This is a genomic window from Cryobacterium sp. TMS1-13-1, from assembly GCF_004403125.1.
Lineage (GTDB): Bacteria > Actinomycetota > Actinomycetes > Actinomycetales > Microbacteriaceae > Cryobacterium > Cryobacterium levicorallinum.
The window spans coordinates 111,581-168,751 of the sequence record NZ_SOGX01000010.1; the positions used below are offsets into that span (position 1 = coordinate 111,581).

Genomic DNA, 57,171 nt, shown 5'->3' on the forward strand with positions numbered 1-57,171 from the left:
CGCCTTCGCCGGGCTCGAAGACATCATCTCGTCCCGGGCCGGCAAGAAGGGCATCGGTTTCGGCGCTCCGCTGCACATTAAGGGCGACGACATCAACCTGTTCAGCGAGGTTCTGCCCGAAGACCTGCACAAGTTCGGGCTGATTCCCGAGTTCATCGGCCGGCTTCCCGTCGTCACGACGGTCACCCAGCTCGACCAGGTGGCGCTCATGCAGATTCTCACCGTGCCCAAGAACGCGCTCGTGCGGCAATATCAGCGCATGTTCGAGCTCGACGGCGTTGAGCTCGAATTTGAGCAGCCCGCTCTGGAAGCCATTGCCGACCTGGCTGTGCTTCGCAAGACCGGTGCCCGCGGTCTGCGCGCCATCCTTGAAGAAGTGCTTGGCCCGGTCATGTTCGAGGTGCCCTCCAGCACCGACGTCGAGCGGGTCATCATCACCCGCGACACCGTGTTGAACAATGCCCCCGCTGAAATGGTGCTGCACAAGACCCGCCAGGTGAAGTCGGCCTAGAAGCGTACGCGTACAGGTACGGCAACGTCCGGGTTGACCGAGGCCGTCACACTCCTGCCACCGTGGTGGGGCGGGCGGAGTGCAATCGTTGTGTGCCGTAGCCTGCGGGGGTGCGGTTTGTCGGGTGCAGCAGCGCTCAGTCGACCTATGGGGTGTTGCGGCGTATCTGGCTGACGTCGAATCGGGTCCGAACGACGATGCCGGCCGTGGTGCGTTCGATACTGAGCGCGGCAAGAGTTGCAGCAAGGGCCAACAGCGCTCCGGCTGCCTCAAGACTCTCCTCCACGCCCAGCAGTACGTGATATTCGAGGCTCGCACGAGCGACGTCATCTTGGCGCCCGCCAACGATATACCCGCTAATGGCTTCGATTCCGACCGCGCCGAGCAGGTAGATCGTGCCCGCGACGATGAGCCGCCGACGAAGAGGTCGGTCAATTCGTCGTGCGATCCACAACACCACCAGACCAGCGGCGATGGCGAGCGGCACCCCGAGGGTGAGCCAGGAGAACGTGAACGACGAACCGAGATTGAACCGGGCCAGCTTCTCATGCAGCTGGGCGATCTCATCGGCAGACATCTCAAATGCGATAGCGCCGAGCAGGAAGTACGGCAGCGCGGCCCTGCCCTCGTCTCGGGCGGTGAAGCCGACGACGCCGAGGGCGACGCCGACGCCGGCCAGGAGAACCCCGGAAATCCAGGCCCACAGGTTGGCTTCACCGTCGGCGTAGAGCAGACTTGCCGTTCCGCTGAGAAGAGCCCAGCCCGGTACGGAGCTGTCGATGTTCTCTCGGATGAAATGCAGCACCAGTCCGGCCAGCAGTATCCCGGCCAAAACGATGGCGGCGAGCGACAAGAACCCCCGCCGGCCCGCGCCCTGGCGTGACGGTTCCGGAGTGTCCATGGTCATGGAGCTTACGGCCAGACCGAGCCGGGCACATCCTCAATCCTGAGGGTGCAGGTTCCACCTGCCGCTCAGTAGACAACTTCGTGGGGTGTCGGTGGCACCACACCCCACGAAGTTGTCCAGTGAGCGCAGGCCCTAGTTCAGACCGCGGCGATCGAGGAGCGGCTTCAACGCTGCGTCTCGGCCGCGCCAGTGGCGGTAGGCCTCAAGCGGATCCATGGTGCCGCCGACGCCGAGCAGGCGGTCCCGAAATCGGTTGCCGTTGGTGCGGGTGAGTCCGCCATTCTCCTTGAACCATTCGACCGTGTCCGCGTCGAGCACCTCACTCCAGATATAGGAGTAGTACCCGGCGTCGTAACCGCCGGAGAACGTGTGCGCGAAGTACGTGCTCGCGTAACGGGTAGGAACGGCAGGATTGTCGAGTCCAACGGCGGCGAGGGCATCCGCTTCGAACTGGGCAACGTCGGTAACGACCGTGTCGGCGTCGATGCGGTGCCAGGCCTGGTCGAGAAGCGCGGCGGCGAGGTATTCGCTGGTCAGAAATCCCTCGTTGAAGGCCGAGGACGCCTGGATGCGGTCTACCAGGTGTTGCGGCATCGCCTCGCCCGTCTCGTAGTGGTGGGCATAGTTCGCTAGCACTTCGGGCCAGAGCATCCACATTTCGTTGACCTGGCTTGGAAATTCCACGAAGTCGCGGTACACGTTGGTGCCGGAGAACTTGGGATAGGTCGCGCGGGCGAGCAGCCCGTGCAGGGCATGGCCAAACTCGTGAAACAGAGTGGTGACCTGGTCATAGGTGAGCAGCGTGGGTTGGCCAGCTGCCGGCTTGGACACGTTGAGGTTGTTGCAGACCACGGTCGTGTCCGCGCCGAGCAGCGCGGACTGCGAGACGAGGGAATTCATCCACGCCCCGCCGCGTTTGGAATCGCGGGTGTAGAAATCGCCGATGTACAACCCGATACCGGTGCCGTCGTCGGTGCTGACCTCGAACACGCGTGCTTCGGGATGCCAGCCGACCAGGTCGGGCCGCGCCGTGAAGCTGAGGCCGTAGAGCTGCTGGGCCGCGAAGAACACTCCGTTGGCGAGCACGCTTTCGAGTTCGAAATAGGGGCGCATCGCCGCGGTATCGACGTCGTACTTCGCCCGGCGCACCTTCTCCGTGTAGAACGCCCAGTCCCAGGCCGCCAGCTCGAAGCCGCCGCCCTCGGCGTCGATCACGGCCTGCAGGTCGGCCTGTTCCACGAGGGCGTTGCGGCCGGCGGCCGGGGCGAGGCCGCCGAGCAGATCCCAGACGGCACCGGGAGTCTTGGCGGTCTCGTCGGCGGTAACGTAGGCGGCATGGCTGTCGAACCCGAGCAGGCGCGCACGCTGGGCACGCAGGTGCGTGATCTCGATCACGAGCGGCCGGTTGTCGTTGACCGCGCCCGCCGCATCAGAGCGGATGCCGCGCGCACGACTTGCCCTCAGCAACCGCTCGCGCACCCCGCGGTTGGTCAGGCTCGCAAGGTAGGGGTGTGAGGTGGGCAGGACCAGGCTGATCAGATACTTTCCGGCGAGGCCGCGGTCACGGGCAGCCTCGCCGGCCGCGGATATCTCGCCATCGGTCAGTCCGTTGAGCTCGGACGCATCGTCGATGACGATCCCGAGGTCGTTAGTGTCGGCCAACAGATTCTTCTCGAATCGAGTGGTCAGCGTCGACAGGCGCGAGTTGAACTCGCGCAGCGCCTGCTTGTCGCCGTCGCTGAGACCGGCCCCGGCGAGGCTGAATTCGGTGAAGTAGCGCTCGATCAGGTAGATCGACTCGGCATCGAGGCTCAGCCTCTCGCGTTGCGCATGCACGGCGGTAATGCGGGCATACAGGGCGGGATCGAGCCGGATCGCATCATTGTGGGCTGCCAGCAGCGGCGCGAGTTCTTCTTCGAGGTCGTTGGTGAAGTCGCTGGAGTCGGACGAGCACTTGTTGAAGAAGACTTCGGCGACTCGGGTGAGCGTCTGCCCGCTGCGCTCGAGGGCCACCAGGGTGTTCGCGAAAGTGGTGGCATCCGCTTGATCGGTGATCGCGCGGACCTCGGCCAGCTGCTCGCTCATGCCCTGCAGAAACGCCGGCCGATAGTGCTCGTCCTCAATGTCGGCGAAGGTCGGCAGCTGGTACGGCAGGGTGCTGGAGACGAAAAAGGGATTGTTCGCGGTGGAAGCCATATCTTCAGACTAGCCATGGTCTCCGACCGGCCCGATCACGCTCGCCGCAGCGGAAACGCCCGCAGGCTGCGGGGGAGTCGTAGTATTCGATCATGACCGACTTGACCGACAGCGCCGAGTCCGCTCCACGGGACCAGTACATTCACGGCCACCATGAAAGCGTGCTGCGTTCCCATACCTGGCGCACCGTGGCCAACTCCGCCGCCTATCTGATTCCAGAGCTGACTGCCGGCGTCAGGCTGCTTGATGTGGGGTGCGGACCCGGCACGATCACGGTCGATCTGGCGCGGCGCGTCACGCCGGGCCAGGTTGTCGGTCTGGACGCGTCGTCGGAGATCGTCGGGCATGCGGCGGGGCTGGCCGTCGATGAGGGCGTGCACAATGCGAGTTTTCAGGTCGGCGACGTTTATGCGCTCGACTTTGCTGACGCATCCTTTGACATCGTTCACGCCCACCAGGTGATGCAACACCTGGCCCGTCCCGTCGTCGCCATGGCCGAGATTCGGCGAGTGCTGCGGCCCGGCGGCGTCTTCGCCGCTCGTGACGTCGACTACGGGGGAGTGATGATCGCTCCCGTGATCGATGGTCTCACCGAGTGGATGCGGGTCTACCGCGAGGTGCACTACTGGAACGGCGGTGAACCCGACGCCGGGCGATCGCTCAAAGCCTGGGCCCGCGCGGCCGGATTCGCGAGCGTTGCCAGCAGCGCATCCGTCTGGTGCTTCGCTTCCGACGCCGAACGGGAGTGGTGGGGAGAATCCTGGGCCGTGCGGGTGACCGAGTCGGCCTTTGCCGCCCACGCCATCGAAGCCGGCGTGGCAGACCTGGCCGATCTGAAGCGGATGGCCGCGGCTTGGCGTCAGTGGGTGCACGATCCGAACGGCTGGTTCGGCATGCCCCACGGCGAGATTCTCGCCCGGGCCTGACCCAGGAGTTACGGGTTAGATCCAGTCCTCGTCATCGTCATCCGTGTTGGTGGACGGCTGCGTGATGGTGGCGCTGTCATCGACCGGGTTGAACCGAATGATCGTGCCATCGTCCAGCTCGATCACCGGCTTGGACTCCAGCCAGGTCAGTGTCCAGCGCCAGGTGCTGGTGTCCACGGCGAGGGCAGCGAGGTCCTCCTCCACGGCGTGCACGGCGATTTCCACGACGTGGGGGAGGCCGGCGGGCAGGGTGCCGCCGAGCGACCAGCGAGTGCCGAGTTGCATGACTTAGACGTCGATCTCGTAGGTGACCCAGTCGGTGCGGGTGCCGACCTGGTCATAGAGCACCTGGGCGGTGGCGTTGTCGGCGGCGGTCAGCAGCTGCACCTGGGCCAGCTTTCGAGCACGCGCGTAGGACTTGGTGAAATCCATCAGCTGCGTTGCGACGCCCTGGCCGCGGGAATCCTCGGTCACGAACAGGTCATCGAGAAAGAGTACAAGATCGCCGCTGAGCGTGCGCGGCACGGTGCGGTAGTGCGCGAAACCGACGAAGTCGCCGGCGTCATTGACCGCGACGGCACCGTCGAGAGAGTTGTTCGCGTCGATGATCCAGCTCCAGACCTGCAGCGCGATCTGGTCGGTCAACTCGCTCTCGTAGAACGCGCTGTAACCCTCAAAGAGGCCCAGCCAGGGGAAGAAATCTTTGTCGCCCAGCGGGCGTACGGTAACTGACATCTGGTTTCCTAACTTTCCAACACGGTGGCGAACACGATGTCGGTCACGGCGAGTTCGCTGCCGTCGACAAAGGTTAATTCTTGAATTCGGCCGACCGCTTTGAGATCGGCGGCGGCCAAGGTAAGCAGCGCGATTTCGGCCGGTGCACCGCAGATCACTGCGGAATCCAGCTCGGACTTCTGGGAGGCCTTGGCATCCGTTTTAGCCCGACGGATGCCGGTGAGCGCGCGACTGGCCAAATCCAGCAGGGCGATGTTGCCGGTGGCAACCTCATTGCTGCCGAGCAGGTCGGCCGCGACGGGCCACGGCGCGGTGTGCACCGAACCCTCATTCGACCAGGACCAGGCTTCTTCGGTCGCGAACGGCACGAACGGTGCGAACAAGCGCAGCAGGGTGGCCAGCGCGGTGCGCAGCGCAGCAACAGCGGAAGCCTGGCCGGTTCCAGGCTCGCCGTAGGCGCGCTCCTTGACCAGTTCGAGGTAGTCGTCGCAGAAAGTCCAGAAGAAGCTCTCGGTGGTTTCCAGCGCCCGAGCGTGGTCATAGTTCTCGAACGCGGTCGTGGCCTGGGCGACGACGGCGGTCAGGCCGGCGAGCATACTCTGGTCAACCGGCTCGGTCACCGGGGCGTCGATGCTGCCCTGCGACATTGAGACGAATTTGCTCGCGTTGAGAATCTTGATGGCGAGGCGACGGCCGATCTTGATCTGCGTCGGGTTCTGCGGATCAAAGGCCGCATCGGTGCCCAGGCGAGAGGATGCCGCCCAGTAGCGCACCGCATCGGATCCATGCTTTTCGAGCATGTCGGCCGGGGTGACCACGTTGCCCTTCGACTTCGACATTTTCTTGCGGTCGGGGTCGACGATGAAGCCGCTGAGCGCGGCGTGCTGCCAGGGTGACTTGCCGTGCTGCTGCTCTGCGCGCAGCAGGGTGGAGAACAGCCAGGTGCGAATGATGTCCTGGCCCTGCGGGCGCAGCGAGTACGGGAAGACGAGGTTGAACAGCTCCGGGTCCCGCTCCCAGCCGCCGGCGAGCTGCGGGGTGAGCGAGGAGGTGGCCCAGGTGTCCATCACGTCGACCTCGCCGACGAAACCGTTGGCCTGGCCGCGCTGGCTCTCGGTGTAGCCGGGGGCGGCATCCGATGACGGGTCAACCGGCAGCAGGTCGCGGGTGGCGACGATGGGCTGGTCGAAGACCGGGTTGGCGTCGGCGTCGAGCGGATACCAGACCGGCAGCGGCACGCCGAAGAAGCGCTGGCGGGAGACGAGCCAGTCGCCGGTGAGGCCGTTGACCCAGTTCTCGTAGCGCACCTTCATGAATTCGGGGTGCCAGGCCAGCTCGGTGCCGTGCTCGAGCAGGCGGGCGCGCAGCTTTTCGTCGCGAGCACCGTTGCGGATATACCACTGGCGGGTCGAGACGATTTCGAGCGGCTTGTCGCCTTTTTCGAAGAACTTCACCGCGTGCACGATGGGTTTTGGTTCGCCGATCAGGTCGCCGCTGGCTTTCAATAGCTCGACCACGGCGGCCTTCGCACCGAACACGGTTTTGCCGGCGAGCTGCGCATACGCTGCACGGCCGGCTTCGGAGGTGATCGCCTCTGGCACTTCGGCCATGATGCGACCGTCGAAGCCCATGATTGCACGGTTGGGCAGGTCGAGCTCCCGCCACCAGACGACGTCGGTCACGTCGCCGAAGGTGCAGATCATGGCGATTCCCGAGCCCTTGTCCTTTTGGGCGAGGTGGTGGGCGAGCACGGGAACCTCGACACCGAACACGGGGGTGGTCACCGTGGTGCCGAACAGGTGCTTGTACCGTTCGTCATCCGGATGCGCCACCAGCGCCACGCAGGCCGGCATCAGCTCGGGGCGGGTCGTCTCGATCTCTATCGTGGTGCCGTCGGGCTTTGCGAACGATACCCGGTGGTACGCGGCGGGCATGTCCTTGTCTTCGAGTTCGGCTTGGGCGACCGCGGTGCGGAACGTGACGTCCCACAGGGTCGGTGCCATTGCCTGGTATGCCTCGCCGCGTTCGACGTTGCCGAGAAAAGCCAGCTGCGAGGTGAACAGGGCTTCCTGGCCGATGGTGCGGTAGGTCTGGGTCCAGTCGACGGAGAGGCCGAGGGTGCGCCACAGCGCTTCGAACTGCTTTTCATCTTCTTTGGTGAGGGTTTCGCACAGTTCGATGAAGTTGCGGCGGCTGATCGGCAGCTGGTCGGCGGCCTTGGAGCTTTTGCCGTCGCCGCCCTCGAACGGTGGAACGAAGTTGTCGGTGTAGCCGAGCGACGGGTCGCAGCGCACACCGTAGTAGTTCTGCACACGACGCTCGGTGGGCAGGCCGTTGTCGTCCCAGCCCATCGGGTAGAACACGTTCTTGCCGCGCATGCGCTGAAAGCGGGCGACGACATCCGTGTGGGTGTACGAGAACACGTGGCCGATGTGCAGCGAGCCGGAGGCGGTCGGCGGGGGAGTGTCGATCGAGTAGATCGTTTCGCGGGTCGCGTTCTCCCGGGCGAAGCGATAGGTGCCGTCGGTCTCCCAGCGGGACTCCCATTTAGCTTCGAGCCCTTCGAGGGCTGGTTTCTCTGGCACTCGATTGTCTGCGGCGCGATCGGCGGTGGTCATAGCTCTCCGGTTCGTATGCGGCACCGTGTCGGTGGTGAGGTGCCTAAGTCTGCCCTTCTAATCTACCCGATCGGGTCTTTCTCCCCGAACGGGCAGAGCGGTAGAACGCGTCGGCAGGTGTTTACCCGAGTAGTCGGGGCACAGCTGAGAGCAATTGCATCGAATACGGATGCTGCGGCGCGGCGAATACGCGCGCCGCCGGACCATTCTCCACGATGCGCCCGCTGCGCATCACCGCGACCTCGTCGCTGATGTGCTGCACGACCCCGAGGTCGTGCGATATGAAGATCAGGCTGAGTCCGCGTTCCCGCTGCACGTCGTCGAGGAGATCGAGCACCTGCGCCTGAACGCTCACGTCGAGGGAGGACACGGGCTCGTCGCAAATGAGGATTTCGGGACGCCCGGCCAGCGCCCTGGCGATACCGACACGCTGGCGCTGTCCGCCGGAAAGTTCGAGCGGGCGCCGCGGCAGTACTGTTCCGGCCAGTTCGACCTCGTCCAGCAGAGTCGTGAGCCGGGCAAGACTCTGCGGGGACCGCCGCGAACCCCGTGAGTCGGTGAGCGCGGGACCGAGGGCATCCGCGAGAATCTCGGCGACGCTGCGGCGCGGATCGAACGAGCCGAGGGCATCCTGATAGATCGCCCCGATGCCGGGTCGTTGTCCCCGCCGGTCCTTCTCGGCGATCGAACTCCACGCCCGGCCAAACAGCTGTACTTCGCCCTGTTCCGGTTTCAGCAGTGCGAGCATCAGGCGAGCCGTCGTGGTTTTTCCGGAGCCGGATTCACCGACGATGCCGAGGGTGCTGCCCCGGTGCAGTGCGAACGAGACGTCGTCGACGGCGAGCTGCCGACTGCCGTCGGGACGCCGAAAACTCCTGGTCAGGCCGATGGCCTCGAGCACGATTTCGCCCTGCTCCGTGGCGGTCGGGGCCGGAGCCGGTGAGCGGGGAATAGTGTGGGCGGCGGGGGAATCCAGCGGGCTCAGCCGGGTTCCGCGCGGCTTGTCGGCCGGAACCGCGGCAACCATGCGGCGGGTCTGCTCGTGCTGTGGGGTCCCCAAAACCTGTTCGGTCGGGCCGGATTCAATGAGCCGGCCGTCGTGCATCACCGCAACCCGATCGGCGATGCGGCTCACCACCGCGAGGTCGTGGCTGATCAGGAGCAGGGCAGTGCCGCTCAGTTTGATCTGCTCGAGCAGCGCCAGAATCTGCGCCTGCACGGTCACGTCGAGCGCCGTTGTCGGTTCGTCGGCGATGAGCAGCGGCGGGCCCAGCGCGATCGCCGCCGCGATCAGGGCGCGTTGGCGTTCACCGCCGGAAAGCTGCCCGGACAGTTTGTGTACCTGTTGAGCCGGGTCGGGCAACCCGACGGCATCGAGCAGTTCGACCACCCGGCGGGCGCGAGCCGCGGCGCCGAGGGTCGTGTGCAGCCGCAGCGAGTCGGCGATCTCCCGGCCGATCGGCCGGAGTGGGTCGAGCGAGACCAGGGCATCCTGCAGCACCAGGCCGACGTCCTTGCCGCGCCGAGACTGCCAGGCCCGGTCGGTCAGCCCCAGCACGCTGCGCCCGCCAAGGTCGAGCCGGTCGGCCTGCACCCGGGCGTTGCCGCCGGCGAGTCCGAGCAGGCTGCGCGCGGTCACGCTCTTGCCCGAGCCGGATTCGCCGACGATGGCGAGGCACTCGCCCGGCGCTATCTCGAACGACACTCCGTTCACGACCGACTCGGTCGCGCCGAAGCCAACACGCAGGTTGTGCACGGTCAGCGCCGCGGTGGCGCTCATGCGTGCCGCATTCGGCGGTCGATGCTGCGGCCGAGCACGGTGGCGGTCACGGCGGTGAGCACGATGAACAGACCTGGAAAGAAACTCATCCACCAGGCCGAGGTGATGTAAGTACGTCCGGCCGAGAGCATCGCGCCCCACTCTGCGGTCGGCGGTTCGGCACCGAGGCCGAGATAGCTCAGTGTTGCGGCCCAGACGATCGCCTGGCCGACTCCGAGGGTGGCGAGCACGAACAGCGGCGCGAGCGTATTCGGCAGAATATGACGCACCAATATCTGCCAGCGGGTGCGGCCGAGCACGGTCGCAGCCTCGACGAAGGCGGCCCCGCGCACGGCGATGAGCTGCGCGCGAATAATGCGGGCGTAGCCCGGGGCGGTGGACAGCCCGACCGCTATGGTCGCCGTCGCCACGCCGGGGCCGAACACCAGGATGAACAGCAGGGCCAGCAGCAGACCCGGAAACGCGAACAATACCTCGAGAAACCGGTTCACGGTGAAATCGACGATGGGTCCGAGCATTCCGGCCAGGGTGCCGAGCACCACGCCGAGCCCCAGACCGATCGCGGTCGCGGCGATACCGATCACGAGCGAGTACTGGGTGCCGTGCACGACCCGGGTGTAGATGTCGCGGCCGGATTCGTCGGTGCCGAAACCGTGCGCGAAGGTCGGTGGAGAAAACGCCGCCAGCGGGTCGATGGCGAGTGGATCGCCAGGGGCTAGAAACTGCGGCACCACTGCCGCGATCAACAACAGGATGGCGAGCAACCCGGCCACGCCCTCGGCCACTCCCAGACGTCGTGGCCGAACAGACTGGTTGGACCGCACGGCGAGCTCGGCCTGCACCTCGAGATCGCTCACGAGAGTCGCAGTCGGGGATCGACCAGGCGACTGACGGCATCCGTCAGCAAAGTCATCAGGATATAGGCGACGGCGACGATCATGACGACGCCGATCACCACCGGAACGTCGCGCAGGGTGACCGCGTTCAGCAGGGTGCGGCCCAGTCCTGGGCGGGCGAAAATGGTCTCGACGACGACCGCGCCACTGATCAGTGAGCCGAAGGCCCAGCCGGAGAGGCTGATCGCCGGCAGGGAGGCATGACGCAGTGCGTGGATCCAGCGGACGCCGCGCTCACCCTCGCCACGCGCCCGCGCCGAGAGCACGAACGGGCTCTCCAGGGCGATCATGAGGGACTCACGCATGATCTGCCCGAGAAAACCGGCCAGCGGAATGGCCAGGGTGAGCACCGGTAAGACCAGTCCGGCCACCCCGCCAGTACTGATCGGGGGCAGTGCGCCGAGCCAGATGCTGAACACGACGATCAGTGAGGTCGCGAGCCAGAAATGCGGCAGCGCCGCCGCGACGATTTCGAGGCTCGACCCCAACCGGGCAGCGACCCGACCACCGCGGGTCGACCAGGTGGCCAGCGCCAGCGCAATCACCCAGGCCAGGCCGAGGGCGAGCACGGCGAGCAGCAGGGTGCCGCCGAGCTGGGCCAGAACGAGCGGACCGACCTCCATATTAAGGGCGTAGGAACGCCCGAGGTCACCGGTCGCGAGGCGGCCAAGCTGAACCAGGTACTGCGTGAAAACGGGCTGGTCGAAGCCGTACTCGGCGGTGACCGCAGCGAGTGCTTCGGGGGAGGCCTGCGACCCCGGGCCGCCGAGCACAGCTTGGGCCGGGTCGCCGGGAATCAACCGCACCGAAAAAAAAGTGACGGATGCCACGGCCCACAGCACGAAGACCGCCCCGGCCAGACGCACGCCGAGTCGGCCGAGCGCCCGCGGCCCGGAGCGATCGGTCGGCGCTACCGGTTCAGCCACGCGTCGTACAGCGTGGGAACGGCCACGGTCGGCAGCGTGCGCAGGCCAACGACGTCGCTGCGCAGCAGGTAGTGGTTCTGCTGGTCGTAGAGCGGCAGAATATAGAAGCCCGCCAGAATGCGGTCCTGCGCTTCGGCGTAGAGCGACGTGCGCTTTGTTTCATCCGCGGTTCGGGCCGCCGTCGTGAGCAGTTCGTCGATCTCGGGATCGTTGACCTGGGCGAGGTTGGCGAAGTACCCGCTCGGGGCCGGCACGATGCTATCGGAGTGATACAGGATGCGCAGCACGTCGGGGCCGACCTTGGTATACGGCGCGCTCACGGCGTCGTAGTCGTTGGTGGCGAGCGCGGCATACCAGCTGGAGAGATCCATCGGGGCGAGCTTCACTTCGAAACCGGTCTCCTTGGCCGTGGCCTGGATCTGTTCGAACACGCTCTGCTCGGCCGGAATGGACTGGTTGGTGCTCACCGGAAATTCCACCGAGAGTCGCACGCCGTCTTTGACCCGGTAGCCGTCGGCATCCGTTTCACGCCAGCCGGCCGCATCGAGCAGCTCCGCGGCGGCCGACGGGTCGTAGTCGAACAGCGCCGGGTCGGACACGCCCATGGCCTCAACGCTCGACAGTGCCGAGTACGAGCGAGTTGCGGTGCCCTGGAACAGGCTCGAGACCGCGTCGTCGACGTTGGCCGAGCGGATGAACGCCTCACGAACGCGCACATCGTTGAACGGTGCCTGACCCGAGTTCAGCTCGATCCGGTTGGAGGCGCCTGGGCGCGGCGAGTCGAGCTGCTCGATCGAGTCGCTCTGCTCGGCTTGCACGATGGTGTCGGGCTGAGCGTTGTCGATCACGTCGACCTCGCCGGACTGTAGCGCGGCGTAGCGGGAGGCCGAGTCGGGAATGAAGCGCCAGATCACCTTGTCGAGGTAGGCAGGACCGGTGTGGTCGGCATCCGCCGGCGGGGAGACATAGTCGTCGTTGCGAACGAGGGTGATCGCGTTCTGCTTGACCCAGCTGTCGACACGGAACGGGCCGGTGCCCACCGGGGTGGCACAGTTCTCGTCCTGACTGCGTTTGAGCGCCGTGGGGGATTCCATCGCGAGCCAGACCTGCGACAGCGACTCGAGCAGAGCGCTGTCGGGTTCGGTCAGGGTGAAACGCACCACGGTGGGGGAGACAACCTCAGTGCTGGCGACCTTGCCGAGGGCGAGGTAACCGGTCGAGGAGAGCGTTTCGGGATCCTGCAGGTGGGCGACATTCGCTTGCACTGCTGCGGCGTCGAAGACCGTGCCGTCGGTGAAGGTGACGTCATCGCGCAGAGTGAAGTCCCAGGTCAGGCCATCGGCGCTCGGCGTCCAGGTCTCGGCCAGCCACGGAATGATCTGGCCCGCGGAATCACGCGAAACCAGCGACTCCAGGTATTGCGCGCTGATCATTCCCTGCGGAAAATTGCCCCCGACGTGCGGGTCGAGGCAGCTCGGTTCGGCATCGCCGGAGGCATAGGTGAGGGTGCCGCCGCTTTGCGGCTCGCCGACGGGGTCGTTCGAGGTGGTCGGCGTGCAGCCGGCGACTAGCAGGCCGACGGTGACCAGGCCGACGAGCCCTCCGAATGACCGAGCGGTGCGGGTGGAAACGCGGTGGGGAGCAGACATTCACAAACTCTTTCATCCATTGCCGAGTTGGTCTCAACTGAACCGACCCATCGTGCGAATGGGCCGACCTATAACACTAACGCCGTCCCACTCCAGTACAATCGAAAGTGGATGACAGTGACCCGGCCATCACCGGGAAGTCTTCGGAAGAACGGATGCCCACCTTCGGGTGGACAGCTCAGTAGAACCGAACGAGTCGGGCCCGTTACAGCCTGTGAACAAGCGGTCGCCCGGCGGTTTTGGGCGGCAAGCGAGGTGGTACCGCGGCGATTTCTACAGAATCGTTCGTCCTCGTGGAGCAGGGCCCCAGCGACCCGTCCCGGTAGGAGAAGCATTTTGTACCCCAAGAGCCGCAACACGACCCCCCACGGCACGCCCGCCGAGGCCATCGTTCCGTCACCGAACTTTCCCGCGCTCGAGAGCGAGGTGCTGGAATTCTGGAAGAACGACGACACCTTCCAGGCCTCGATCGACGCACGCGCCGGCGCCGAAGAGTGGACCTTTTATGACGGCCCGCCGTTCGCCAACGGCCTGCCGCACTACGGGCACCTGCTCACTGGATACGCCAAAGACCTGTTCCCCCGGTTTCAGACCATGCGCGGCAAGCAGGTGCACCGCCGCTTCGGCTGGGACACCCACGGCCTGCCGGCTGAGCTCGAGGCGGAGCGCAAGCTCGGCATTACCGACAAGAGCCAGATCGAAGAGATGGGCCTCGCTGCCTTCAACGCCGTCGCCCGCGAGTCGGTGCTCGAATACACCAAGGACTGGGAAGAGTACGTCACCCGGCAGGCCCGCTGGGTCGACTTCGAGAATGACTATAAGACCCTCGACATCACCTTCATGGAATCGGTGATCTGGGCCTTCAAGCAGCTACACACCAAGGGCCTCGCCTACGAAGGCTACCGGGTGCTGCCCTATTGCTGGCGAGACCAGACCCCGCTCTCCAACCACGAGCTGCGCATGGACGACGACGTCTACAAGATGCGCCAGGACCAGACCGTCACGGTCACGTTCCCGCTGATCGGCACGAAGGCCGAAGCCCTCGGCCTGACCGCGGTGCGTGCCCTGGCCTGGACCACCACCCCATGGACCCTGCCGTCCAACATGGCCCTCGCCGTCGGCCCCGACATCGTTTACGCCGTCGTTCCGGCCGGCCCGAACGGCACGCCGGACGCCGAGGTGCTGCGGGAAAGCGCTGACTCCACGGCTGCCGCCCCGCTCGGTTTGGTAGAAGTACTCGGCGCCGAATACCTGATCGCCATCGACCTAGTCGGCAACTATGCCAAGGACCTGGGCTATGAGTCGGCGGCGGACGCCGTCGCATCCGTTTCGCGCACGGTTACCGGCACCGAGCTCGCCGGTGTCGGCTACGACCGCCTGTTCGACTACTACGCCGACACCGCAGTCTGGGGCACCGAGCAGGCCTGGCGCTTCGTCGTCGCCGACTACGTCACCACGAGCGACGGTACCGGCATCGTGCATCAGGCTCCCGCCTACGGCGAGGAGGACCAGAAGGTCTGCGAGGCCGCCGGAATCCCGGTCATCCTCTCCCTCGACGACGGCGGAAAGTTTCTCAGCGACATTTCCGAGGTGGCCGGCCAGCTCTGGAGCGACGCCAACAAGCCGCTCACCGCGCTGCTCAAGGCCAACGGCCGGCTGTTGCGCCAGGCCAGCTACGAGCACTCTTACCCGCACTGCTGGCGCTGCCGCAACCCGCTCATCTATAAGGCCGTGTCGAGCTGGTTCGTGCGCGTCACCGACTTTCGCCCGCGCATGGTCGAGCTCAACCAGGAGGTGAACTGGGTTCCGGAGAACGTCAAAGACGGCCAGTTCGGCAAGTGGATCGGCAACGCCCGCGACTGGTCGATCAGCCGCAACCGCTATTGGGGCTCCCCGATTCCGGTCTGGAAAAGCGACAACCCCGATTACCCCAGAACGGATGTCTACGGCTCGCTCGACGAGTTGGAAGCCGATTTCGGGGTGCGCCCGACCGACCTGCACCGCCCGTACATCGACGAACTCACCCGACCGAACCCCGACGACCCCACCGGCCAGTCCACCATGCGCCGCATCACGGACGTGCTCGACGTCTGGTTCGACTCGGGCTCCATGCCGTTCGCCCAGGTGCACTACCCCTTCGAGAACCGGGAATGGTTTGAAGCGCACAACCCGGCCGACTTCATCGTCGAGTACATCGGGCAGACCCGCGGCTGGTTCTACCTGCTGCACGTGCTCTCCACCGCCCTGTTCGACCGGCCGGCCTTCAAGAACGTGGTCAGCCACGGCATCGTGCTCGGCAACGACGGCCAGAAGATGAGCAAGTCGCTGCGCAACTACCCCGACGTCAACGAGGTCTTCGACCGCGACGGCGCCGACGCCATGCGCTGGTTCCTGATGAGCTCCCCGGTGCTGCGCGGGGGCAACCTCGTCGTCACCGAAGAGGGCATCCGTGAGGGTGCCCGCCAGGTCATGCTGCCGCTGTGGAGCACCTGGTACTTCTTCTCCCTCTACGCCAACGCGTCTGCGTCCACTGACACCGACGGTGCCGCCGGCTACGACGCCACCTGGCGTACCGACTCGACCGACGTGCTCGACCGCTACCTGCTCGCCAAGACCCGCGACCTCATCGTCGGCGTCACGAGCGACCTCGAAGCCCTCGACAGCACGGTTGCCGCCGCGCGCCTGCGGGACTTCGCCGACGTGCTCACCAATTGGTACGTACGCCGGTCCCGCGACCGGTTCTGGGGCGGCGCCGCTGCCGGTGCCACCTCGCACGAAGCCTTCGACACCCTTTACACCGTGCTGGAAACCGTCTGCCGGGTCACGGCTCCGCTGCTGCCGCTCGTCACCGAGCGCATTTGGCAGGGTCTGACCGGCGGCCGCAGCGTGCACCTCGAAGACTGGCCCGATGCCGCCCTGTTCCCGGCCGACGAAGAACTCGTCACCGCGATGGACCAGGTGCGCCTGATCAGCAGCACCGTGCTGTCGCTGCGCAAACAGGCCGGTCTGCGCGTGCGTCTGCCGCTGACCAACCTCACCGTCGTCACCGGCAACACGTCCGCTCTCGCTGTGTTCGTCGGCATCCTGCGCGACGAACTCAACGTGAAAACGGTCACCCTGATCGAGCTCGAAGATGACAGCGCGGTCGCCTACGGCGTCACCAGCAAACTCGTCGTCAACGCCCGCGCCGCCGGTCCCCGCCTCGGCAAGCAGGTGCAGCAGGTGATCAAGGCTGCTCGCGCCGGCGACTGGAGTGAGACCGACGGCATCGTGACGGCCGGCGGCATCGCCCTCGAGCCGAGCGAATTCGAACTGACCCTCGAAGCGAACAACGAGGCGGGTGACGGCAGCACCGCGCTGGCGTTATTGCCCGGCGGCGGGTTCGCCCTGCTCGCCACCAGCACCACGCCCGAACTCGAGGCCGAGGGCTTTGCCCGCGACCTCATTCGCGCCGTGCAAGACACCCGCAAATCGGCCGGTTTTCAGGTGAGCGACCGTATCCGTCTCGATCTGCTGTTTCAGAATGAAGCGGATGCCGACTCCTTCGACCTTGCCCTCGGGGTGAACGTCGCGGACGAAACCCTCGCCACGACGTTCAGCACCCATCGCCCTTCGCAGGGCGAATTCTCCGCCGATCTGCCGTCCGAGTGGCTCGAAGCGCGCGTCGGCGCGCCGGTCGAACACTACGTGCGCTTTGAAGCCGACCACTATGTCAATTTGGGCGCCGTCATTGTTGCCGTCGCACGCGTGAATGGAGCCATCCTTGTCTGACACCAACGCCCCTGCTGAGGGCACGCCCGACGACGACACTGCCGGCTGGAAGAACATCACCGGTCGCGGTGACGAGGAGGAGCCGATGAACCAGCCGGCTCCGCTCGATACTTTTCGTGAAGCCGGCGACGCCGTCTTCGCCGCCCTGCTGCAGCGGGTGGGCGAGGCCCAGCCGCAGCCGCGTCTCGCACCGACGCGTCGGGCGCTGGAATTCCTCGGCGACCCGCAGACGTCGTATCCGATCATTCACATCGCCGGCACTAACGGCAAGACCAGCACGAGTCGTATGGTCGAGAGCATCGTGCGCGCCTACGGTCTGCGCACCGGCCTGCTGACCAGTCCGCACCTGGTTCGGCTGAACGAGCGCATCGTCATCGATGGCGAACCGATCAGCGACCAGATCCTCGCCGCGAACTGGACCGACATCCAGCCCTACCTGCAGCTGGTCGACGGCGAGCTTGAAGCCGCCGGCGAAGCGCCGCTGACCTTCTTCGAGGCGCTCACCGTGCTGGCCTTCGCCTGCTTCGCTGACGCGCCGGTGGATGTCGCCGTGATCGAGGTCGGCATGGGCGGCGAGTGGGATTCCACCAACGTCGCCGACGGCCAGGTTGCCGTCTTCACCCCGATCGCCCTCGATCACACGCTGCGCCTGGGCAATACCGTCGCCGAGATTGCCCGCACCAAGAGCGGAATCATCAAGCCGGCGGCATCCGTGGTCTCGGCGGCGCAGAGCGCTGAGGTGCAGGCCGAACTTGATCGCGCAGCGCAACTGACCGAGTCAACGCTGGCCCTCGAGAATGAGGGCTTCGAACTGCTCTCGAGCACCGTCGCTGTCGGTGGGCAGGTCATCTCGGTGCGCGGCCTGGCCGGCACCTACAGCGAACTGTTCCTGCCTCTCTACGGCACCCACCAGGCGCAGAATGCCACCGTAGCCATTGCCGCCGTCGAATCGTTTCTCGGCGCCGGCAGTCAGGCCCTCGCCAGCGATCTCCTCGCCGAGGGCCTCGCGACGGCGACGTCTCCCGGCCGCTTGCAGCTTGTCGGTATCGAACCGACCGTGCTCGTGGACGCCGCGCACAACCCGCACGGTGCCACAGCCCTCGCCGCAGCCCTCGAGGCGTACTTCGACTTCGACGAAATCGCCGTGGTCGTGGGAATTCTGGCCGAGAAAGACGCGCAGGGAATCATCGCTGCGCTCGCGCCGCAGGTCGACCGCTTCTACGTGACCGAGCCGCACTCGGAGCGGGCCGTGCGCATGGACGACCTCGCCGACAATATTGCCGAGTGGACCAGCGACCAGATCACCTTCCGCTTCGATGACCTGGCCGGTGCCCTGGAGAGCGCCCGTGAATGGGCCGCCGAGGCCCCCAAGCGTGCTGTGCTCGTCACCGGGTCGATCGTGCTCGTCGGCGACGCGATCACCCTCGCCGCCGCCGGTGAGTGGATGGAGAAGTGAGCGGTCCGCGCTCAGCGAAACGGTCGCTCGCGACGATTCTGCTCGGTTTCGAGACCATCGTCGTCTTTCTGGGCGCCGTCGTCACCCTGGGGCTGGTGTCCGTGGCGACCGAGCCCGGCCCGGTCGCACCGCTCGGCGTGATCATCGGCGGCGTGCTGCTCTGTGCGGCCATGGTCGCCCTGATCCCACTTCTCCGCTACGCCTGGTCGTACCCGATCGGCTGGGCGCTGCAGGCGATCATTATCGCCACCGGGTTCGTCACCCCGGCCATGTTTTTTGTCGGCGCACTGTTTGCCGCCATGTGGACCTACTGCATGGTCACCGGCTCCCGAATAGATCACACGCACCCCGATCAACACAAGGAGATTGAATGAACACCCCGATTGAAGAAACCCTCGTTTTGGTCAAGCCCGACGGCGTGGCCCGCAACCTGACCGGCGAAATTCTGCGCCGCATCGAGGCCAAGGGATACTCCCTGGTCGACGTGAAGCTCGTCGAACCCGACCGCTCACTGCTCGCCGCGCACTACGCCGAGCACGCGGGCAAGCCCTTCTACGAGCCCCTCGTCGAATTCATGGAGAGCGGCCCCATCGTCGCGTTCCGCGTTGCCGGCAATCGGGTCATCGAAGGCTTTCGCGCCCTAGCCGGAACCACAGACCCCACGACCGCCGCTCCGGGCACCATCCGTGGTGACCTCGGCCGCGACTGGGGTTCCAAGGTGCAGCAGAACCTCGTGCACGGCTCCGATTCGCCCGAATCCGCCGCGCGTGAACTCGCGCTCTGGTTCGACTAAGCACCATCTAAAAGGCCCCCGTCTCTAGGAGACGGGGGCCTTTTCTGGTTATCGTTACAGGCGGTTCAGCACGTCCATATTGACCTGGGCCACGATGAAGAACACGATGTAGCAGACGATCGTGATGACGAACATCCACGAATAAGCCCCAGCAGCCGCGCGGCGAACGGATGCCCCACCCGGCAGATTGCCGACCTTGAAGTTGTACAGCGTCACGGCTAAAAAGACCGGAATGGTCACCGCCCAGGTGGCCATGCACCACGGGCAGAGCACGTCGAGCACGAAGATGCTCTGTCCGATCAGCCAGATCACAAATACGATCGCACCGAGCACACCGACGTTGAAGCCGACCCAGAACCAGCGCGCAAACCGGGCGCCGGCCAGAATAGCCATGCCGATCGTGATCACGACGCTCCAGGCGGCGAGCCCGATCAGCGGGTTCGGAAAACCGAAAACGGCTCCCTGTGGCGAGGACAGATTCGTGGCGCAGCCAATCAACACACTGAAGCTGCAGCTGAGCTGCGCATTGGGATCCTCCAGCAGGTGGATCTTGTCCAGCGTGAGGGCGAATGCGGCGGTAAACGCGATGATTCCCGCGATGATCAGGAAAAAGGCCAGCCCGGTTGGACGGTGATAACGCTCTGTCTGCGGCACTCTTGTGATTATGCCACCCGCACGGCGTGGCTTAGTGCGATTGCATGCGATAATCGTTGGTAGTCGTTGAGCCGCGCTCAAGCAGACGCCACAGTGCTTAACGAGTACAGAGCTTAATGGGCAATAGTCGCCCAGTAGAAGGGTCCCACGACCCGCAGTATTGGCAGCCAGAGCACAGGTCCCCGAAGTTACACCGGGGGTCAAAGCCGGGTGCAGCAGTAAAAGATTCGCGGGGATTTCACGCAGGTGGAGACCTCGCACGAGAGAGTAACCGGTGGATGGCGCGGTCATTCACAGCGGTCAAGGAGCGCACCAGTGATGGTGGAAGACAACGAAAACAAAAAACGCAAGAGCCTGTTCGGCACTCGCAAGTCAACCCGGAAGACGCCGGTCACTGTACCGACCGTTGCGCCAGCAGTCGAAGCGCCCGCCATCGAAGCGCCCGCCATCGAAGCGCCCGCAATGCCGCCGGAGCCTCCGATAAACAAGGTGACCATCGCCGAGTACAACAACGTCACCGGAGCGCAGCAGATGACCGACTCCACGCCAGACAGCGCCAAGACGACGGACGACCAGAAGGACGGCCAGGCCCAGGCCCCGCTTCGCCCGTCGTTCTCCCTGTTGTTTCAGGCGCCGGAGATTCTGCCGTTGCCGGCGCGCACCGGCATCCGCTCGTCGCAGCAGCAATCGCAGCAGGGACTGCACGAGCTGGATGACGACGAGGAAGAAGAGTCCACGACGGTTCGTCGTCGGGCCCGTCGTCGCACCGGCGACGAGAACCGTTCGGGTACCGATGACCCCGCCAACACCGTGGTCAAGGTGCGCGCCCCGCGCGAACCCGAACTCATCACCGAACCCCAGCGCATCAAGGGCTCGACCCGGCTCGAAGCGAAGAAGCAGCGTCGTCGCGACGGCCGCGATGCCGGACGTCGTCGCCCGGTGATCACGGAGGCCGAGTTCCTCGCCCGTCGTGAGTCCGTCGACCGCCTCATGGTCGTGCGCGCCAAGCACAACAAGATCCAGATTGGCGTGCTCGAGGACGGCGTGCTGGTCGAGCACTACGTCGCTAAGAACCAGGACGCCTCGCTCATCGGCAACGTCTACCTCGGCCGGGTGCAGAACGTGCTCCCCAGCATGGAAGCCGCCTTCGTCGACATCGGACGCGGCCGCAACGCCGTGCTCTACTCCGGTGAAGTCGACTGGGACGCCGCCGCCGAGAACTCCGGCACCAGCAACCAAGCCCGCCGCATCGAGCTCGCGCTCAAGCCCGGCGACAAGGTGCTCGTGCAGGTCACCAAGGACCCGATCGGCCACAAGGGTGCCCGCCTCACCAGCCAGGTTTCGCTACCCGGCCGCTACCTGGTCTACGTGCCCAACGGGTCGATGAACGGCATCAGCCGTAAGCTTCCCGACACCGAGCGGGCCCGCCTGAAGAAGATCCTCAAGGAGGTTCTGCCCGACAACGTCGGCGTCATCGTGCGCACCGCCGCCGAGGGCGCCACCGACGAGCAGCTCACCGTCGACGTCAACCGGCTGCGCCTGCAGTGGGCGAACATCGCCGAGCAGGTCGAGTCGGCGCAGGCGCCCGCCGAGCTGCACAGCGAGCCCGACCTGCTGGTCAAGATCGTGCGTGACGTCTTCAACGAAGATTTCCAGCGGATGATCGTGGCCGGCCCCGACGTGCGCTCGACGATTGAGAACTACCTCAGTCAGGTCGCCCCCGACCTGCTCGAGCGCGTGGAAACCCACGAGGGCGAGGTCGACGCCTTCGACGAGTACCGCATCTCGGAGCAGATCGAAAAGGCCCTCGACCGCAAGGTCTGGCTGCCATCCGGTGGATCCCTCGTGATCGACCGCACCGAAGCCATGACCGTCGTTGACGTCAACACCGGCAAGTTCGTCGGCAGCGGCGGCAACCTCGAAGAGACCGTCACCAAGAACAACCTCGAAGCGGCCGAAGAGATTGTGCGCCAGCTGCGCCTGCGCGACATCGGCGGCATCATCGTCGTCGACTTCATCGACATGGTGCTCGAAAGCAACCGCGACCTCGTGTCGCGTCGCCTGATCGAATGCCTCAGCCGGGATCGCACCAAGCACCAGGTGGCCGAGGTCACCTCGCTCGGACTCGTGCAGATGACCCGCAAGAAGCTGGGCCTCGGGCTGCTCGAATCGTTCAGCGAGAACTGTGAGGCCTGCGCTGGCCGCGGCATCATCGTGCACCACGACCCGGTCATCAAGCACCGCCAGACGGCGCAGCCGCCGCAGGAACGACGCCCGCGCGCCAAGAGCGGAAGCAACGGGGGCACGAGCAACGGTGACAGCGCGCACAACTCCGGCCAGCGTGACGGCTCCAACCGCGACCAGCACGCGGGCTCCAACTCGTCGTCCGACGCTCCCAAGAGCGGGCCGGGCACGCACGGCATAACCGAAGACGCCAAGCATGCCCTCGCATTGATCGCCGCCCGCACCATCACCCGCACCGGTTCCATCGCCATCGTGACCGCACCGGATGCTGCGGCACCTGCGGTCTCGCAGGCTGGAACCGAGCAGGCCGGTATTGAGCAGGCCGGAGTCCAACCGGACGCAGCGGATCAGCCGACAGCCGAGCCAGTCAGCACGGAACCGGCCGACCCGACGACGGGCACCGAGCGTTCGCGTGGTCGCCAGTCGCGCTCGCGCGGCCAGGGTGGGCGCGGCCAGCAGTCGCGATCCGAACAGGCCCGCGCCCGCCAGGCGGAGCAGGCCAGCACCGCTCAGGCCAGCACTGCACCGGCGAACACCGTGCCGACCGAGCCAGCGGCATCCGCTGCCCCGACCGCTGAGACAGCACCCGCGGCAACAGTCGAGCCGGCAGTCGAGTCGGTCGCCACGGAAGCAGCACCCCGCACCCGCGGCGGTCGCAGCAACCTGGCAGCCGGTGCGCCGGCCGTGCAGACACCCGCGCCCGAGCAGTCGGAATCCGTCGAAATTCTCGACATCCCGGTCAAGAAATCCGCCCGCAATACGCGGCGCCCCAGCAAGCAGGTCACCGACCAGCTGTTGGACTCCGTGCTCGATTCCCTGCCAGAACCAAAACTGCCCGGTCAGGGACGCGCGCGCAGCCGTCGCGTCACGACTGCTGGTGGTGCCGCCGGCCAGGCCATTCTGACCGCGACCGGAACGGTTCCGGTCGCGTCCGCCGCCTCTGCCACCAGCCAGCCGCCGCACGGCGAGTAGGCGCGAACAGCGAGTTGGGCGACGACGTAATCGGCGGGCGGCTTCCGCTCCTGCGGCGATGGCCTCTCGGCCTCACCGCGGGGGTGTTGGTGGTGCTCGCCGTTTTCGTCGTGCGGGCCCTGTCGCCGGCCTTCGTCGACGAGCAGCTCACCGACTGGCAGCTGCCCGACCGGGTACAGGACACCCTCACCCTCGCCATCAGCGTCATCATCGAGTCGGTGCCCTTCGTTTTTCTGGGCATTCTGCTGTCCGCGGTCGTGCAGGTTTGGCTGCCGCACGGCGTGCTGGCCCGGCACCTGCCGCGCAATCCGATTTTGCGGCGGGCATCCATTTCTCTCCTCGGCATGTTCTTTCCGGTCTGCGAGTGCGGCAACGTTCCGCTCGCGCGCGGATTTATGGTGGGAGGCTTCACTGTCTCCGAATCGATCACGTTTCTGCTCGCCGCGCCCATTTTGAATCCGATCACCATCATCACCACGCACCAGGCCTTCGGCTGGGACGGCCACATCCTGGTCGCTCGGCTGCTCGGCGGGTTTCTGATCGCTAACGTCGTCGGCTGGCTGTTCAGCAAGCACCCAGACCCCCAAAGCCTGCTGACGACGAGGTTCGCTGCCGCCTGCGCGGTCGGTTCGACCAGCGGCCACGGCGGTGCGGGCCACGATCATGAGCACGGCCGTGAGAGCCGGTTCAGCCGCACCACCGAGATCTTCATTCGCGAGACTTCGGTCATCATGCCGGCCCTGTTCATCGGATCGGCCGTGGCCGCCCTCACCCAGGTGTTCGTGCCGCGCTCGGTGCTGTTGGCCCTCGGCAGCAACCCGGTCTGGTCCGTGCTGGCCATGATGGCCCTGGCCTTCATCGTGGCGGTCTGTTCCAACGTCGATGCCTTCTTCGTCCTGTCCTTTGGTAGCACTTTTCTTCCCGGCGGTATCGTGGCCTTCCTCGTGTTCGGCGCCCTGATCGACGTCAAGATGCTAGCCCTTATGCGCACGACTTTCACGAGTCGCACGCTCCTGCACATCACAGTGGTGGTGGGGCTGATGAGCGCGGCGCTCGGATTGCTGGTGAACTATGTTGCGTAGGAACGGTTCGGCGCTCCGCTACTGGGCTGAGCGCTGGCAGGGTGTTTTGCTCAGCCTCGTCGTCGTCGTGGCGACCCTGTGGCTCGGCCTGAGCGGTCAGCTCGGGCTGTATATCCACCCGCGCTACTTCGTCTTCACGATCGCCATGGCGGTCGTCGGGCTCGTGCTGGTGAGCGCCGGTTTCACGCGCCGCCGCCACTTCGCGGTGGAACGTACCGGCCGGGTGGAAACGACCCTGACCGGTGTGGGGGTCGTGCTGCTGCTCGTCATGGGTGTCGCCATTGTCGTGGTGCCGCCGACCACACTGACGAGCGCGACCGCTACCCAGCGCGAGGTGAACTCCGGCGGACTCGGCACCGACGAGGATGCCGAGCAGGCGGCTGCACTCATCGGAACGGGTGATTTCGAGAAGCTGAGCGTACGGGAATGGGTCTCCCTGCTCGCGCAATCCTCCGACCCAGCCTTTTACTCCGATAAGACCGCGCAGGTCACCGGGTTTGTGACCCCCGATGCCGGCGACCCGGAGAACGTGTTCTACGTCGCCCGGTTCGTCGTGACCTGCTGCGCCGTCGACGCCCAGCCGATCGGCGTCCCGGTCTATCTGCCCGGCTGGCAGGCCGAGTACGAGGTCGATGACTGGGTGCAGGTCACCGGTCGGTTCGACGTGAGCGCGAGCGCAGCGGCGAGCGACCCGCTCGCGATTACCCCGGTCGAAATTCTTCCCGTCGATCAGCCGAATGATCCCTATGTCTATTGAGCAGGCTACGCAGCAGCCAGCACTGCGTCCGTTTCGTCGCGCACTCTGGCTGCTCGTTGGCGGTCTGGTCGTGGCCTGTTTCGCCCTTGTCGCCGTGAACCTGATTAGTGGTCCCCGGCTCACCTCCGTCGACGTCGACACGACCGCTGTGGTTTCCGCCGCGAACCAGCGCCTGGTCATAGCGACCAATCGTCAGCTCGTCGAGGTCACGCGGGACCAGGTGGATATCGCGCCCGCCACGGACTTCCAGGTGACGACGAGCGGTAACTCCGTCGTGATCTCCTTTCCCCAGCCGCTCGCCTACAACACTGACTACGCCGTCTCCGTGCAGGGTGTCACCGGGGCAGCCGTTGACCGCCAGTCGTCCTTCAGTACGGAGTTCAGCACCTCCGAACCGTCGTTGTACTACCTCAGCCGGGCCGCCCCTTCGGTCGGTGCCGACGCGCGGGCCCTCGACCGGATCCTTCGCACCACGGTCGGTTCGACTGAAACAAGCGTTGCCTTTGCCGCCGCGAACATTCAGGAGTTCGTGCCGATGGGCACGGAGCTGGCCGTCGTTACGGTCAACGACGACCTGGCCAACGCGCTCTACCGGGTCGATGCCGACGGCAGCGCCGAGGTGCTCAACCTGCCCGGAGTTGGCCTCGTGCACGACTTGCAGGCCGCTCCCGGCCAGTCCCTGGTCGGCTTTCGATTCACCAGCGCAGCGGATGCCGCGGGCCCCCGCTACGACAATGTGCTGTTCATCCTCGACCTGCGCACCAACGCGTCTACTCCGGTAGCCGATCTGAACGGCGACCCACTCAGCGTCACTACCTGGGGATTCATGGCGAATCGCGCCGATATCGTCGCGCAGCAATACGACTCGACCATGCTGCTGATCAACCCGATCGACCAGTCCGGCGGTAACCCGCTCGAGAATGAACCAGAGCTCGACCCGCCGGTACCGCTCGGCCAATTTGCCAACCTCACCGCCTTTGCCCCCGACGGGGTGCGCATCGCCGTCTCCGACCGCGGTGGCCAATACGTGCTCGATCTCTCGCAGGGCACTGAGTCGGCGATTGTGCCGCAGAGCGTGGAAGGCACCACGCGGTACACGGCCGAGCTCAAGTTTCTGGCCGGGGGAGACGGGGATACGGAGACCGACGGGTACGTGCAGCGGGTGGCCGAGTTCGATCCGGCGACCGGTGCCGTGCGGCAGTACCTGTCCCTCGTTGCGGGGGGCGAGGCGCGCACGGTCTACGCGCCGGCATCCGCTTTGGAAACCATCGTCGGCTTCGAGATCTCACCCAACGACCAGTACCTGGCGGTGCAGGTGGTGCCCAATCGAGACAGCGAACTCTCCGACGGCTACCCGGAGAATGCCCAGGCGACGGATGCGACGACCCTGTTTGTGAACGTGGCGACCGGTGAGCTGCGCCGCAGCGTGCTCGGTTTCGACGCCACCTGGCAGTAGTTGCCGGGTGGCGGACGCCGCGGCTACAGCCCGCGGCGCTCCCGAGCGGTCACCCGCAGGCCACTGGCGCGCAACCGCACGATCATCTCGCGAAAGGTGACCGGGAGAGCGCCGGCGGCCACCAGCTCGTGGTAGTTGGCTTCCGGCACGTCGTAGTGATCCAGGTCGAATCCGCGCCGCGGAAGGCCGGCGGCAGCGGCGAAAGCGTGTAATTCGTCAAGATTCAAGTCGCTCACGAGGTGTGCCCACACCGTTCCGTGCGCCGGCCAGCTAGGCTGGTCGATAAGTATTGCCATGATCGAAGTCTACGAGCCGCACCGTGTTTCAGATGTGGTTCAGACACGCCGCGCCGTTGGTTTGACCGCGGGTAGCGAATCAGGTAAAGTCAACCCTTGGTGTGCGTTAGGCAAAATCAACGCAAATGCCAAGGTTTTCTGAGTGTGCTGGGCCAACCGGTTCGTACGCTGCAGTCAATTACAGCAGTCAATTCACACTAGTGAGTTTTCAGATTCGGAGCCTTGGGCTCCCCAGAGATTGGTACGTAAAGTGGTTTACGCAGTTGTGCGCGCCGGAGGGCGGCAGGAGAAGGTAGAGGTCGGTACCATCGTGACGATGGACCGAATCAAGGCTGACAAGGACGGCAACGTCGAGCTGGCCGCCGTGCTTCTCGTCGACGGCGACAAGATCACCTCTGACGGGGCGTCGCTGGCCAAGATCAAGGTCACCGCCGAGGTTTTGAACAACCTTCGCGGTCCGAAGATCGTCATCCAGAAGTTCAAGAACAAGACCGGGTACAAGAAGCGTCAGGGGCACCGTCAGGAGCTCACTCGCGTTCAGGTTACCGGCATCGCCTAGGCCTGAGGAGATAGACAGATGGCACATAAAAAAGGTGCGAGTTCCACTCGCAACGGTCGTGACTCGAACGCTCAGCGCCTCGGCGTGAAGCGCTTCGGTGGTCAGGTTGTCGGAGCGGGCGAGATCATCGTTCGTCAGCGCGGCACGCACTTCCACCCCGGCGTCAACGTCGGCCGTGGCGGCGACGACACGCTCTTCGCCCTGGAAGCCGGCTCCGTGCAGTTCGGTGCCAAGGGTGGCCGCAAGGTCATCAACATCGTGGTGGCAGCCGAGTAGGTTTTCACAGTACGGTGCTTTTCAGCACATCGTCAGGGCGGGCTTCGGTCCGCCCTGACGTGTTTCATCGCGGTGTTGATCAAACACAGTACCGATTTACCGCAGTACCGATTTACCGCAGCACCGATTTACCGCAGCACCGATTTACCGCACAACGTTTCATAGCACCTTCGTTTTGAAGCATTTCTTGCGCCACCTGAAAGGGGCACTCCATGGCCACATTCGTTGACCACGTGACGCTGCATTTACGAGCGGGCAATGGAGGAAACGGATGCGTTTCGGTCAAGCGCGAGAAGTTCAAACCCCTCGCCGGCCCCGACGGCGGCAACGGCGGCGGCGGCGGAGACCTCGTGCTCGTGGCCGATCCGAGCACGACCACCCTGCTCGGCTACCACCGCTCACCGCACCGCAGCTCCGACAATGGCGGCCCCGGCATGGGTGACCACCGCAACGGGCACAACGGCGACCTGCGTGAGCTCATGGTGCCCATCGGTACCGTCGTCAAGGACATCGAGGGCAACGAGCTGCTCGATATGAATGAACCCGGGCTGCGCCTCGTCGTCGCGCCCGGCGGCCAGGGCGGGCTCGGTAACGCTGCCCTCGCTTCGACCAAGCGCAAGGCCCCCGGCTTCGCCCTGCTCGGCACGCTCGGCTGGGAAGGCGACGTTTACCTCGAGCTCAAGACGGTAGCGGATGTCGCGCTCGTAGGGTATCCCTCCGCCGGCAAATCCAGCCTCATCGCCGCCATGAGCGCGGCTCGGCCCAAGATCGCCGACTACCCGTTCACCACGCTGCACCCCAACCTTGGCGTCGTCGAATCCGGCGAGTCCCGCTACACCATCGCCGACGTACCCGGACTGATCGAGGGCGCAAGCGAGGGCAAGGGCCTCGGCCTGGAGTTCCTGCGCCACGTCGAGCGCTGTACCGCCCTGCTGCACGTGCTCGACTGCGCCACCCTCGAGCCCGGCCGCGACCCGATCAGCGACCTCGACGTCATCCTCGGCGAACTGGACGCCTACCCGGTGCCCGAGGGCCAGAAGCCGCTGCTGCAGCGCTCCCAGCTCATCGCGCTGAACAAGATCGACGTACCGGAAGGCCGCGAACTTGCCGCCTTCGTCAAGGCCGACCTCGAAACCCGCGGCTACCGCGTCTTCGAGATCTCCACCGTCACCCACGAGGGTCTCAAGCAGCTCAACTATGCCCTCGCCGAGGTCGTCGAACAGGGCCGCGTCGAGGCAGCTGCAGCCGAAGCGAAGAAGCCGCGCATCATCATCCGTCCGAAGGCCGTCGACGAGGGTGGCTTCGTCATCAAGGTCGAGGGTGGCACCTTCGGCAACATCTACCGCATCCTCGGCACCAAGCCGGAACGCTGGATCCAGCAGACCGACTTCACCAACGACGAGGCCGTCGGCTTCCTCGCCGATCGACTCGCCAAACTCGGTATCGAGAACGAACTGTACAAGTCGGGTGCCATCGCCGGCTCGACCGTCATCATCGGCCCGGGCCATGGTGTCGTCTTCGACTGGGAGCCCACGCTCACCTCGACCGCCGAACTCATCACGGCTCCCCGCGGAACCGACGCCCGCCTTGACGAGCCCAAACGTCGTACCAGCAACGAACGCCGCGAGGAGTACTTCGGCAGGATGGATGCCAAGTCCTCGGCCCGCGCCGAACTCATTCGTGAGCGCGAAGCCGGCATGTGGCAGACCGGTGAAGAGGAATACAACGAGGACGTGCGCCTCGCCGACGTCACGGTGGCTGCGGACGGCAGCGTCGCCCCGGCCGACACTGAGGTCGAGGTCGAGGTCGAGGTCGAGGCTGACGACGAAACAAACGCCGACAGCGAGAACGCCACAACGGAAGAAGTACAGAAGTGAGTGGCTTAGCCAGAGAAAATGTAGCGAGCGCGAAACGGGTCGTCGTGAAGGTCGGCTCGTCGTCGATCAGCGGCGACAACTCCGACCAGATCACCCCACTGGTCGACGCTCTGGCCGAGTCTTACGGTCGCGGCACCGAGGTCGTGCTCATCTCCTCCGGCGCGGTTGCCACCGGCATGCCATTCCTGAACCTGGAAGAACGTCCGAGTGACGTCGCCACCCAGCAGGCGGCTGCCGCCGTCGGTCAGAACGTGCTCATCTTTCGATACCAGGAAAGCCTGGACCGGTACGGCATCGCCGCCGGCACGGTGCTGCTGACCGAGGGCGACGCCCTCAAGGAGCCGCACCGCAGCAATACCCGGCGCGCGCTCGAGCGTCTGCTCGACCTGCGCATCCTGCCCGTCGTCAACGAGAACGACACCGTCGCCGTGTACGGCCTGCGCTTTGGAAGCAACGACCGTCTGGCCGCACTCGTTGCCACGCTCATCCAGGCGGACCTGCTCATCATGCTCAGCGACGTTGACGCGCTCTACACCAAGCCGCCGCACCTGCCCGGCGCCGAGAAGCTCGATTTCATCGCAGCGGATGACCCGCTCGATGGTTTCGAGTTCAGCTCGAGTGGAGCGACCGGGGTCGGTACCGGGGGAGCGAGCACGAAGGTCGTCGCCGCCCGCCTCGCGACCAAGGCCGGAACCGCCGTTCTGGTCACCTCGACCGAACTGGCCGCTGCAGCCCTGCGCGGCGAGCACGTCGGCACCTGGTTCGAGCCGACGGCCAGCGAAGAGCGTCGCGCCCTACTCTGAGCCGGATCGGGAGCCCGACCCGGCTGCGCTAAACTGCCTCTGGTCGCTTCCGTTGCGTCCGTAATTCTCGCCGGAGGACCAGTTACATGTGCGGTTGCAGTCCGTTGATACGTGCACTATTCATGGTTTCCGAGTGAGGGCCCGCTCGCAGGAACTTGTTCGTTCGGCGGCGCGCATCGTCGTCAAAGTGGGTTCCTCGTCGATTAGCGGCGAGAATTCCGGGCAGATCGCACCGCTCGTTGATGCCCTCGCCGAAGCCCATGGCCGCGGCACCGAGGTCATCCTGGTGTCGTCGGGTGCGATCGCCATCGGCATGCCGTACCTGAAGCTGCAGGAGCGCCCCACCGACCTGGCGACCCAGCAGGCCGCGGCATCCGTTGGTCAGAATTTGTTGATTTTTCGCTACCAGGACAGCCTCGACCGCTACGACATCGTCGCCGGGCAGGTGCTGCTCACCGCGAGCGATCTCGATAACGCCACCCACCGCGGTAATGCGCAGCGGGCGATGGAGCGCCTGATGGCGTTGCGGATCCTGCCGATCGTGAACGAAAACGACACGGTGGCGACCCACGAAATTCGATTCGGGGACAACGATCGACTCGCCGCTCTCGTAGCCATCCTGATCGACGCCGACCTGCTGGTGCTGCTCAGCGACGTCGACGCGCTCTACACCTGCCCGCCGCACCTGCCTGGCGCCGAGCGCATTAGCCACGTCGCTTCCGGCGATCCGCTGATCGGCATGGAATTCGGCGCGACCAAGGTCAACGGGGTGGGCACCGGGGGAGCGAGCACCAAGATCACGGCTGCCCGGATCGCCGCGCAGGCCGGAACCGCCGTGCTCGTCACCGCGACCGGCCTCGTGGCCGAAGCGTTGCGCGGCGAACCGGTCGGCACCTGGTTTGAACCCTCGCCGGCACCGTCGGCCCAGCGCATCCGCTGAGAAAGTCTAAATAGTCTCTCGGCAGGCCCTCCGGTAAACTGGAGGGCATGTTGCAGTCACTGAACGATGTCGCCCAGCTCACCCCCACCCTTGAGGCCGCTCGCACCGCTTCCCGGTCGCTCGCTTCGGCACCGACGGAGGTGAAGAACAAGGCGCTCAAGCTGATCGCCCAGTCTTTGCGGGAGAACGTCGCGGCCATCGTCACAGCGAACCAGATCGACCTCGATGCTGGGGCGACCAACGGCCTGACCGCCGGGCTGCTCGACCGGCTCAAGCTCGACGAGGCACGTATCACGGCTCTGGCTGATTCCGTCGACCAGATCGCCCTGTTGACCGACCCGGTCGGCCAGGTCGTGCGCGGCAGCAGCCTGCCCAACGGCATCAAGATCAGCCAGGTGCGCGTGCCGTTCGGCGTCATCGGCGTCATCTATGAGGCCCGCCCCAACGTCACCGTCGACCTCGCCGCCCTGGCCATCAAGAGCGGCAACGCTGTCGTGCTGCGCGGTGGGTCCGCCGCCGAGAACAGCAACCGAGTTCTCATCGATCTCGTCCAGGCCGCCATCGCCGCCGCCGGGCTCAACCCCGACTCGGTGCAGACCATCGATCCCTTCGGCCGGGCCGGCGCGACCGAACTCATGAAGGCACGCGGCTTCGTCGATGTGCTCATTCCGCGCGGCAGCGCCAACCTCATTCGCACCGTCGTGACCGAGTCCCAGGTTCCCGTCATTGAAACCGGCGCCGGCGTCGTGCACATCTTCCTCGACGAAACGGCCACCAAGCAGTGGGCGATCGACATCGTGCACAACTCCAAGACGCACCGGCCCAGCGTCTGCAACGCCCTCGAAACCCTGCTCGTGCACCGCAGCGCCGCCGAACGACTTCTGCCCGACGTGCTGGCCAAGCTGGAAGCCTCCGGGGTCACGATTCACGCGGATGCCCGCACCCGCGCCCTCCACCCGTCCGCCGTCCCGGCGAACGACGATGACTGGGCCACCGAATACATGAGTCTCGATCTTTCGGTCGCGATCGTGGATTCTCTCGACGAGGCGATTGCGCACATCCGTCGCTATTCGACCGGGCACACCGAGTCGATCATCACCAACGACCTGCAGAACGCGGAGCGGTTCCTGAACGAGGTGGATTCGGCCTCGGTCATGGTCAACACCTCGACTCGGTTCACCGACGGCGGCGAGTTCGGTTTTGGCGCCGAGGTGGGCATTTCCACCCAGAAGCTGCATGCCCGCGGCCCGATGGGGTTGCCCGAGCTGACCAGCACCAAGTGGATCGTGCGCGGCACCGGACAGGTGCGCTCGTAGCTTTAGCCAGGTCGCTGCTGGCTGCCGCTAGAATGGACACGGCGGCGTGAAACGTCGCACCCATAATTTGATTTGAACAGCTCGAGCAGCGTGCTGGTCGTTGTGCCTGAATGGAGAACCGATGTCCTTTGTGACTGCTGTGCTGACCGAGGTCGAGCACATCGCCCTGCCGCTGCCCCTGATTGCCTACCCGATGGTCGCGGCCGTGCTGTTCCTCGCCCTCGGCATTGTGCTGTGGAGCTTTCGCGATGTCTCCAACCGTCACAGTGGTAAAGCCGACGCCTACGCGGCGGCGCACGGCGGACACGGCTCCAGCACCGGTGGCCACTAGAATCCTGATCGTAACGTGACAGTTCGTCGTCCGCGCATCGGCGTGATGGGCGGTACCTTCGACCCCATCCACCACGGACACCTCGTCGCCGCGAGCGAAGTGGCTCAGAGCTTCGACCTGGACGAAGTCGTCTTCGTACCCACCGGGCAGCCTTGGCAAAAAAGCGGCGTGACCCGCGGGGAACATCGCTACCTGATGACAGTCATTGCCACCGCGTCGAATCCTCGATTCACCACCAGCCGCGTCGATATCGACCGGGTCGGGCCGACTTATACGATCGACACGCTCCGGGACCTGCACGAGGAACGACCAGACGCCGAACTGTTCTTCATCACCGGAGCGGATGCCATCACGCAGATCCTCGGGTGGAAAGACGTGCGCGAGCTGTGGCAGCTGGCCCATTTCGTCGCTGTGAGTCGCCCGGGGCATGAGCTGAGCGTTTCGGGTTTACCCAACCAGGACGTAAGCTTGTTGGAAGTTCCGGCACTGGCCATTTCGTCTACTGACTGCCGGGCACGGGTCAATCGGGGTTTCCCGGTTTGGTATCTGGTCCCCGATGGGGTCGTCCAGTACATCTCAAAGCATCATCTGTATCGGAGTGTGGCATGACGTTGGGAGAGCCTCAGCCGCTCAGCCGACGTCAGGCGCGGGAACTTGCGCGTCATCAGGAGCCCGTTCCCGTTCTTGACGTGCCCGCGCTGACCCCCGCAGCCTTACGCCCAGCTGCGCAGGCAGCCCAGGGGAGTGCCCCCGGCGCGCGGCGTTCCAGCCGCCACCACACGTCCGACCGGGCCAGCGAACCGGCCGAGTCGGCGGCATCCACTGCACCATCGGAAACCCCGACACCCCCGTCTGCGGTTCCCGCCGCCGAGCACACCCTCAGCCGCCGCGAACTGCGAGCACTGCAGGCGCGTCAGAATCCATCAGATCAAGAGGATGCCGTTCCGACGGTGTCAGAGCCGGTCGCGCGCGAGGCCGCGGTTCCCGAGGCCGAGCGGATCGAACTGGAGCTGATCGAACCGGAGCAGATTGAGCCGGAGCGGAGTGAGCCCGCCGGTTGGACTCCGCCCGTCGGTCATGGGTCCGTTGATTCGGGCGAGCAAACGCCGGTGCACGCACCCGCACAGTCGCTGGATGAATTGATCAATCGCGGAATCGGCGCCGGCGGCATCCCAACGACGACGAATGCGCTCATTCTTCCGTCGATTCCGCATCAGGGCCCCAGCGTAAGTCCGATCTCCAACACCGGTGAGATCATAATCACGGGATCTTTCGATCTGCCACGCAGTCTTGGCTCCACCGGTGCGCATCCCAATCTGTTTGATTCGTCCGAGATGGACCACATGATGGACCAGCTCGATGCTGACCAGCTTGGCGGCGACTCGGCACCGGTCAGTGCCAGTCGCGCAGTGAGTACGCATGCCTCGACTCGCGGCATGCTGACGCCGCCAAAGAAGCAGCGGGCGTCGCTTCCCATGGTTCTGGTCATCACGACGGCGATCCTCGCGGTCAGTGTTCTCGCTCTCTTTGTGACTGGCTATCTGTTAGGCATTTTCTAGTGCCGCTACGCGGATCGATCCCACCATTTTCTCCGACGCGTCGATGTGACTCGTTTCCCTCCGTTCCCCCCATCATCGCCGCGTGCGCATTCACGCCCCGCGGCACAATCTCAAGGATTCAGTTATGACCACGTCGCCGCACGCCCTCGAGCTGCTCAAAATTGCCGTTGCCGCCGCCGATTCGAAGGGTGGGGAAGATCTGGTTGCGCTTGACGTGTCCAATCCGCTTCCCCTGGCTGATATCTTCTTCATCGTCACCGGACGCTCCGAACGCAACGTTGTTGCCATCGCCGGTGAAATCGAAGACAAGCTGATCGAGGCCGGCCACAAGCCGCTCCGCCGTGAGGGACGCGCTGCCGGACGCTGGGTTCTCGTTGACTTCGGCGACCTGGTCGTGCACGTCTTCCACGAGGAAGAGCGCCAGTACTACGCTCTGGAGCGCCTGTGGAAGGATTGCCCGGTGATTCCGACCGGGATTCCGGCCAAAGTGGCAGCCGAAGTTGACGCAGAAGGCGACACGGAAGAGGTCGGGGAGTAGCTTCGGTTTCGCAGATCACATTCTGTGTTGTAAGCTAACAAAGTTGTTTCGGAGAGATTCGAAACAACAATCTGGGTCCGTGGCGCAGCTGGTAGCGCACCTGCATGGCATGCAGGGGGTCAGGGGTTCGAATCCCCTCGGATCCACCAGAATAGAAAAGCCCCGACAGTGTCGGGGCTTTTTTGTGCCCTCTCCCGGTATTTTTGGAGCCGGCTAAAAAGTGTTGCAATCTTCGTGACGAGTTTTTTTCGTGAGTTTCTGCGGGCGAGTGCCAGAGTTAGTCGAGTCCCCGACCTCGGTGGGCAAGAGTGGCAGGCTCACCAGGTTCAAAGTTGCCGAAGAAATATCGCGTGGCGGGTATCGGAAAAAGTTTCGGGCAGCGATAATCTCTTAGTGGTCAATCCCACAAGCACGAATTCAATATATGCGTCCCGAATGCATCCCTCATAAATTGGAGATATACAGCATGAAGAAGACCACCGTTCAATTGTTAGACGACCTCGACGGTTCCGTTATCGAGAATGGCTCGGGGGCATCCGTTTCTTTCGCGTTTGAGGGCGACTCCTATGAGGTCGATCTGTCAGAAAAGAATCTCGCTGAGTTTCGTGCAGCCTTGAAGCCCTACGCCGACGTTGCCCGCAGAGTTGGCTATGTTCCCGCGAAAGCGCGAGCCGCCAACGGAGCAAAGTCGGATCGTGCCGAGCTTCAGGCCGTGCGGGCATGGGCTGCAGCCAATGGCATTCAGGTTTCCGACCGCGGGCGCATTGCGGCGACCGTGCGTGAGGCCTATTCAAGAGCACAGGCCAACTAAGACAGGTTCTGCTTTATGCACGAGGATGTGCGGTGTCCCTGCCTGAGCGGAGACACCTATTCCGCCTGCTGCGGTCGGTTTCACGCCGGCGCGACCGTTCCTTCCACCGCCCAGTGGTTGATGCGGTCGCGTTACAGCGCCTTTGCACTCGGTCACGCGCAGTATCTTCTGGACACCTGGCATCCGCTCACTAAGCCCAGCTCGCTCGAATTAGACCCGTCCCTCACCTGGCGTCGCCTTGATATTCTGCGGACCGAGAGCGGGGGAATGCTCGATAGCGACGGCGTCGTCGAATTCACTGCTCACTATCGCCAGGATGGTATTCCCGGGCAGCAACATGAAGTTAGCCGCTTTCAGAAGGTGACGGGGCGTTGGTATTACCTCGACGGTGAATCGGCGGGCTGACCACTCCCGGCGGCGTCTTCCCAGCCATGCGTCATAGATTGAATGGCATGTCTAACGCCCTCTCCCGCGATATCGCCACCGGCACCGATCCCCGGCATCCGGTGCGTCGCGCGTTGGGTCGGGCACGGGCCTGGGTTGAGGGGCATGCTTATCTGCTCTTCGCCTATCGCCTGGCGGTTGCCCTGCTGGGCACCCTCGTCATTCTGGTGGGAATTATTCTGATCCCCCTGCCTGGGCCGGGCTGGCTCATCGTTTTTCTGGGCCTCGCCGTGCTTGGAACGGAGTTCGCCTCGGCTCGACGGGTGGGTGCGTTCCTCAAACGGATCGTCACTCGGGCCTGGGCCTGGTGGCGCGCACGCCGTGATCGCCGCGTTGCGAGCTCGGCGTAACCCTCGCCAGGGCAGCTGCCTCAGCGGCCAAAGGGCATGGCGGGAGCACTGAAGAACAGTGACGCCAGAATGGCGACGTAAACGATGACGAAAATTGCCGGGGTGACGTAGCGCACGACATTCACCCACGGCGCCATGGCAATGATGCACTGGGTGAGCGCGCTGGGCGCTTCCAGGGCCCGCAGGTCGGCGATGACGGCGAGACCCTCGTTGGCGGCACTTATCTGCGCAAGGGCACCAAAAATACCCGAGGCGAGCAGGATGCCTGCCGCAGCGATGCGTACGGCCGGGTCAGCGGTTGCCAGCCCGAGTGCGAGAAAGCCGACGACAGCGGTCAGCAGAAACGTCGGGGCGGCCTGGGACACGATAATGTGTGCGCGTGCCTTGCCCCAGAAAGTTATGAGCTGGGATTCCGTCATGGTGGCTCCATTCGTTGTGGCACCACCGACGGCGCCTGACTCCATTCTTGCGTGTTCAGCGAGATCATCCGATGGATCGGACGACGAATTGGCCGAGCCGTTGGCCGAGCCTTTGGTTCGGCGCACCGCATCCACGATGAGATTCGGGCTGTCGCTGGAAAGACAGTGCCGGTTGGCGACTGACCCTCCAGCGCCGCGAGGAACTTCGCAGGGTCCCAACCAACTCCCGCTCGAGCGGAAGGCAGATATGTCGGCGGATGCCTGTAGCGTATTCTCCAAGCGCGGCCACCGTCGGGTGCTGCCGTGTCCCTCAACTCGCACCTGACCGTGTCCCACCTTCCCTCGAGGAGTCTCATGGAAACCTGGCCCGGCAACGCCTACCCCCTCGGCGCAACCTTTGACGGGAGCGGCACCAACTTCGCTCTGTTCAGTGAGGCTGCCCAACGCGTCGAACTGTGCCTCTTTGATGAAGACGGCGGTGAGACGCGCATCGAGGTACGCGAGTCATCCGCTTATATCTGGCACTGCTATCTTCCGCTCGTGCAGCCGGGCCAGCGCTACGGCTACCGGGTGCATGGCGATTACAACCCCGCAGCGGGCAACCGGCTCAACCCGAGCAAGCTGCTGCTTGACCCCTACGCTAAGGCTACGACCGGGGCCATCGACTGGGATCCGTCGCTGTTCTCCTATGACTTCGACGACCCGGATTCCCCGAACGACGAAGACTCCGCGGCACACATGATGCTCGGCGTCGTCGTCAACCCATTCTTTGACTGGACCGGCGACCGGTCGTTGCGCACGCCATACAGTGAGTCCCTGATCTACGAGGCACACGTCAAAGGACTTACCAAACTTCAGGAATCCGTACCGGAGACCCAGCGGGGCACCTACGCGGGATTGGCGCATCCTTCGGTCATCGACCATCTGCAGAAATTGGGGGTGACGGCTATCGAACTCATGCCGGTGCACCAGTTCGTGAACGACGGCACCCTAATGGAGCAGGGCCTGAACAATTACTGGGGCTACAACTCGATCGGATTCTTCGCGCCGCACAACGCGTATTCCTCCACTGGTGATCTCGGTCAGCAGGTGCAGGAGTTCAAGGGCATGGTGCGCAGCCTGCACGCCGCCGGAATCGAAGTCATCCTCGACGTGGTCTACAACCACACCGCCGAGGGCAACCACATGGGACCGACCCTGTCGTTCAAGGGCATCGACAATGAGGCCTACTACCGCCTGATGGACGACGACAAGCGCTACTACATGGACTACACGGGCACCGGCAACACCCTCAATGTTCGACACCCGCACGTGCTGCAGCTCATCATGGATTCGCTGCGCTACTGGGTGCTCGAGATGCACGTTGACGGCTTTCGGTTCGATCTGGCCTCCGCTCTGGCCCGAGACCTGTACGAAGTCGACAAACTGTCCACCTTCTTCGAGCTCGTGCAGCAGGACCCGATCGTGTCGCAGGTCAAGCTCATCGCCGAGCCGTGGGACGTCGGGCCGGGCGGCTACCAGGTCGGTAATTTTCCCTCCCAGTGGTCGGAATGGAACGGCAAGTACCGCGACACCGTTCGAGACTTCTGGCGGGGAGAGCCGTCCACACTCGGCGAGTTCGCCTCGCGCGTGGCCGGCTCGGCCGACCTGTACGAGCACTCAGGGCGGCGCCCGATGGCCTCGATCAACTTCGTCACGGCGCACGACGGCTTCACCATCGCTGACCTCGTGTCCTACAACGAGAAACACAACGATGCCAACGGCGAAGACAACAACGACGGCGAATCGCACAACCGGTCCTGGAACTCCGGCGTCGAGGGCCCTACGGACGACCCCGAGATTCGCGGGCTGCGCGCCCGCCAGACGCGCAATTTCCTTGCCACCCTGTTGCTGTCGCAGGGGGTTCCGATGCTGTTGCACGGCGACGAACTGGGCCGCACCCAGCTTGGCAATAACAACACCTACGCGCAGGACTCCGAACTGACCTGGGTGCACTGGGCCGAAGCCGACCTGCCACTGATCGAGTTCACGGCGGCGGTCTCCCGCCTGCGCCGCGAGCACCCGACGTTCCGGCGCAGCCGGTTCTTCGACGGACGCCCGGGCAAACGGGTAGCAGGGGAGTCCCTGCCCGACATCGTCTGGCTCAACACCGACGGCGAGCCGATGGCGTCAGAAGAGTGGGACGAGAATCTGGCCCGCACGGTGGCCAAGTTTCTCAACGGCAACGGAATCCGCGAACGCGACGTGCGCGGGCAAGAGGTTGTCGACGTCAATTTTCTGCTCCTGTTCAACGCGGATGCCGAGGACGTCGAATTCAAGCTGCCGCCCGATGAGTACGCCCCGGCCTGGGAGATCGTCGTCGACACCGCCGGCGAGGGGGCCGATTCCATTGCCCGTCCGGCCGGAGCCATTCAAACGGTAGTTGGTCGGTCCCTCGTGGTTCTGCGCGCCTATCACGAACCCGAAGCTGCCCCGGATCATTCGGTGGCCGCGTCACTCGCGGGCAACACCGGGTTGATCACCGTCCCGGGCCTGACCTGATGCCGCTGAGCACTTATCGGCTGCAGATCACGGCCGGATTCGACCTCGATGCAGCGGCCGAAATCGTGGACTACGTGCGCTCCCTCGGTGCCGACTGGGTCTACCTGTCGCCGCTGCTGAAGGCCGAACCCGGATCGGATCACGGCTACGACGTGGTCGACCACTCGCTGGTCGACCCGGCCCGTGGCGGTGCGGCGGGGCTCGTCCGGCTTGCAACGGCGGCGCACCAGGCCGGGCGCGGCGTGCTCGTAGACATTGTGCCCAACCATGTGGGGGTCGCCAGCCCGGCGCAGAACGCCTGGTGGTGGGACCTGCTGCAGAACGGTCAGCAGTCGCGCTATGCCGAGGCCTTCGACGTCGACTGGGCGTTCGGCAATGGCAAGATTCGCATTCCGGTTCTCGGCGACGATGGTTCGGACGAAAGCACGGAACTCGACCGGCTCGAGATCGTGGGCGGCGAGCTGCATTATTTTGACAACCGATTTCCTCTGGCGGCCGAAAGCAACAATGACGGTGCCAGCCCGGCCGATGTGCACTCCAGACAACACTACGAGTTGGTGAACTGGCGTCGCGCCGACGCCGAGTTGAACTATCGCCGATTTTTCGCGGTGAACAGCCTCGCTGGTATCCGGGTCGAGGTGCCGTGGGTGTTTGAGGAATCGCACCGCGAGATCGTGCGCTGGGTGCGCGACGGCCTCGTGCAGGGATTGCGGGTCGACCACCCCGACGGGCTCGCCGATCCGGCCGGCTACCTGGAATCCCTGCGGCGGGCCACCAACGGCTGCTACGTTCTGGTCGAGAAGATCCTGGAAGGGCGCGAAGCGCTGCCGACCAGCTGGGCGACTGCCGGCACCACCGGTTATGACGCCCTCGCCGACGTCGACCGGGTACTCGTCGATCCGGCCGGCCAGGAGCCTCTCGATGCGCTCGAGGCCAGCCTGCAAGGCGTCGCCACCGACTGGGCCGACCTGGTCTATCGCAACAAGCGCGACGTGACCGACGGCATTCTGCGCTCCGAGGTGCTGCGAATCGCCCGACTCGTGCCCAGCGATACGGGGAACCTGGCACAGACCGCCGAGGCCCTGGCCGACCTGCTGGCCTGGTTTCCGGTCTATCGCTCGTACCTGCCCGTTGGCTCGGACAATCTGCGCGAGGCGGCCCGCCGCTCGGCTACCCACCGCCCGGAACTTCAATCCGAGATCGACCGGCTCCTGCCCCTGCTCGGCGACCCGGGGCATCCGGCCGCCGTGCGGTTTCAACAGACCTCGGGCATGGTCATGGCCAAGGGCGTGGAAGATCGGGCTTACTACCGGTTCAGTCGGTTGACCTCGCTCAACGAGGTCGGGGCCGATCCCGACGAGTTCGCCGTGACGGTGGCTGAGTTTCACAAGCGGCAGCGCACGCGTCAGGCGAGTTTTCCGCACTCGATGACGACGCTGTCGACCCACGACACCAAACGCGGCGAAGACGTGCGGGCGCGCATTGCGGTGCTTGCCGAGATCCCCGCCGAGTGGGCGGAGGCGCTACACCAGCTGCGGGCAGCGCATCCGCTCGACGATGCGCCCTTCGAGAACCTGCTCTGGCAGGCGATCGTGGGCGCCGGGCCGGCCAGCCGGGAGCGGCTCGCCGCTTACGCCCTCAAGGCCGCGCGCGAAGCCGGCACGTCGACCACCTGGACCCAGCCGAACACCGGGTTCGAAGCGGCTCTCGACGACCTCGTCACGGCCGCCGTTGAGTCGGGGCCGACCCGCGATCTCCTCACCGCACTGGTTGACCGGCTGCAGCAGCCCGGGTGGAGCAATTCGCTTTCCCAGAAGCTGCTGCAGCTGACCATGCCGGGCGTCCCAGACGTTTACCAGGGCAGCGAGTTGTGGGAGACCTCGCTCGTCGACCCCGACAATCGTCGCCCGGTCGACTATGCGCTGCGCCGCGAGCTGCTGACCCGTCTGGAGAGCGGATGGCTCCCCCCGGTCGACGAGACCGGCGCCGCCAAGCTGCTGGTCACCTCCAGCGCCCTGCACCTGCGCGGCGACCGGCCAGACCTGTTCACCCGCTACCTGCCCGTGCCCGCCTTCGGCCCGGCTGCTGGCCATGTCGTCGCGTTCGACCGCGGCGGAGCGATCACCGTGGCCACGCGGCTGCCGATCGGGTTGCACGAGGCCGGCGGCTGGCGCGACACGACCATTGCCGTGGCCGGTCGCACCGTCGTCGATGTGTTCACGCGCCAGCGCTTTGACGGCCCGAGCCTGCGAGTCGCCGATGTGCTGGCCCGGTATCCGGTGGCGTTACTGGAAGCTGCCGACGACCGAGACCGCCCTTCCCACCGCATCGGACGTCACACATGAACGATCAGAGATTCGAGGTCTGGGCACCCGACGCGCAGACCGTGCAGTTGGTGTTGGGCACGCGAAGGCTGGAACTTACCGCCCGCGATGACGGCTGGTGGGAACTGCCGGCATCCGCTCGACCGGCGGTGCGCGCCGAGATCGACTACGGCTTCATCGTGGACGGGCGCGGGCCGTACGCCGACCCGCGATCACGGCGGCAGCCTGCCGGGGTGCACGCCCCGTCGCGTAGTTTCGATGCGTCCGTGCATGTCTGGCAGGATGCCGACTGGACCGGGAAGCAGCTGGCCGGCGCCGTCATCTACGAGTTACACGTGGGAACCTTCACACCAGAGGGTACGTTCGGGGCGGCCGCGAGCCGGCTTGATCACCTGCAATCGATCGGCGTCGACTTCGTCGAGCTGTTGCCGGTGAATGCCTTCAACGGCACCCACAACTGGGGCTACGACGGTGTGCTCTGGTACGCCGTGCACGAGGGTTATGGCGGCCCGGCCGCGTACCAGGCCTTCGTCGATGCTTGCCACCAGCGTGGCATTGGCGTCATTCAGGATGTCGTCTACAACCACCTCGGCCCGAGTGGCGACTATCTGCCACAATTCGGTCCCTACCTGAGCGAGGCCGCCGGTAACACCTGGGGGTCCTCGCTCAACCTCGACGGGCCGCACTCCGACCCGGTGCGCCGATACATTCTCGACAACGCACTCATGTGGCTCGGCGAGTACCACGTCGACGGCCTGCGCCTCGACGCCGTGCACGCGCTGCGCGACAGCAGCGCCACCCACCTGCTCGAGCAACTCTCCGTCGAGGTCGCCGCGCTCAGCGCCGAGACCGGGCGGCCCCTCACCTTGATCGCCGAATCCGACCTAAACGATCCGCGCCTCATCACCCCCCGAGAGGCGAACGGCTACGGCCTCGACGCCCAGTGGAGCGACGACTTTCATCACGCCGTGCACGTCGCCCTCACCGGGGAAACCTCGGGGTACTACGCCGACTTCGAGCCGCTCGACGCCCTGGCCAAGGTGCTCACCCACGGGTTTTTTCACGACGGCACTTATTCGAGTTTTCGGGAGCGCACCCACGGTCGCCGGATCGACCGGGAACGGATGCCCACTTGGCGGCTGGTCGTCGCATCCCAGAATCACGACCAGATCGGCAACCGGGCCGTCGGCGACCGGCTCAGCGCCCAACTGGATGTCGGCCAGCTCGCGATTGCCGCGGCGCTGACCCTGCTCGGCCCGTATACGCCAATGTTGTTCATGGGGGAAGAATGGGGGGCGACGACGCCCTGGCAGTTCTTCACCTCGCATCCCGAACCCGAACTCGGCACGGCTACGGCCACTGGACGCATCAGCGAGTTTGCCCGCATGGGCTGGAATCCGGCGATCGTCCCCGACCCGCAGGACCCGGCGACGTTCGAGCGCTCCAAGCTCAACTGGAACGAACTGGCCGAGCCCGAGCACGCTCGACTGCTCGAATTCTACCGTGCTTTGGCTGCGCTGCGCCGGACCCACCCCGATATCACCGATCCCCGGTTCGACCAGATCGCCGTCGAGTTGGATGCGGCCGAGGGATGGCTGCGGCTGCACCGTGGCCGCACCAAGATTCTGATCAACCTCGGCGAGCGTTCGGCGCACATCCCGGCCGGCGGGGGAGAGGTCGTGCTGTCCTTCGCCGCCGCTGGCGATGCTGTGCAGAGCCGACTGCTCAACGCCCTGCAGCTGGCTCCGCACTCGGTCGTCGTGCTGGCTTGATTTGTTCAAACGACGCGTTGGATCTGGCAAGATGGGGCTGCTGCCTCCAGTCGCAGCACACTCGATGGGGGACCACGCATGGGATCGTTTCTGGCGCCGACCACGGCGGCCGCGCTCGAGCGGGTGCTGACGCTGCAAACGGATGCCGCTGGTTCGCCCCTGGATCGGCTGCGCGCCATCCGCTCGCTGCAGACCGCCCTCGAACAGGACCCGGCGACCCTGGCCGCTGTTCGCGGCGCCCTCGCCGCTGACGTGTCGTGGGACCAGATCGCTGATGCGACCGGACTCAAGCCTCCGGCGGCCAAATGGCGTTGGGGCGGCACCGACGACGAGATCAGCGCCCGCCTCGAAGCCGGCCGCAAACGATCCGTGCGGCCAAGCAGTGTGCCGACCGACCTCCCCGGTCTGTCCGTCGCCGAGGCGGCGGCCGAACGCGGTGTGAGCGCTCAGGCGATTTACCTGCAGGTGCGGCGCGGCACCCTGGTCAGCCGCACGGTGACCCTGCCCGACGGCCGCAATTACAAGCGGGTGTTCCCGGCCGGCACGACTGACCCCGATTCCAGCCCCGACCTCGACCCCGACCTCAACGGAGACGTCCCACAATGAACAGCATTCCCACTACTCTCACGATTGAGCATCGCGCCGACCGGGTGCACGTGCAGCTCGACCGGCCCGACGTGCGCAACGCCATCGACCAGACCATGATCGATGAGCTGCACGCAATTTGCGCTGAACTGGAGCAACAGCCGCGTATTCTGATTATCAGCGGAGCGAACGGTGTCTTCGCCTCGGGTGCCGACATCGCCCAGCTGCGCGAACGGCGCCGCGACGACGCGCTGCTCGGCATAAACTCCGGGCTGTTCTCCCGCATTGCGAAGCTGCCGATGCCGGTGATCGCCGCGATCGACGGCTGGGCGCTCGGCGGCGGCGCCGAACTGGCCTATGCGGCTGACTTTCGCATCGCCTCCACGAGCGCCCGGATCGGCAATCCGGAGACAGCCCTCGGCATTCTGCCCGCTGCCGGTGCGCTTTGGCGACTGGCCGAGCTCGTCGGCGAGCCGGTGGCCAAGGAGATCATCCTGGCCGGACGCATTCTGAGCGCCCCCGAATGCCTTGCCGTGCATCTGGTCACCGAGGTGCACGACCCCGACGACCTGCTCGCTGCCGCCCACGCGCTGGCCGACCGCATCGCCGCGCAGGACCCGCTGGCGACCCGTCTGGCCAAGGAAGTTTTCCACGCTCCGCGGGCGGCGCATCCGCTCGTCGACAACGTTGCTCAGTCGATTCTGTTCGAATCCGAGGCCAAGTTCGCCCGAATGGATGCCTTCCTCGCCCGTCGCAAGCGCTAGACGAAGACCACGGCTAAAGCGGTGACGGTGCCAATAGCGATCGCAGCCCATTCCATGACTACTCCCTCGTTGCGCCCAGTATCGCATCGGGAGGCCACTCGCGTGCGGTTGCGACTCACTTGGATGTAGCCACGGCGAATTCAGGAAAGGGCCAGACTCGTTCAGCGCTGGACGCTACGCCAACAGCACTGCACCGCCACATTGAACACACTTCAGCTCACGTGCGCCAGGGTGGTTCCGGGCTGGGCGTGTTGGCCCGGTGGGTCTGGGCGGGTCGCCAGGTTTGGGACGGGTCCCACAGCAGTGGGCCGAGCACTTGGGGTCGGCGTTTGATCATGCGGATTTTCCACCCGTTTGTGTTGATGGTGTGGTGGTGGAACCAGCACAAGAGTGTTCCATTTTCGATGTTGGTGGGGCCGCCCTGTTCCCAGGGGAGGACGTGGTGGACTTCGGTCCAGCGGGCGGGGATGGTGCAGCCGGGGATGATGCAGCCGCCGTCCCGGGCGGCAATTGCCGCGCGTTGTTTGGCGGTGAAGCAGCGGATTTTGCTGCCGAGGTAGAGCACGTCGCCGTCGTCGCCGAAGAGGACCTGCTGGTAGCCGCCTGCGCAGATGAGTTCTTGCACGCGGCGGAACGATACCGGTGCTTCGATGCCGTCGATCCAGCCGACGCCGCGGCCTTGGTCGAGGTCGACGGCGTTGATGTGCACCATGACGGTGGGGGCGGCTCCGCCCATGGTCGGGGTCTTCGGGTCTCGTGCGGCCGCCTCGAGCACGGCGCGGAGGATGTCGGCACGTTTCTCGCCCGCGGTGCGGCGGTCGCCGTCGAATCGGGTGTCGCCGGTGAACGGGTCGGCACTGAATGGTTCCGTGCCGAAAGCGGCCGAGCCGGGGATGCTCTCCACCCCGTCGATACCGTCGATGCCGTCCAGCTCGGGCTTATTGCGGCTCTCGAGCAGTTCGGTGGGTACGAAGATGGGGGTGCGGGATCGCGCCGACAGGTAGGTGTCGAAGAGGGTGTCCATAACACCGCGCAGTTCGGGCGTGACGTCGGCGCGCAGCGGGTAGAGCCCGTTGCGGAGCAGGCCAAACGTCAACGTGCTCTTTGCCTCCACGACATTGTCATTGGGGGCGGTGCCGTCGGGGTCGAGCCGCCCCTGCCACTCCATCGCCTGCGCCCGCAGCATGTCGGGAGCGAAGCGGATGCCCGCACCCGGCAGCCCCGCAGTTTCCGGCGTGATCGCTCCAGTCGCCGACGCGACCAAAGCGCGTTCGACGCGGTCAAGGTCGTCCGGACCGACCCGGCCCTGCAACGCGGTCAGGGCGGTGGCGATGATCTCCGCCGATTCCACCCCGAGGTCGCCGCTGACGAGCCCGTCGGCGATGACCGGGTATCGGGCGGGGATCGGCAGTCCGAGCGGGGTGCGCTCGACGGCGCCCTCGCCGAGCTTCAGACGGCGTTTCGCTTCCCGGCCGGAGATGCCGGCGATCTGGGTGATGAACTCGACCCGGTTGCGGCATCCGTTCTTGTAGGCCAACGAGCCGTTGCCGAGGTCAGTTTCGGCACGCGCACCAATGTCGGTGGTCGACCGCAGCCTTGCCCCATCAACCTTGCGACCCAGCCTCTCCAGGGCTGCCAATACCGCGACGGCCTCGGAGTCTTCGAGCTGACCAAACCGCACCCCGTCCAACGCTCCCGCCAGAATCGCACCGGCCTGAGCAATCACCACCACCCGAGAACCTTCAGGCTCCGGGATCGAACCGGCTGCTGCTGGCGGGGCGGTGAGGGTCATGGCGTCGGCGCCTCCTTCATCCATAATTATAACCCGCAAAGTACATTAACGCGAGGGAATCTCACTGTATCCTGACAATGGATCAGAAATATTTCTGACTTTTCGAGTGCAACTGCCGATCATGTTGCGCTACTCCCGCTGAGCGATTCCCCGGGGTTGTAACTGGCCGCATAAGCGGGTGAATTGCTACGTCACTCGGCGGAGCAACCATTCACGCGCTTTCGCGAGCTGGAGCTGGCAATCAGGCCGGCCGGAGCAACCGGCCCGTCCGTGATTGGATGGGATGAGTGCGAGCGCGGACGTGTCGTCCGGCACGTGATCGGGGGAGCTCGAACGTTCCCTGGACCATGATGGTGACGAGTCCGGTCGTGGCCGTTATCGGCGGGTTGGTCGTGCTGGGCGGGGTCGTCGCCGTGATCGCGCTGCTCGGTGATGACGCGCAAGACTCGTCAACAGCCGTCCTGACCGCGGTGATCCTCGGTGTGATTCTGATGTTCACACTGGGCTTTGTGCAGGTTCGGGTGAGCGTCGATAAACGCGGGCTGCGCGTGGTGTCGTGGCTTCTGGGCATCCGTTCGAAGCAGGTGCCGCTCGATCAGGTGGAATCAGCTTTCGCCGAGACCCTAAGCCCGCTGCGGTCGGGCGGCTGGGGCTACCGCCTGACGAGCGGGCGCACGGCCGTGGTGATGAGGGGCGGCTCGGCCCTCGTGGTCAACCTACGTCGCGGCAACCAGTTCGCCTTGACGGTCGACGACCCGGAAGCCGCAGCCGCGCTGCTGATGGCACTCAGCGACCGGAACCCGCCCACAATCTGAAGGCTGGGCCCACCTTAGGGAAGTGGGCCCATGATCCATCATGGGCCCACTTCCCGGGCCCGGGCCCCGAACAGGGTCGGCCACGCCAGCAGGCTCAGTGAGCGCGGGCGACCTCGTAGCCGCCGGAGGAGTAGATCGTCGTGAACACCACGCCGCGGTGTAGGGCCTCGGCGACGACCTGCGCAGACGTCCATTCGCCGGGCAGGCCGCCCGTCTGACGGTCGATCACCAAATAGTCGGGGAGCGGATTCTGGTTGCCGAGCCAGTAAACATCCGTTCGTTCCACCAGGTAATTCATCAGCCCGATATCGGATTCGACCCGGGCGCCGTCGGGCACAACGGAGAGGGCGGCCTGCGCGGAAGCGGCGCGATCCGTCGAAAAATTGGCCGACACATTCGTCAGCTTGAACAGCGGCAGCGTCGTCGCGAGCACCAGACCGGCAACGATCGAAACGGATGCCGCCCGCCGCCCGAAACCGCGCAGCCAGCCCCGCCGACTGATGCGCACGAGCACAATGCCATCGAGCGCGGCGGCGAACACGATGGGCATGAGCACGGCGCTGTACTGCCAGGTTGGACCCCAGTAGCCCGAGTTATCGGACAGAAACCGCCAGGCCAGCGTCGGCAGCAGCACGAGGGCGAGCGGCGAGCGCACCGCAATCACGCCGCCGACCACGAGAAGCAGCAGCAGCGTCACCCCCTTCTGCGGCTGCAGCAACGCGGCCGGATCGCTGAGAATAGCGGGCAGGTCGATACTGCTCGAGTAGGCCCAGGCACCGTTCGGATTGAGCAGCGGCAGAATCACGAGGCTCGCGAGCGCAAACCAGCCGATACCCCAGACGGCGAGCCACACTCCAAACGGATGTCGGCTGCGCACGGCCAGCACGATGCCGAGGGCGGCAACGGTGAGGCCGAGGTCCTCCTTGACGAACACGAGCGGCATCGCCCAGAGCAGGCAGGCCACCCACTTGCGCAGCAGAAACGCGGTCAGCGACAGTGCGAGGAGCGGCACGGCGAACGCGATCTCGTGAAACTGCGCCTCCACCGCGCCCTGCAGGCCCCAGCTGAAGGCGAAAGCCAGCCCGAACAGCGTGCCGGTCACCGGCCCGAGCAATCGCATCGCGCCGTAGGTCAGGGCCGCAGCGGCGAGACCGAACAGCGCATTCTGTACGACCAGCAGCGTGAAGGCGTGCGGAAAGATCGCGAAAATCGGGGCGAGCAGCACCAGGAGCGGATGAAAGTGGTCACCCAGCAGATTGAATCCGTCGCCCTTGATCGTCACGATTGGAGCCTCGAGCGCGGCATACTGCCGGGCCAGCTGGGTGAAGATGCCGAGGTCCCAGGACGGAGCGGCGAAACTGCGCCACTGCAGCGCCGACAACACGGTGTACGCAGCGGTCGCCACGAGTCCGACGGCCGCCGGCAGCAGAATGGGCCGCCGCGCGCCTAGCCGAACCGGTCCCACGCGCGATCCCCTCATCCGTCAACGCTAACGCACCGGCACCCGGCACCGCCTTCAGCACCGCACCAGCTCGGCGCCCGCGTAGCGCCGTCAGCACCGTCGCCCCGACCGGTGCCCGCGCGCCGATGGCAGCGACGCGGCGTCCAGACCGGGCCGGTGCGCGCCGCGGCATCCGGGTAACTGAGGTTTTGGAGCAGCATGGGACCTTTGGCACTGTTTCGGGGCCGGGGCGCGGAGCAGACTAAGGGCGTGCAGCCGACAACAACACCTCTGGAGATCGCATGACCATGACTTGCCCCTTCTGCCGGTCCCCAGCCCGGCTCAGCCCGAATCCGGCCCACGCCGAGCGCACCTCGCTCCCGGTCTACCTGCTCAAATGCTCGGGATGCGACCACACGAGTGTGCGCGTCTCTCCGGTTCTTGGCGCGTTCGCGTCCCGCGCCGCCTCGGTCAGCGCCTGAGGTTCTGACTCTCGCTGGGGAACCCGATCCTCAGCGAGCGCAGCCGCACGCTGCCCCCAAATCGTGCCTTCCCGGCCCCTACACCGGCGAGTGGCAAAGAAAACACCTTCGCATCCCCCTGCGAAGGTGTTTTCTTTGCGTTCGACCGCCCCGGTAGCTTCGTTCAAGTCGGCAGTACCGGCGCGATCTCCCGCACCCACGCGTCGATACCACCCTCGACCTGCCACACCCGGTCGTAGCCATGGCTATGCAGCTTGGCCAGAACGGCAGCCGAGCGGGCACCCGCCTTGCAGTGCACCACGATATCGCGGTCCCGCGAGAGAGACGAAAGTGCTTCCCCCGAGAGGATTCCGCCCTGCGGAATGAGCAGCGCCCCGGCGATATGCACGATGTCGAATTCCCCGGGTTCCCGCACGTCAATGAGGTCGAAGTCACGCGCGCCGCGCTTCCGGCTCTCGAGCATAGCCGCGAGTTCGTGCACGGAGATCGCGTCGTCGACCTGATTCGATGCGGGCATTGTTTCGCAGAATACGTCGTAATCGATCAACTCGGTGACTGGTTTATTGGCGGGGTCGCGTGCAATGGCGAGTTCGCGCCACGACGCGTCAAACGCGTTGAAGAGCACGACCCGGCCCAGAAGCGTGCGGCCGACTCCGGTGATCAATTTCACGGCTTCGGCGACCATCGTGGAGCCGATCGTTCCGCAGAGCATCCCGAACACTCCGCCTTCTGCGCAGTTGGGCACGGAGCCCGCCGGTGGGGCTTCTGGATACAGGTCGCGGTAGGTGGGGCCGTGCTCATTCCAGAACAGGCTGACCTGCCCGTCGAAACGCAGGATGGATCCCCAGACACAGGGCTTGCCGAGCATCGCGGCGGCATCACTGACCAGATAGCGAGTGGCGAAATTATCGGCACCGTCAACGATCAGGTCGTACTGGGCGAATAAGTCCAGAGCGTTCGCCGAGTCAAGCCAAACATCGTGTCGGTGAATCGACACGAGTGGGTTGAGCTGGGCTACCGCTGCGGCAGCGGACTCAAGTTTCGAGTGACCGAGGTCTGCAACGCCGTGGATAATCTGACGCTGCAGGTTGCTCAGGTCCACGGTGTCATTGTCGATAACACCCAGGGTGCCCACCCCCGCAGCCGCCAGGTAGAGCAGTACCGGCGAACCGAGACCGCCGGCGCCAATCACCAGCACCCGCGCATTCTTCAGCCGTCGTTGGCCGATAACACCCATTTCGGGAATGAGAATGTGGCGCGAGTACCGCTGGAGTTCCGCGGCAGTTAGCTCGTCGCCCGGTTCGACGAGCGGTGCTAAGAGTGTCACGTCATTCATAGGTCGGGCCTCCCGTTCATCGTCGATGAAGCCAAGGCGAGTTCACGCTTCGGAATCCGGCCAGCCTGGGACGCCAGCCGACCCGCAATTACCGCATGTTTGAAGGCTTCGCCCATGAGTGCCGGGTTCTGCGCGCGCGTCACCGCCGTGGCCAGGAGCACGGCATCGCAGCCCAGCTCCATCGCGAGCGCAGCGTCGGATGCGGTGCCGATTCCAGCATCCAGCACCACGGGAACGCCGGCACGAGAAACGATCAGCTCGATATTGTGCGGATTGAGGATGCCGAGCCCGGTGCCGATCGGAGCCCCAAGTGGCATCACGGCGACGGCACCGAGATGCTCAAGGCGAAGGGCCAGCACGGGATCGTCATTTGTGTAAGCGAAAACCTTGAAGCCGCGCGCGACAAGCTGTTCGGTCGCGTCCAGCAGTTCGACCGCATCGGGAAGGAGGGTGTGCTCATCGGCGATGACCTCGAGTTTGATCCAGTCGGTCTCGAGGGCCTCCCGCGCCAGCTGTGCGGTCAAGACGGCTTCGCGCGCGGTAAAGCAGCCAGCGGTATTGGGCAGTACCCGAATGGAGCGATCGACCAGAAGATCGAACAGCGATCCGGCCGTCGTCACGCTGTGACGCCGCATTGCGACGGTGGTGAGCTCGGTTCCGGAGGAGTGAAGGGCCGCCCCGAGGCCCTCGAGGCTCGGTGCGCCGCCGGTACCCATGATTAGACGTGAATTCAACTGCACGCCGTCGATCACCAGGCTGTCAGTGATTGTGAGTTGTTCGGTTTCCACGGTCAACCTCCCTGAACTGCGGTGACAATTTCAATGTCATCGCCGGCCGTGAGCACGGTGCCTGACCATTGACTGCGTGGAACGACTTCACGGTTGCGTGCAACTGCCACGCCGAGACGTTGTTTGTCGGTCGCACGGCCATCCGCTGCGATCTGGCGACCGGTGATCTCGGCGACCAGGTCGGTCACGGTGCTGCCGCGCCGAACAATTCGTTCTGTGCCGTTGACGGTGATCGCGCTGGCGGGTATATAAATGGGCCTGGATTCGGTCACGAGCTGACAACTCCTTGTAGGGAAACGGATGCTTACGGTCGGGTTGCAGAGAAACGGTGGGGCCGAAAGCGCTCCCACCGCTGGTCGGCACTTCCCTCGATAAGCTGAAGACAGTAATGGGCAGCTACCGGTGTGAGCAGTACGCCGTGGCGGAAAAATCCGGTGGCGATGATAAGCCCGGGGACGTCGCTGCCTGGTGTTTCCCCACCGGTTCGCGAGACCCGGCCAAGCAGTGGCGCGTTATCGGGCGTTCCTGGACGAGCGCGAGCGGTTACTTCGATCAGCTCGAGCTCACTGACCGCCGGCAGCAACACCTGGGCGTCACGCAATAGCTGATAGACGCCACCAGCCGACACCGCAGTGGAGCCGTCTTCGCGTTGGGTGGCTCCGATCACGACCGTTCCGTCCGATCGTGGAACCAGATAGACCGGCACGCCGTGCACCAGTCCGCGGAGCGTGCAGGTGAGCAACGGCCGAAGGTGCGCCGGCACCCGAAGCCGCAGAATATCGCCGTAAACCGGTCGAAGTGGCAGGGTCAGTCGCTCTGGTAGCCCGTTCAACCCGGCCGCCGCGAGGCCATTGGCCACAACTACTTCGGCGGCACTGACCGTTCCGCCATCAGCCAGGGCGACACCGGTAACGCGAGATGAGACATCCGCGGAATCGTCGTGCAGTAGTCCCATGGCATTCACCCGGATCAGGGCGTCGTGGCCCCACCGGCCGCTTTTCGCCAGCGTGGCAAGTGCGAGTTGGATGCGCTCGGCGAGCCGGCGCGGGTCGACCTGATGATCCTGCTCCACCATGAAGGCACCGGAAACGTGAGGGCTCAGCAGCGGTTCAAGCACGCGCGCCGCGCGAATGGTCAGCGGGTCGACGGCTAGCCCGTTGGCGAGCTGCACCCCGCGCAGGTCGGCCAGCGCTTGCCGGTCGGCCGAATCAGCGCCAACACTCATGGTGTGAGTTCTCTGATACCCGGTTAGGTGATGATCGGGCCCCAGTGATTCGATGAACGCCGGATACAGCGCCGAGGAGGCGAGCATGAGCTCGAGCAACACCTCTTCTTGGTAGTGCAGTTCGCTCACCGCCGCGAGCATTCCGGCCGCAGCGTACGTTGCGCCGCCGGCGGGGTCCGGATCGATGACGACCACCGTGCGGCCGGAATGCGCAACAGCCCAGGCAATGCCGAGCCCGATAATGCCACCGCCGATCACGGCGACGTCGACCGTGCGGTTCACGACTCGTTCATTCATGGTGCGCACCGTTCCTCTGCGCTGGCACGGACGCACGAACTTGGCCCATAGGGTTGGTCGCATGGACCAGATAAAAGCCCGGCTGTATCTCTGCACCGATGCCCGGAAGGATCGTGGCGATTTCGCTGACTTCGTGGCGGCGGCGTTCGCTGGTGGGGTCGACATTATTCAGCTTCGCGACAAAAATATCGACGCCGCCGAGGAGCTCGAATATCTCGAAATTCTGCGCTCGGTTGCCGACCAGCACGCACGACTCTGGGCCGTCAACGATCGGGCGGATATTGCCAGCCTGGCGGGCGCTCCGGTATTTCATGTAGGCCAGACAGATCTGCCGGTGGCCGCCGCTCGTACCCTGCTTGGCCCGGCCGCGGTGATCGGCCTGTCCACACACAGCACCGAACACGTGGATGCAGCCCTGGCCGCGAACGATCTTAACTATTTTTGCGTCGGCCCAGTCTGGGCCACACCGACAAAACCCGGTCGAGCGGCGGTCGGAACGCAGCTTCTGCGTTACGCGGCCGCCCGCAGTGCAGCCACCGACAGCGAGCTGCCATGGTTTGCCATCGGCGGCATCGACCTCGGCAACATCAACCAGGTCGTCGATGCTGGTGCGACTCGAGTGGTTGTGGTGCGCGCGATCACCGACGCCAACGACCCGACGGATGCCGCGCAGCGACTTCTGGCCAGCCTGCCCGCGCTGGGCTAATACCGCACACGGTACCGAGTTTGGCGTGGTCATCTCAGGCCAACACAGAGTGCCGAGGGGCGTCGAAGAAGTCGAGCTCGAACCGTGACGAGGTGGCAAACGCCTGGCGCATTGCCGAGCGTTGCGCGTCAGAGGCCGTGGCCGCAGCGTCGTCGGTGAGCGCGATGACTTCCCTCGTGGCCGCGGCGAATTCTTCATCGGCATAGGTCTGGAGCCACGCGGCATATGGATGTACTGCTGTCTCGGTGCGCGCCAGAAAGTCGGTGTGCAGCCGCTCACCGACATCCGCATAGAGCCAAAAACAGGGCAACAGCGCCGCCAGAAGCACCGCATAGTTTCCGCCCTCAGCGAGCCCGAGCAAGTGATCCAGGTAGCCAGCCGTTACCGGGCCGGCCTCGGACGACACGTCCCGTTGCCCCAGCCAGTTTCTGTGCAATTCCAACTCAACGTCGCGGCACCGTCGTGCCGAATCGGCCAGAAACCGCTGTGCGTGCATGCTCGGCGCGATCTCACTGGCGCGCGCAAGAACGCGCGAGTAAGTGGCGAGGTAGAGCGCGTCCTGAGCGAGGTAATACGCAAAATCTCGCTCGGCCAGAACCCCAGTACCGAGATCCGTAATGAACGGCAGATCGAAGATCTGCGTGCGAATCAGCTCGACATCGCGCCACAGTGTCGCACTGAACTTCACCGAATCAGCTGGTGTGGCCGACTCGGCCGACTCGGCCGACTCGGCCGACGCGCCTGCGAACAGCCGATGAAAGTGATGGATCGGGCCATGGCCCTGACCGACCTCGAGGTCGTCGGCATGGGTCAGGGCATCCTGAAGCCAGTCTTTGACCTCGGCCAGAGACGCAGCCCAGTCCCCGGTTCGCGCCTGTACCGTGGCCATTGCCGAGGAGAGCGAGCATCCGGTGCCGTGGGTATTCTTGGTGGCGATGCGCGGCGAAGCAAACTCGACAACGCTCTGTGCCAGCAGCCCGTGGGTGTTGACCAGGGCATCAGGGCAGATGGTTTCGTCGAAATGACCCCCCTTCACCAACACGGTTACTCCGGTGCGGGCTGATAGTCGTTTGCCCTGCTCGATGGCCGCAGCCCAGTTTGCCGCTGTGGGTTCTGCGAGCAGAACGGCCAGCTCGGGAACGTTGGGTGTGACGAGATCGGCGAGGGGGATCAGATCACGCAGCGCCTGCTCGGCTTGGGGTTCGAGCAGCCGGTGACCACTCGTTGCCACCATCACCGGGTCGAGCACGACGAGCGGAGGACGGTGGGCATTGAGCCAGGAACGCACCTCGTGAATCACGTCGATTTCGGCGAGCATGCCGATCTTCACGGCATCGATAGTCACGTCATCGCTCACGGCGTTCAATTGCTGGCGCAGAAACGCGACCGGCGGGGTGTGCACCGAGCGCACCCCGCGTGTGTTCTGCGCGACCAGAGCTGTTACTACTGCCATGCCGTACCCGCCGTTGGCCGCGATGCTTTTCAAATCGGCGTGGATGCCGGCACCGCCGGTCGGGTCGGTGCCGGCGATACTGAGAATCCGCGGCGTGATGCGCGGCGTGATATTCGTGGTCTGATCAGTCATCCGTGACATTCCTTCGCTAGTGCTAACTAGACAGGTTCAACGGGTATTCATCTCAGCTCGCGCATTGTGCGGAGCACCCCGTGTCACTCAGCAGCCTATACGCCAACAAACATCACTCAGTTACCGATGGCAGAATCGTGGGCGTTCAGGACACGCCCCGAGCTCACAGGTCGGCGAGCAGGCTCACCGGGTTTTCAATGCAGCCGGCCACATAGGTGAGAAACCCGGCGGCGGTTCCGCCGTCGCAGACCCGATGGTCGAACACCATGGAGAGTTCTACGACGGTGCGAACCGCGAGTGCGTGTTCGACCACCCACGGCCGCTCGATCATGCGCCCAATGCCGAGAATGGCCGCTTCGGGATGGTTGATGATCGCGGCCGAACCGTCGACGCCGAGCGATCCGAAGTTGTTGAGGGTGAAGGTTCCCCCGGTCAGCGCGCTCGGCGAGAAGGTGCCGTCGGGCGACTGTGCGACCAGCGCGGCGAGGGCATCGCGCAGTTGCCGCGTACTCATCGCGTGGGCACGGTGGATGACGGGAACCATCAGCCCGCGTGAGGTCTGCGCCGCGATGCCGAGGTTGATGGCTCCGTGCTGCAAAATCTCCTGACTCGCGGTGTCGACCGAGGAATTGAGCACGGGATAGAGCCGCAGCCCGGCCACCACGAAGCGCGCGATGAGTGCCGTCACGCTGAACCGCTCACCCGTCGCCGCGAGCAGCTGGTCCCGCGCGGCGAACAGGGCGGTCGCGTCGACGTCGAGCCAGATCGTCGCCTCGGGAATCTCCCGACGCGACGTGGTCAGCCGCTGCGACACGACCTTGCGCAGGCCGGTGATGGGAATGCGAATATCCGCACTCGCCGCGTCGACAGCGCTGGGCGGCGTCGCAATGTCGACATCGATTGCCACATCGATTGCCACATCGACAGCCACGGCCGGAGCGGTGAGCGCGCGAATGTGTTCCTCCACGTCGCTGCGCAGCACCAGACCGTCGTGCCCACTGCCGGCCAGCGTGCTCGCGTCGAAACCGTTCTCGCGCGCCAGCCGGCGCACGATCGGAGACACGACGGGGGAGCGGCGGATCGGGTCGACCGTGCTGGACGACTTGATGGCCGGAGAAACGGATGCCGCCACATCGGCGGGGCGCTCGGCCAGCGCAACGGCGACGGGCGACGTCGATGCAGCCGATGCCGGGGCATCCGCTGCCCGCGGGGTGCCGAACCGCCCGGCGGCCACCTTGCGCGCCGGCCGGGTGCTTTCGGTCGTGCCGTAGCCAACCAGAACGGCTCCGGAGCCTTCGACCGCCGTGACGGTCGCCGCGGCGACCGGAACGCCGACAACACCGGCTGAAGCGTCATCAGTCGAGTCGGTCACGGTCAGCAGCACCTGCCCGGCATGAATGACCTGGCCGGGCTCGCCGAACAGGCTTGCCACGACGCCGCCGTAGGGCGACGGCAGCTCCACGATCGACTTGGACGATTCAACCTCGACCACGGCCTGGTCGATGGCGATCGTATCGCCGGGAGCGACCAGCCAGGCCACGATCTCGGCCTCGGTCAGTCCTTCACCGAGGTCGGGCAGCAGAAACTCGCGGCTCATCAGGACCACTCCCAGGTCGACAGCGCGGCGAGGATTCGGTCGGGGGTCGGCAAGAAATACTCCTCGAGCTTGGGTGACGGGTACGGAAGGTCGAAGCCGGTGATGCGCAAAATGGGCGCGGCCAGGTAGAAGAAGTTGCGCTCGGTCAGGCGAGCGGCCACCTCAGCGCCGTAACCGCCGAACTGGGCGGCCTCGTGCACGATCGCGGCCCGGCCGGTCTTTCGAACGGATGCCCCCACCGTCTCGTCATCAAACGGCGACAGCGTGCGCAGG

53 protein-coding genes, 1 tRNA gene and 1 riboswitch (2 of these 55 only partly in view) are annotated in these 57,171 nt (G+C 65.2%); of the genes, 33 read left to right on the top strand and 21 right to left on the bottom strand.

All coding sequences use genetic code 11. The features are described from left to right. Positions 1–511, top strand: the final stretch of a protein-coding gene (gene clpX, locus E3T31_RS09860; RefSeq protein ID WP_092450827.1) for an ATP-dependent Clp protease ATP-binding subunit ClpX. The gene continues 767 nt to the left of window position 1, outside the view; 511 of the gene's 1,278 nt are visible here — the last part of the coding sequence; the start codon falls outside the window, past its left edge; it ends in the stop codon at positions 509–511. A 145-nt stretch (positions 512–656) separates the two neighbouring features. Here clpX and E3T31_RS09865 read toward each other — a convergent pair whose 3' ends face one another. Further along, a complete protein-coding gene (locus E3T31_RS09865; protein WP_134468584.1) occupies positions 657–1,412 on the bottom strand; it encodes a hypothetical protein in 756 nt (251 codons plus the stop codon). 138 nt (positions 1,413–1,550) lie between these two features. Further along, entirely contained in the window at positions 1,551–3,614 is a 2,064-nt protein-coding gene (locus E3T31_RS09870) for a M3 family metallopeptidase (protein ID WP_134468585.1), read from the bottom strand. A gap of 92 nt (positions 3,615–3,706) precedes the next feature. Between E3T31_RS09870 and E3T31_RS09875 the strand changes: the two genes are divergently transcribed. Beyond that, complete coding sequence (locus E3T31_RS09875) at positions 3,707–4,540, top strand: methyltransferase domain-containing protein (RefSeq protein WP_134468586.1); 834 nt, start codon at positions 3,707–3,709, stop codon at positions 4,538–4,540. 15 nt (positions 4,541–4,555) lie between these two features. On the opposite strand, the gene E3T31_RS09880 is transcribed toward E3T31_RS09875, so the two are convergent. The 7 genes from E3T31_RS09880 to E3T31_RS09910 all read right to left on the bottom strand — a co-directional run bounded on the left by E3T31_RS09880 (position 4,556) and on the right by E3T31_RS09910 (position 13,144). Next, positions 4,556–4,825, bottom strand: coding sequence for a hypothetical protein (locus E3T31_RS09880; protein WP_134468587.1), 270 nt, complete (start codon positions 4,823–4,825; stop codon positions 4,556–4,558). Between the two features lie 3 nt (positions 4,826–4,828). Then, positions 4,829–5,275, bottom strand: coding sequence for a GNAT family N-acetyltransferase (locus E3T31_RS09885; RefSeq protein ID WP_134468588.1), 447 nt, complete (start codon positions 5,273–5,275; stop codon positions 4,829–4,831). A gap of 8 nt (positions 5,276–5,283) precedes the next feature. After that, positions 5,284–7,893, bottom strand: a complete 2,610-nt coding sequence (gene valS / locus E3T31_RS09890) for a valine--tRNA ligase (protein WP_134468589.1) — start codon at positions 7,891–7,893, stop codon at positions 5,284–5,286. Between the two features lie 121 nt (positions 7,894–8,014). Next, positions 8,015–9,673: an ABC transporter ATP-binding protein gene (locus E3T31_RS09895; protein ID WP_134468590.1), complete on the bottom strand. Its 1,659-nt coding sequence runs from the start codon at positions 9,671–9,673 to the stop codon at positions 8,015–8,017. After that, positions 9,670–10,530, bottom strand: coding sequence for an ABC transporter permease (locus tag E3T31_RS09900; RefSeq protein WP_134468591.1), 861 nt, complete (start codon positions 10,528–10,530; stop codon positions 9,670–9,672). Before E3T31_RS09900 ends, E3T31_RS09895 begins: the two co-directional genes overlap by 4 nt. Beyond that, positions 10,527–11,495 (bottom strand): ABC transporter permease, encoded by a 969-nt coding sequence (locus E3T31_RS09905; protein WP_134468592.1) that lies wholly within the window; start codon positions 11,493–11,495, stop codon positions 10,527–10,529. Before E3T31_RS09905 ends, E3T31_RS09900 begins: the two co-directional genes overlap by 4 nt. Continuing rightward, a complete protein-coding gene (locus E3T31_RS09910; RefSeq protein WP_134468593.1) occupies positions 11,480–13,144 on the bottom strand; it encodes an ABC transporter substrate-binding protein in 1,665 nt (554 codons plus the stop codon). The genes E3T31_RS09905 and E3T31_RS09910 overlap by 16 nt, the downstream gene beginning before the upstream one ends. Before the next feature lie 333 nt (positions 13,145–13,477). Between E3T31_RS09910 and ileS the strand changes: the two genes are divergently transcribed. The 4 genes from ileS (at position 13,478) to ndk (ending at position 19,164) form a co-directional block, all read left to right on the top strand. Then, positions 13,478–16,915 carry an isoleucine--tRNA ligase gene (ileS, locus tag E3T31_RS09915; RefSeq protein ID WP_241977926.1) on the top strand — a complete coding sequence of 1,146 codons (3,438 nt, stop codon included), beginning with the start codon at positions 13,478–13,480 and terminating at the stop codon, positions 16,913–16,915. Between the two features lie 85 nt (positions 16,916–17,000). After that, positions 17,001–18,371 carry a folylpolyglutamate synthase/dihydrofolate synthase family protein gene (locus tag E3T31_RS09920; RefSeq protein WP_134469218.1) on the top strand — a complete coding sequence of 457 codons (1,371 nt, stop codon included), beginning with the start codon at positions 17,001–17,003 and terminating at the stop codon, positions 18,369–18,371. Further along, positions 18,368–18,745, top strand: coding sequence for a DUF4233 domain-containing protein (locus tag E3T31_RS09925; protein WP_166788462.1), 378 nt, complete (start codon positions 18,368–18,370; stop codon positions 18,743–18,745). The genes E3T31_RS09920 and E3T31_RS09925 overlap by 4 nt, the downstream gene beginning before the upstream one ends. Beyond that, the gene (gene ndk, locus E3T31_RS09930) at positions 18,742–19,164 is read left to right on the top strand and encodes a nucleoside-diphosphate kinase (RefSeq protein ID WP_092450801.1); all 423 of its coding nucleotides are present in this window, start codon (positions 18,742–18,744) and stop codon (positions 19,162–19,164) included. Before E3T31_RS09925 ends, ndk begins: the two co-directional genes overlap by 4 nt. 54 nt (positions 19,165–19,218) lie before the next feature. Here ndk and E3T31_RS09935 read toward each other — a convergent pair whose 3' ends face one another. After that, a complete protein-coding gene (locus E3T31_RS09935; protein WP_241977818.1) occupies positions 19,219–19,818 on the bottom strand; it encodes a vitamin K epoxide reductase family protein in 600 nt (199 codons plus the stop codon). Positions 19,819–20,136: 318 nt separating this feature from the next. Here E3T31_RS09935 and E3T31_RS09940 point away from each other — a divergent pair, with 318 nt between their 5' ends. From E3T31_RS09940 to E3T31_RS09955, 4 genes are read left to right on the top strand one after another with little or no spacing between them, the layout of a single operon-like run. Continuing rightward, the gene (locus E3T31_RS09940) at positions 20,137–23,034 is read left to right on the top strand and encodes an Rne/Rng family ribonuclease (RefSeq protein ID WP_134469220.1); all 2,898 of its coding nucleotides are present in this window, start codon (positions 20,137–20,139) and stop codon (positions 23,032–23,034) included. 14 nt (positions 23,035–23,048) lie between these two features. Beyond that, on the top strand, positions 23,049–24,116 hold the full coding sequence (locus tag E3T31_RS09945) for a permease (RefSeq protein WP_092450794.1): 1,068 nt from the start codon (positions 23,049–23,051) through the stop codon (positions 24,114–24,116). Then, complete coding sequence (locus E3T31_RS09950; RefSeq protein WP_134468597.1) at positions 24,106–24,873, top strand: TIGR03943 family protein; 768 nt, start codon at positions 24,106–24,108, stop codon at positions 24,871–24,873. Before E3T31_RS09945 ends, E3T31_RS09950 begins: the two co-directional genes overlap by 11 nt. Continuing rightward, entirely contained in the window at positions 24,863–26,329 is a 1,467-nt protein-coding gene (locus tag E3T31_RS09955; RefSeq protein ID WP_134468598.1) for a hypothetical protein, read from the top strand. Before E3T31_RS09950 ends, E3T31_RS09955 begins: the two co-directional genes overlap by 11 nt. A 23-nt stretch (positions 26,330–26,352) precedes the next feature. Here the strand turns inward: E3T31_RS09955 and E3T31_RS09960 are convergent, their stop codons facing one another. Further along, positions 26,353–26,625 (bottom strand): DUF4031 domain-containing protein, encoded by a 273-nt coding sequence (locus E3T31_RS09960; RefSeq protein ID WP_134468599.1) that lies wholly within the window; start codon positions 26,623–26,625, stop codon positions 26,353–26,355. On the opposite strand from E3T31_RS09960, the gene E3T31_RS17790 reads away from it, so the two are divergent. The 15 genes from E3T31_RS17790 to E3T31_RS10030 all read left to right on the top strand — a co-directional run bounded on the left by E3T31_RS17790 (position 26,624) and on the right by E3T31_RS10030 (position 36,429). Then, positions 26,624–26,767, top strand: a complete 144-nt coding sequence (locus E3T31_RS17790; protein ID WP_158251689.1) for a hypothetical protein — start codon at positions 26,624–26,626, stop codon at positions 26,765–26,767. The two genes, E3T31_RS09960 and E3T31_RS17790, sit on opposite strands and share 2 nt — an antisense overlap. 108 nt (positions 26,768–26,875) lie before the next feature. Continuing rightward, positions 26,876–27,184 (top strand): 50S ribosomal protein L21, encoded by a 309-nt coding sequence (gene rplU, locus E3T31_RS09965; RefSeq protein ID WP_092450786.1) that lies wholly within the window; start codon positions 26,876–26,878, stop codon positions 27,182–27,184. A gap of 18 nt (positions 27,185–27,202) precedes the next feature. Next, positions 27,203–27,460: a 50S ribosomal protein L27 gene (gene rpmA, locus E3T31_RS09970; RefSeq protein ID WP_035836705.1), complete on the top strand. Its 258-nt coding sequence runs from the start codon at positions 27,203–27,205 to the stop codon at positions 27,458–27,460. A 212-nt stretch (positions 27,461–27,672) separates the two neighbouring features. Then, complete coding sequence (gene obgE / locus E3T31_RS09975; RefSeq protein ID WP_134468600.1) at positions 27,673–29,337, top strand: GTPase ObgE; 1,665 nt, start codon at positions 27,673–27,675, stop codon at positions 29,335–29,337. Then, a complete protein-coding gene (proB, locus tag E3T31_RS09980) occupies positions 29,334–30,140 on the top strand; it encodes a glutamate 5-kinase (protein WP_134468601.1) in 807 nt (268 codons plus the stop codon). The genes obgE and proB (E3T31_RS09980) overlap by 4 nt, the downstream gene beginning before the upstream one ends. A gap of 133 nt (positions 30,141–30,273) precedes the next feature. Next, complete coding sequence (proB, locus tag E3T31_RS09985; RefSeq protein WP_134441221.1) at positions 30,274–31,080, top strand: glutamate 5-kinase; 807 nt, start codon at positions 30,274–30,276, stop codon at positions 31,078–31,080. Positions 31,081–31,127: 47 nt separating this feature from the next. Further along, entirely contained in the window at positions 31,128–32,396 is a 1,269-nt protein-coding gene (locus tag E3T31_RS09990) for a glutamate-5-semialdehyde dehydrogenase (RefSeq protein ID WP_134468602.1), read from the top strand. A gap of 121 nt (positions 32,397–32,517) precedes the next feature. Continuing rightward, a complete protein-coding gene (locus E3T31_RS09995) occupies positions 32,518–32,727 on the top strand; it encodes a hypothetical protein (protein WP_092450774.1) in 210 nt (69 codons plus the stop codon). A 15-nt stretch (positions 32,728–32,742) separates the two neighbouring features. Beyond that, a complete protein-coding gene (gene nadD / locus E3T31_RS10000; RefSeq protein ID WP_134468603.1) occupies positions 32,743–33,336 on the top strand; it encodes a nicotinate-nucleotide adenylyltransferase in 594 nt (197 codons plus the stop codon). After that, the gene (locus E3T31_RS10005) at positions 33,333–34,286 is read left to right on the top strand and encodes a hypothetical protein (RefSeq protein WP_134468604.1); all 954 of its coding nucleotides are present in this window, start codon (positions 33,333–33,335) and stop codon (positions 34,284–34,286) included. The genes nadD and E3T31_RS10005 overlap by 4 nt, the downstream gene beginning before the upstream one ends. Before the next feature lie 124 nt (positions 34,287–34,410). Continuing rightward, entirely contained in the window at positions 34,411–34,824 is a 414-nt protein-coding gene (gene rsfS / locus E3T31_RS10010; protein ID WP_134468605.1) for a ribosome silencing factor, read from the top strand. Positions 34,825–34,897: 73 nt separating this feature from the next. Then, positions 34,898–34,973 (top strand) — tRNA-Ala (locus tag E3T31_RS10015). Positions 34,974–35,290: 317 nt separating this feature from the next. Next, positions 35,291–35,635 (top strand): Lsr2 family protein, encoded by a 345-nt coding sequence (locus tag E3T31_RS10020; RefSeq protein ID WP_134468606.1) that lies wholly within the window; start codon positions 35,291–35,293, stop codon positions 35,633–35,635. A gap of 15 nt (positions 35,636–35,650) precedes the next feature. Further along, positions 35,651–36,040 carry a YchJ family protein gene (locus E3T31_RS10025; protein WP_134468607.1) on the top strand — a complete coding sequence of 130 codons (390 nt, stop codon included), beginning with the start codon at positions 35,651–35,653 and terminating at the stop codon, positions 36,038–36,040. A 47-nt stretch (positions 36,041–36,087) separates the two neighbouring features. Further along, positions 36,088–36,429, top strand: a complete 342-nt coding sequence (locus tag E3T31_RS10030) for a TIGR02611 family protein (protein ID WP_134468608.1) — start codon at positions 36,088–36,090, stop codon at positions 36,427–36,429. 20 nt (positions 36,430–36,449) lie between these two features. On the opposite strand, the gene E3T31_RS10035 is transcribed toward E3T31_RS10030, so the two are convergent. After that, positions 36,450–36,848: a hypothetical protein gene (locus E3T31_RS10035; protein WP_134468609.1), complete on the bottom strand. Its 399-nt coding sequence runs from the start codon at positions 36,846–36,848 to the stop codon at positions 36,450–36,452. 354 nt (positions 36,849–37,202) lie between these two features. On the opposite strand from E3T31_RS10035, the gene glgX reads away from it, so the two are divergent. From glgX to E3T31_RS10060, 5 genes are all read left to right on the top strand, one after another. Next, entirely contained in the window at positions 37,203–39,389 is a 2,187-nt protein-coding gene (glgX, locus tag E3T31_RS10040; RefSeq protein ID WP_134469222.1) for a glycogen debranching protein GlgX, read from the top strand. Further along, on the top strand, positions 39,389–41,734 hold the full coding sequence (treY, locus tag E3T31_RS10045; protein ID WP_134468610.1) for a malto-oligosyltrehalose synthase: 2,346 nt from the start codon (positions 39,389–39,391) through the stop codon (positions 41,732–41,734). Before glgX ends, treY begins: the two co-directional genes overlap by 1 nt. Next, positions 41,731–43,485 (top strand): malto-oligosyltrehalose trehalohydrolase, encoded by a 1,755-nt coding sequence (gene treZ, locus E3T31_RS10050; RefSeq protein ID WP_134468611.1) that lies wholly within the window; start codon positions 41,731–41,733, stop codon positions 43,483–43,485. Before treY ends, treZ begins: the two co-directional genes overlap by 4 nt. A gap of 78 nt (positions 43,486–43,563) precedes the next feature. Next, a complete protein-coding gene (locus tag E3T31_RS10055; protein ID WP_134468612.1) occupies positions 43,564–44,091 on the top strand; it encodes a hypothetical protein in 528 nt (175 codons plus the stop codon). Continuing rightward, positions 44,088–44,834: an enoyl-CoA hydratase/isomerase family protein gene (locus E3T31_RS10060; RefSeq protein ID WP_134441233.1), complete on the top strand. Its 747-nt coding sequence runs from the start codon at positions 44,088–44,090 to the stop codon at positions 44,832–44,834. The genes E3T31_RS10055 and E3T31_RS10060 overlap by 4 nt, the downstream gene beginning before the upstream one ends. Before the next feature lie 217 nt (positions 44,835–45,051). Here the strand turns inward: E3T31_RS10060 and E3T31_RS10065 are convergent, their stop codons facing one another. Next, on the bottom strand, positions 45,052–46,650 hold the full coding sequence (locus E3T31_RS10065; RefSeq protein ID WP_134468613.1) for an HNH endonuclease signature motif containing protein: 1,599 nt from the start codon (positions 46,648–46,650) through the stop codon (positions 45,052–45,054). Between the two features lie 323 nt (positions 46,651–46,973). On the opposite strand from E3T31_RS10065, the gene E3T31_RS10070 reads away from it, so the two are divergent. Further along, positions 46,974–47,441 (top strand): hypothetical protein, encoded by a 468-nt coding sequence (locus tag E3T31_RS10070; RefSeq protein WP_134468614.1) that lies wholly within the window; start codon positions 46,974–46,976, stop codon positions 47,439–47,441. A gap of 94 nt (positions 47,442–47,535) precedes the next feature. Here E3T31_RS10070 and E3T31_RS10075 read toward each other — a convergent pair whose 3' ends face one another. Next, positions 47,536–48,921, bottom strand: a complete 1,386-nt coding sequence (locus E3T31_RS10075; protein ID WP_134468615.1) for a DUF2079 domain-containing protein — start codon at positions 48,919–48,921, stop codon at positions 47,536–47,538. Positions 48,922–49,190: 269 nt separating this feature from the next. Here E3T31_RS10075 and E3T31_RS17795 point away from each other — a divergent pair, with 269 nt between their 5' ends. After that, positions 49,191–49,364, top strand: a complete 174-nt coding sequence (locus E3T31_RS17795) for a hypothetical protein (RefSeq protein ID WP_206750314.1) — start codon at positions 49,191–49,193, stop codon at positions 49,362–49,364. Between the two features lie 163 nt (positions 49,365–49,527). Here the strand turns inward: E3T31_RS17795 and moeB are convergent, their stop codons facing one another. The 4 genes from moeB to thiO are packed head-to-tail and all read right to left on the bottom strand — an operon-like array spanning position 49,528 to position 53,010. Next, entirely contained in the window at positions 49,528–50,700 is a 1,173-nt protein-coding gene (gene moeB, locus E3T31_RS10080) for a molybdopterin-synthase adenylyltransferase MoeB (protein ID WP_134468616.1), read from the bottom strand. Further along, complete coding sequence (locus E3T31_RS10085) at positions 50,697–51,488, bottom strand: thiazole synthase (RefSeq protein WP_304993886.1); 792 nt, start codon at positions 51,486–51,488, stop codon at positions 50,697–50,699. The genes moeB and E3T31_RS10085 overlap by 4 nt, the downstream gene beginning before the upstream one ends. 2 nt (positions 51,489–51,490) lie before the next feature. After that, positions 51,491–51,760 (bottom strand): sulfur carrier protein ThiS, encoded by a 270-nt coding sequence (thiS, locus tag E3T31_RS10090; RefSeq protein ID WP_241977820.1) that lies wholly within the window; start codon positions 51,758–51,760, stop codon positions 51,491–51,493. Positions 51,761–51,792: 32 nt separating this feature from the next. Then, the gene (gene thiO, locus E3T31_RS10095) at positions 51,793–53,010 is read right to left on the bottom strand and encodes a glycine oxidase ThiO (protein WP_134468618.1); all 1,218 of its coding nucleotides are present in this window, start codon (positions 53,008–53,010) and stop codon (positions 51,793–51,795) included. 61 nt (positions 53,011–53,071) lie between these two features. Here thiO and thiE point away from each other — a divergent pair, with 61 nt between their 5' ends. Further along, positions 53,072–53,716 carry a thiamine phosphate synthase gene (gene thiE, locus E3T31_RS10100; RefSeq protein ID WP_134468619.1) on the top strand — a complete coding sequence of 215 codons (645 nt, stop codon included), beginning with the start codon at positions 53,072–53,074 and terminating at the stop codon, positions 53,714–53,716. A 34-nt stretch (positions 53,717–53,750) separates the two neighbouring features. Here thiE and E3T31_RS10105 read toward each other — a convergent pair whose 3' ends face one another. From E3T31_RS10105 to E3T31_RS10115, 3 genes are all read right to left on the bottom strand, one after another. Further along, on the bottom strand, positions 53,751–55,310 hold the full coding sequence (locus tag E3T31_RS10105) for a bifunctional hydroxymethylpyrimidine kinase/phosphomethylpyrimidine kinase (RefSeq protein ID WP_166788464.1): 1,560 nt from the start codon (positions 55,308–55,310) through the stop codon (positions 53,751–53,753). Further along, positions 55,293–55,392: riboswitch (TPP riboswitch) on the bottom strand. (Overlaps the previous gene by 18 nt.) A gap of 72 nt (positions 55,393–55,464) precedes the next feature. Beyond that, positions 55,465–56,898: a dihydrolipoamide acetyltransferase family protein gene (locus tag E3T31_RS10110; protein WP_134468621.1), complete on the bottom strand. Its 1,434-nt coding sequence runs from the start codon at positions 56,896–56,898 to the stop codon at positions 55,465–55,467. After that, on the bottom strand, positions 56,898–57,171 hold the end of the coding sequence (locus tag E3T31_RS10115; protein ID WP_134468622.1) for an alpha-ketoacid dehydrogenase subunit beta. 746 nt of this gene lie beyond the right edge of the window; the window shows 274 of its 1,020 coding nt (coding positions 747–1,020); its start codon lies beyond the right edge, outside the window; its stop codon occupies positions 56,898–56,900. The genes E3T31_RS10110 and E3T31_RS10115 overlap by 1 nt, the downstream gene beginning before the upstream one ends.

Bases quoted from the DNA above. Each gene is read 5' to 3' on its own strand.
- thiE (WP_134468619.1), top strand. From the start codon at position 53,072: ATGGACCAGATAAAAGCCCGGCTGTATCTCTGCACCGATGCCCGGAAG.
- rpmA (WP_035836705.1), top strand. From the start codon at position 27,203: ATGGCACATAAAAAAGGTGCGAGTTCCACTCGCAACGGTCGTGACTCG.
- E3T31_RS09880 (WP_134468587.1), bottom strand. From the start codon at position 4,825: ATGCAACTCGGCACTCGCTGGTCGCTCGGCGGCACCCTGCCCGCCGGC.
- E3T31_RS10020 (WP_134468606.1), top strand. From the start codon at position 35,291: ATGAAGAAGACCACCGTTCAATTGTTAGACGACCTCGACGGTTCCGTT.
- E3T31_RS09950 (WP_134468597.1), top strand. From the start codon at position 24,106: ATGTTGCGTAGGAACGGTTCGGCGCTCCGCTACTGGGCTGAGCGCTGG.
- E3T31_RS17790 (WP_158251689.1), top strand. From the start codon at position 26,624: ATGATCGAAGTCTACGAGCCGCACCGTGTTTCAGATGTGGTTCAGACA.
- glgX (WP_134469222.1), top strand. From the start codon at position 37,203: ATGGAAACCTGGCCCGGCAACGCCTACCCCCTCGGCGCAACCTTTGAC.
- E3T31_RS09885 (WP_134468588.1), bottom strand. From the start codon at position 5,275: ATGTCAGTTACCGTACGCCCGCTGGGCGACAAAGATTTCTTCCCCTGG.
- E3T31_RS10105 (WP_166788464.1), bottom strand. From the start codon at position 55,310: ATGTCACGGATGACTGATCAGACCACGAATATCACGCCGCGCATCACG.
- treY (WP_134468610.1), top strand. From the start codon at position 39,389: ATGCCGCTGAGCACTTATCGGCTGCAGATCACGGCCGGATTCGACCTC.
- E3T31_RS09910 (WP_134468593.1), bottom strand. From the start codon at position 13,144: ATGTCTGCTCCCCACCGCGTTTCCACCCGCACCGCTCGGTCATTCGGA.
- E3T31_RS10025 (WP_134468607.1), top strand. From the start codon at position 35,651: ATGCACGAGGATGTGCGGTGTCCCTGCCTGAGCGGAGACACCTATTCC.
- E3T31_RS09895 (WP_134468590.1), bottom strand. From the start codon at position 9,673: ATGAGCGCCACCGCGGCGCTGACCGTGCACAACCTGCGTGTTGGCTTC.
- E3T31_RS09920 (WP_134469218.1), top strand. From the start codon at position 17,001: ATGAACCAGCCGGCTCCGCTCGATACTTTTCGTGAAGCCGGCGACGCC.
- E3T31_RS09990 (WP_134468602.1), top strand. From the start codon at position 31,128: ATGTTGCAGTCACTGAACGATGTCGCCCAGCTCACCCCCACCCTTGAG.
- E3T31_RS10070 (WP_134468614.1), top strand. From the start codon at position 46,974: ATGATGGTGACGAGTCCGGTCGTGGCCGTTATCGGCGGGTTGGTCGTG.
- E3T31_RS09960 (WP_134468599.1), bottom strand. From the start codon at position 26,625: ATGGCAATACTTATCGACCAGCCTAGCTGGCCGGCGCACGGAACGGTG.
- E3T31_RS09955 (WP_134468598.1), top strand. From the start codon at position 24,863: ATGTCTATTGAGCAGGCTACGCAGCAGCCAGCACTGCGTCCGTTTCGT.
- E3T31_RS10030 (WP_134468608.1), top strand. From the start codon at position 36,088: ATGTCTAACGCCCTCTCCCGCGATATCGCCACCGGCACCGATCCCCGG.
- E3T31_RS10065 (WP_134468613.1), bottom strand. From the start codon at position 46,650: ATGGATGAAGGAGGCGCCGACGCCATGACCCTCACCGCCCCGCCAGCA.
- E3T31_RS10005 (WP_134468604.1), top strand. From the start codon at position 33,333: ATGACGTTGGGAGAGCCTCAGCCGCTCAGCCGACGTCAGGCGCGGGAA.
- E3T31_RS17795 (WP_206750314.1), top strand. From the start codon at position 49,191: ATGACTTGCCCCTTCTGCCGGTCCCCAGCCCGGCTCAGCCCGAATCCG.
- rsfS (WP_134468605.1), top strand. From the start codon at position 34,411: ATGACCACGTCGCCGCACGCCCTCGAGCTGCTCAAAATTGCCGTTGCC.
- treZ (WP_134468611.1), top strand. From the start codon at position 41,731: ATGAACGATCAGAGATTCGAGGTCTGGGCACCCGACGCGCAGACCGTG.
- E3T31_RS09995 (WP_092450774.1), top strand. From the start codon at position 32,518: ATGTCCTTTGTGACTGCTGTGCTGACCGAGGTCGAGCACATCGCCCTG.
- E3T31_RS10055 (WP_134468612.1), top strand. From the start codon at position 43,564: ATGGGATCGTTTCTGGCGCCGACCACGGCGGCCGCGCTCGAGCGGGTG.
- obgE (WP_134468600.1), top strand. From the start codon at position 27,673: ATGGCCACATTCGTTGACCACGTGACGCTGCATTTACGAGCGGGCAAT.
- ndk (WP_092450801.1), top strand. From the start codon at position 18,742: ATGAACACCCCGATTGAAGAAACCCTCGTTTTGGTCAAGCCCGACGGC.
- E3T31_RS10035 (WP_134468609.1), bottom strand. From the start codon at position 36,848: ATGACGGAATCCCAGCTCATAACTTTCTGGGGCAAGGCACGCGCACAC.
- E3T31_RS09865 (WP_134468584.1), bottom strand. From the start codon at position 1,412: ATGGACACTCCGGAACCGTCACGCCAGGGCGCGGGCCGGCGGGGGTTC.
- E3T31_RS10060 (WP_134441233.1), top strand. From the start codon at position 44,088: ATGAACAGCATTCCCACTACTCTCACGATTGAGCATCGCGCCGACCGG.
- valS (WP_134468589.1), bottom strand. From the start codon at position 7,893: ATGACCACCGCCGATCGCGCCGCAGACAATCGAGTGCCAGAGAAACCA.
- E3T31_RS10110 (WP_134468621.1), bottom strand. From the start codon at position 56,898: ATGAGCCGCGAGTTTCTGCTGCCCGACCTCGGTGAAGGACTGACCGAG.
- thiO (WP_134468618.1), bottom strand. From the start codon at position 53,010: ATGAATGAACGAGTCGTGAACCGCACGGTCGACGTCGCCGTGATCGGC.
- E3T31_RS10075 (WP_134468615.1), bottom strand. From the start codon at position 48,921: ATGAGGGGATCGCGCGTGGGACCGGTTCGGCTAGGCGCGCGGCGGCCC.
- moeB (WP_134468616.1), bottom strand. From the start codon at position 50,700: ATGAATGACGTGACACTCTTAGCACCGCTCGTCGAACCGGGCGACGAG.
- E3T31_RS09875 (WP_134468586.1), top strand. From the start codon at position 3,707: ATGACCGACTTGACCGACAGCGCCGAGTCCGCTCCACGGGACCAGTAC.
- E3T31_RS09870 (WP_134468585.1), bottom strand. From the start codon at position 3,614: ATGGCTTCCACCGCGAACAATCCCTTTTTCGTCTCCAGCACCCTGCCG.
- E3T31_RS09940 (WP_134469220.1), top strand. From the start codon at position 20,137: ATGGTGGAAGACAACGAAAACAAAAAACGCAAGAGCCTGTTCGGCACT.